Raw genomic sequence first — 57,671 nt, 5'->3', positions numbered from 1 at the left:
TCACCAAGAACTAAGAAAGCATCTGGTCTTACCTCTTCAAAAATTGGATCAATTTTAACCAAAATATTACCTATAGTTTCTACAGCTGTTCCCGTAGCTGCATTAAGAAAATAATCCGGCTTCTTTAAATTAAAATCATTAAAAAATACCTCATTTAATTCGTAATCATAATTTTGTCCTGTATGAACAAGTATATGTTCAATTGCATTTGATCCTTCTAATTTATTTATAACAGCTGACAATCTGATAATTTCAGGTCTAGTACCAATGACTGTCATTACTTTTAACTTTTTCATTCATTAAACCTCCACGAAATAAGTGTCGGGCTTTTCTGGATTAAAGCATTCATTCGCCCACATAACTGTTACTAGATCACTTTCGCCTTTATTAACAATAGAGTGTGTATATCCAGTTGGAATATCTACAACCTGTAACTTTTCTCCACTAACTCTATATTCAACAATTTCATCAGAATCTATCTTTCTAAAACGAATTAAACCTTCACCACTAACAACTAAAAACTTCTCATTTTTAGTATGATGCCAATGATTCCCCTTTGTAATTCCTGGTTTTGACACATTTACAGAAACTTGTCCTCTTTCAGTTGTTCTCATAAACTCTGTAAAAGAGCCTCTATGATCGGAATTCATTTTAAGATCATAAGAAAATTGATCTTCTGGTAAAAAGCTTAAGTAAGTACTATAAAGCTTTTTAGTTAAAGCATCATCCATATTAGGGATACTTAAATTTGTTCTGCTTTCTTTAAAGCTCTTTATACGATCAGCCAAATCCCCAAGTTTAATATTATGTGTTACAGACACAACACAGAAACCATCCATAATAGTTGGTCTTCCCTCTAGAGCCCTAATAAACTCTTCTAATACATCATCTATATAACAAAGATTAAGCTCTGCATCCGGGTTATTAATCTTTATATCTAAGCCACAAGCTATATTATGACAAAATGTAGCTACCACAGTATTATAGTTGGGTTTACTCCACTTACCAAATACATTTGGAAGTCGATATACATATACCTTAGCATCAGTCTCATAATAATAATTTAATAATAAATCCTCTCCAGCTTTCTTACTTCTACCATATGGGTTATCCTTTTGTGCTTGAATAGAAGAAGTTAGAAGCACAGGGGCTTTATTATTATGTTTTTTTAATAATTCTAGTAATTGAGATGTTAAACCAAAATTACCCTCTATAAATTCCTTTTCATCTTTTGGTCGATTAACCCCAGCTAAATGAAAGACAAAATCACATTCTTTTGTATATTTCTCAAGTAGTGATGGATCACTTTCCTTAGTAAACTCAAATATATCATTATACCCGTTGTTTTTAAGCTCAGCGATAAGGTTTTTCCCTATAAACCCTTTTGCTCCTGTAACAAGAATATTCATCACCCAAAACCACCCTTTAATTCATAACGTGAACTTTTTTATTCCACTCTTTTAATTCGTTTTGTACATAATCTAATTCAAGTAGTTTTTCTTTAATTTGCTCAATGGTAAGAATTTGCGTATTATCCGAATTATACTCTTCTACACTAGTAAGCTTTTGATCTCCCTCTGCAAAATACTTATCATAGTTAAGATCTCTTTGATCAGCAGGAACCTTATAGAAACCAGGTAAATCTTCTGCCTTTACATATTCCTCTTTGGTAAGAAGTGTTTCATAACGTTTTTCTCCATGGCGAGTACCAATAATTTTTATTTCATTATCTGTATTAAATAATTCTTTTACAGCTTGAGCAAGGTCCCCTATAGTGCTAGCCGGAGATTTTTGAACCATAATATCTCCTGCCTTAGCATTATGAAATGCAAATACTACTAATTCTACTGCTTCTTCTAAACTCATAAGAAATCTTGTCATTTTAGGATCAGTTACTGTTAATGGCTGTCCGCTTTTTATTTGTTCAATAAATAAAGGTATAACTGATCCTCGTGAGGCCATTACGTTGCCATATCTAGTTCCACAAATTAGTGTCTTCTCTGGATCAACAGTTTTCGATTTAGCTACAAATACTTTTTCCATCATTGCTTTTGAAATCCCCATAGCATTAATTGGATAAGCTGCTTTATCCGTAGAAAGACAAATTACTTTTTTTACACTATATTCGATAGCAGCTGTTAAAACATTTTCTGTACCTATTACATTGGTCTTAACTGCTTCAAGAGGGAAAAACTCACATGATGGAACCTGCTTCAATGCAGCTGCATGAAAAATATAATCCACTCCATGCATAGCATTTTTAACACTCGCTGAATCTCTGACATCTCCAATATAAAACTTTAACTTTTCGTTTTTGTAAACTTTTCTCATGTCATCTTGTTTCTTTTCATCCCGGGAAAAAATTCGAATTTCTTTTATACCGGTATTAAGGAACCTTTTCATAACAGCATTTCCAAAGGAACCTGTCCCCCCTGTTATTAGTAGTATTTTATCATTGAACATAAAATTTCCACCCTCTCAATAAAATAATAAAAAGATCTTTCCTATAATCTGGTGAAAGTTGTAGATCACTTAAGAATTAATTACTAATTAGTGATCCCGTTTCGCCTATCTGCTTATTAAATTTCTCAACTTCGTAAATTTTTGCATCTACTAAGATTCTGTACCAATATGCTTGAAGAAATGCATATAAAAACCCCTCTTTTCCATCTAAAAACCCAAGACGAAAAAAATAACGGTAGGAAAAATATAGCCAACAACGCATTCGCATTGGCATTTTATAATAAACATTATATTTGACGAATCTTCTAATTTTTGCTGGAGTATCTAAATTTTTAACATCATGTTTAATATTATTATTACGATTTTCAAAGTAGTCTCTTGCTGCCCTTGTAGCATACCAATTATGCTTTTGAATCCAAAATGATAAATCTTTAAAATCGTGATGTTTAGAGACTGTTTTCATTTCGATTGAGCGACCTTCGCTTAATACAATTTGTTCATCCATATAACGCTCTTCCATATAGGCTTTTTCTAACTTAAAGATACAAAGCTTTTTGAAAGGATAGGTTCCTCCATACTTTAAGCTTTTTCCCATAAAATTGACTTCTAGCTTAAAGATAAATCCATTAACATCTGTGTTGGTATGTTCCTCACATAATTCTTCTAATTCTTTCGCTCCTTCATCTGTTAATCTCTCATCTGCATCAAAACGAAACACCCAATGGGTTTTAATATTTAAGTTGTCTAAAGCATATTGAAACTGTTTTCCATAGTTTACAAAATCATGTTGATGTACTTCTGCGCCAAGCTTTTGGGCTATTTCTACAGTCTTATCAGTACTAAAGCTATCAACAACAATTATTCTTTTAGAAATACACTTTACTGAATTAATACACTCTGTAATATTTACCTCTTCATTCTTTGTTAATATTATAGTAGTTAAATCCGCCATTTTTATTCCACCTTTAAACATACTATTATATAATTTTACTCCTTCAAATCTCATATTTTTAATTATACTAATACCATGTTTTCATCTTTTTCCCCAGTTTAATCGATAAGGACTTCTTGAATCATATTCACATATTGTTTAGTACATCGTTCTTTTGTATATTTTGTTAGAAAAATTTCTCGACAATTTCTCCCCATGTTTTCACATTTATTCTTGTCATCAATAAGTTCCTTAATAGCACTAACTAACTTTTTACTCTCTCCTACTTCCATCGAATATCCAGCATTATTTTCATTTAAATCTCTAGCTATATCAGATTCCTCACCTATAATTGCAATAATTGGCTTACTAGCCATCATGTAACTGTAGGTTTTGCTAGGTACAGCTAGTCCAGTTAATCCTTCGGCTAAACTTACGATGAAACAATCACTGATATTAAGCGCATCCTGGAAATCTTGCCCGTGTAAGAAATCAAAAATACTTACATTATTCAGTCTCTCTTTTTTTACAATATCTTTTAACGTTTCAATCTTATTCCCATGACCTGCAAAAACAAACTGAACTTTACTGTAATCTTTTAATTGACGAATAGCATCTACAATAGTATCTAGATCTTGTGCAATACCCATATTTCCAAAATAAGAAACTATTAGATTTCCATCCTTTTTAATAGAGCGAAAAAGTTTATTATTTAGTATATCTGCAGAACTAGATACTCCTTTATCCTCATACCAATTAGGGATAACTTCGATTTGATTTGGAGATAATGTTGGTCTATGTTCAAGCAGATAAACTTTCATCTCATTCGATAATGCAACTACTTTATTTACATGCTTAAATATACTTTTGTTTATAACTCTCATCACTTTATTTATAATACTATCTTGAGAAATAGTATTTGTAATATGGGCAATTTCAGGATAAATATCATAACTAACAAAAATTACTTTTGTGTTAAAAAATTTGTTAGCAAGTGCTGCTATAAATGGTAATATAGGTGGATTTGAATAGACAATGATTGTCTTATATCTTTTTAACTCCAGAAAACGTAAAAGAACAGCACAAGTGAAAGAAAAATAATTTATTAACCTTCCAAAAAAATTACTTCTTTTAATCTGAATATATTTTAATCTTTTTATTTCAATTTTTTTATGATTCTCTCTTAGTGGTACTTTATTTGCTAAGTTATATTCCTTAGGATAGCCACATAAAGCCCCAACTGTTAGTCCAGCATCCTTAAGGGACAGAGCAGTATCATATGGAAGTGTAGCAGATGAAACGTATTCCGGATAAAAATACTGACACAAAAACAGTACATCCTTCTTTTTTTTCATATAATCTCTTCTTTCTAAAATTACATTTCTGTAAGTTTAATAGACTCCACTAAAGAAATTTGTTCTAATCCCTCAAATTTAGAAAGATTCTTTTCGTAAACTAAGCTACCAAATACTTTATTAACTGTTTCATTTCTTTTCATTAGGAAAATTATAGGATTTAGCAATTTAGTTACTAAGATTTTCTTCTCGTGTGTCCATGCAATTAATTCAACCATGTTACTTGTATTCACATACTCATTATTCTGTGGGAAAAAAAAACCACTCCCACAATTATCAACTACGCACTTAACAAACCCTGATAAATTATCTATATATATCATACTGCGCTTATTGTCTATCTCCGGAAAAATAGGTGTTTTAAGTGCAAGTTTTGCCAACTTAGTATAATTACCCTTGCAACCTTTTCCATAAATCATAGGTGGTCTTAATATTGCAACTTTAAAAAAACAATCCTCTAAATTTATAATTAACTTTTCTGCTTCAAGCTTAGACTTTCCATAATTACTTTTTGGATTAAGAGGAGAGTCCTTATCAATAACACCAGTTTCAATTCCATAAACACTCATAGAACTAAGGAAAATGAACTGCTTGACCCTTTCAAATTTTGCCTTTTGGGCAACTTCATATGCCAAATCACGGTTCACCTTAAAATAAAGATTTGCATTTTCTTTCGTTTCTTTTATATGCGCTATCGCAGCCACATGAAACACAACATCATACTCTGAAAAGTCTTTTTGCTTCCACGAATCGTTTCTTAAACTAATTGAATCTATTGAATATCTATCAGGATAGTTTCGAAGCCATTTTTCCAGGTTCTTACCCACATAGCTGTTTTTCCCAGTTATCAATATCTTTTTCATTTAGAAATGCTCTCCTTGCTACCCGTAACTTCATTCTTAACACTTGTCCCACCTTCAACAACCCCATCACTCTTCAACACACTAACGATAGTCAAAAAGAAGCACTTAACATCCATCCAGAAACTAATTTTCTCAACATACTCTCCATCTAACTTTGCCTTAACCTCGATAGGAAGCTCATCCCTACCATTAATCTGTGCCCAACCAGTAAGTCCGGGTGGTACATCATTAGCACCAAACTTATCACGTTCTGCAATCAAATCATACTGATTCCATAGTGCAGGACGTGGGCCAATAATACTCATTTGCCCAACAAAGATATTCCAAATCTGTGGCAGTTCATCAAGTGAGGTCTTTCTCAAGAACTTACCTACTTTGGTAATGTATTGATCCGGGTTTCCTAACAAATGAGTGGGAGTGTCCTTTGGTGTATCGATTCTCATTGTACGGAACTTCAAAATGTTAAAATGAGTCTTATAAAGTCCAACACGTTTTTGTTTGAACAACACTGGACCATTTGAATCCAACTTGATAGCTGTGATAAGAATCAAAAATATCAGGGATAAAACAATAAGTGCAATAAAGGAAAGTACTATATCTATCAACCTTTTAATCTTCATATACATTTCAGTTACACTCCTTAAGATCTTTAGTAAATTAGGACTTAATTGGAATCTATGAGTCCCCTTTTCCAACCAACTACTAAACCACTAAAATTGTTATCTGCTATTGATAGTCACCTCATAATATCTATTAATCGACCGACTAAATACGAAATAGATATTCTTGTATTTATCATCCTGAACCGAATTTCTTCCTATTATACATACCATTGAATCAATCTATAATTCTGACTTAAAATTCCTCAAACCTTTATCCCGAACGGTTTCTAGCGTTCAATCTAAGTGTGATGCTCAGTTCCAACCCACCATTCAATCAATCCTTCAATAATAAAAGGCCGAAAGGCCTGAATTATCATACTTACTCACATTTTTCCTAGGAACTCAACTACTAATTTATAAAACTGAAAACAAAAGTCAACACCCATCACAAGTACGGTACCTCATCTTCATCACTATCACCAACATCAACAAAACTAATATCCTTACCATTAGGACACCCCTTTTCTCCATACTGGAGCAAATACACTCTAAATCCTTGGTTCTTTTTTCTCATCCTCTTCAACTTCGAGATGTATCTGATACATTTTCTTTACCTCAAGACGATTCACATCATAAACCTGCTCTCTAGAATCCTCTATGATTCACCAATAACTACCACTGCAATCGTCCCAAGATCCTTGAAATTGTTACAACCACAAAAAGCTCTACTAAACTAAACCCCTTATAACACTAATTATGTTTAATAGGCATCTGAATCTTCCTCCAAATATAAAATAACCTTACTAAGCAAGCCTTCAATTAGAAGTAACACCCAGATGCACTATAACCAACAATATAAAAAACGCAGTTTCTTTGAAAAATTCCTAAATAAAAAGGCTGGTCTTTATCCCCTAACCCTATACATCTCCAAAACCTCATCTAGAAACTCTAGCAGTTCATCCCTCAATCCATTATCTTGCATTGCAAACTCCACTGTAGTCTTCACAAACCCAATCTTTTCCCCAACATCATACCGCTTTCCCTCAAAATCATAAGCGAACACACGTTGAATTTGATTAAGCTTTTGAATCGCATCCGTTAACTGGATCTCTCCACCTGCCCCAGTCTCTTGCTGCTCCAAGAACATAAAAATCTCTGGAGACAAAACATAACGCCCCATAATCGCCAAATTTGAAGGGGCAGTCCCTGGTTTAGGTTTTTCCACAAAATTCCCAACCTGATATCTTCTACCAACCTGAACCGAAGGATCAACAATTCCATAACGATGTGTTTCACTACCAGGAACCGTTTGAACTCCAATTACAGACGAGTGAGTTTCTTCATATTCATTAATCAACTGTCTTAGACACGGGGTGTCACTCTGAACAATATCATCACCCAGTAAAACAGCAAATGGTTCATCACCGATAAAATTGCGAGCACACCAAACTGCATGGCCCAAACCCTTCGGTTCCTTCTGGCGTATATAATGAATATCAGCAAGATTAGTAGAATATCTAACCTTATCTAAAATTTCAAACTTCCCTTTATCCTCTAAATTCCACTCCAACTCTGGCGCCACATCAAAATGATCCTCAATTGCACGCTTCCCTTTACCAGTTACAATAATGATATCTTCAATTCCAGAAGCAATTGCTTCTTCAACAATATATTGTATTGTTGGCTTATCTACAATCGGAAGCATCTCTTTAGGCATAGCCTTTGTTGCTGGTAAAAATCTTGTTCCTAAACCCGCAGCAGGAATAATTGCCTTACGCACCTTCTTCAAAAGCATCTCAACCTTTCTCTCTATCTATTTACTACAAGTTTGTATATTTCATTTTCTCGGCGATTAGCCAAGTTTAATACATACTCCCTAATATCATCCGAAGAGAATTTCTCAAACCGCTCAAGCAAATACTCCACCTCATCCTCCTGCTCCAAAACTGCCTTCCCAATAAAAATCTTCGGATAAACCGGCTCAGGATAAATCTCCTTCTCATTCAGCAACTCCTCATACATCTTCTCCCCAGGACGAAGTCCTGAAAAAGAAATCCCTATCTCATCTATCGAATAACCCGAAAGGGTTATAAGGTTTTTCGCTAAATCAACAATCTTAACAGGCTCACCCATATCAAGTACAAAAATCTCGCCACCACGTGCTAAAGATCCTGCCTGAATAACAAGCCGTGAGGCTTCAGGTATAGTCATAAAATATCTAGTCATCTCTTCATGTGTAACCGTCACCGGTCCACCAGCCTGAATCTGCTTCTTAAACAACGGAATCACACTACCACGACTACCAAGTACATTCCCGAACCGAACCGCCACAAACTTCGTCTTACTTGTCCGATCAAGCCCCTGAATAATCATCTCCGCAATCCGCTTCGTCGAACCCATAACATTCGTAGGATTAACCGCCTTATCAGTCGAAATCATCACAAAAGTATTAACACCGAAGGTGTCAGCAGCCTCCGCAACATTCTTAGTACCGAAAACATTATTCTTAACAGCCTCTCTAGGGTTATACTCCATAAGTGGCACATGCTTATGCGCCGCAGCATGATACACCACATCTGGCCGATGCAGATTCATAATTTCAAAAATTCTTTCTCTGTCTTGAACATCACCAATAACAGGAATAATTTCCATCGAAGATGGAAACGAATTTCGCAACTCCATTTCTATGGTATAAATACTATTTTCGCCATGACCTAGTAGTAATAGCTTTTTCGGCTTAAACTTACATATCTGCCGACAAATTTCCGAACCAATTGAACCACCTGCACCAGTAACAAGAACTGTCTTGCCACTGACATACTCAGAAATCCCGGCAATGTTTAATTCAACTGGATCCCGACCTAATAAATCCTCAACCTGAACATCACGGAAATGATTAACCGATACTTTGCCAAGCATAATATCCTCAATCATTGGCATAATTTGTGTCTTTGCCTTGGTCTTGGCACACTCATCATATATCCGTTTTAATTCTTTACGACTTAGAGACGGGATTGCAATGACAATCTTATCTACCTTATATTTTTCAACTATTTTGGCGATGTCATCAACATTCCCCACTACAGTAAGACCGTAAATATCCAGCTTGTACTTACGTGGATCATCATCAATAAATGCAACAGGTTTTAATTCAGTACTATGATTATTTAAAAGCTGACGTACAACCATAGTACCCGCTGCTCCAGCACCAATAATCAACGTCCTCTTCATTTGTTGTTGTGATTTAATGTAGCGATCCCGAAATAAGCGCCATGAAATCCGCGAGCCACCAATTAAAATAATATGAAGCATCCACGTAATCAGTAGTGCACGTAAATAAGCATCTCGGAATACAATCAGTTGCATGACCAAAGTAATTCCAACCGAAAAAGTTACCGCCTTTACAATTGATTTAACCTCACCAATACTGGCATACTCCCAAGCCTTTTTGTACAATTTATAAATAGATGCAAATAAATGATGGCTTAATAACAAAGCCACCGAAGTAAACCACAAAGTTGGCTGAGAAAATATCATAGAAAAATCCGGATGAAGGGTAAAATAACTAATATAAATGGCAGTGAGCACAATGATTGAATCTAATAAGGCGAGAATCGTAATCCGTTTCCGATAGGCCAAAGCAACCAGTTCCTTTCTTTTTTTACAAAACACCCCCATAAAACAGGATGGTTTTGCAAATAATGTAAATAGAAATATTTTTTTCTAACTGTGTAACGTTTTTACACAAATAAATATCTAATGATAACCCATGTTCCACACGAACTATCATTAGATATTTATTGATATTATCAATATGAGCTTGTTGAAACCGAAATCATTAACAAAATATCCGATTAGAATGAAGTATATGGGCATCGAACCCATCCTCACACCACACTTTCGACGACAAGCGTCTAAGGACAACACTATCATGCGTCCCACAGCGTGATCGAGTGCCTCCGTCGATATCGGTTAGGAAGCCTCGCCGATCAGGATTAAGCCTGACATTTGTTGTAGTTAATTGATCAGCATCACTATAATTCTTTTAAAAGAGCCCAAAGATCTTCTTCTTTTTGATCCGTTCTGGCATTTCTTTAAAAACGCGTTCGCCATCAACGAGTAACTCGGCATTTTCTCTGAACATATATACAGCATCAATACCGTATTTAGATTCAATTTGCTGATAAGCTTGCTGCATCATAAACGTCCGATTTACTAGATTATGAGCATCTGATGCAACAAAATGAGTCAAGTTTGCCTCAATTAATTGAAGTGAGAATTGCTTAATCTTTTTACCAAACGCCCCACAGACGCTAGCCGCAGTGATTTGGGTAAGTGCACCTTTTTTGACAAACTGATAAAGTAAATCTGGACTCTGGACTAATTCTTGATTCCGCTCAGGATGGGCGATGATCGGTACCAAGCCCTCCATTTGTAAATCATAGAGTAGTTTCTCCGTATAGCGCGGCACATGCCCTGTCGGTAATTCAATTAAAAAGTAATTGGAATGGGCTAAGGAAAGAATTTCTTGGTTTTGGTAGTCTTCGAGTACCTCTCCAGAAATACGAATCTCTTGACCAGGTAACACAGTTAGCGGAATCTTCTCATTTGCTAATGCTTGATTAAGCTCAGTTACCTTAGTAAGAATTTGAGGTTTAGGGTTTTCATATTGATTATTTTTATGATGGGGTGTAGCAATGATTGTAGTAATTCCTTGCCGAACAGCTTCACGAGCCATCGCCATACTGGCTTGTATATTTTCAGCGCCGTCATCAACATTCGGCAATATATGACAATGTACATCAATCATCGCTATCAACCCCAATTTATTTTCTTATCATTTCGACATATACGAATCTTAACACCGTTCCAACCGTTGGTAAAGAGTTGGAAATTGTCGAATTTTGACTTGTTTTGTAATTCTAATCACCTTTTTTGTCTTATTTATGTCCATACGTCCCATAATAGTAATAGTAATTCGACTTATCCATTTTCTTATTATTTAATACCGCACCAAGCAACTTTCCTTTAGCTGCTGCTAATAATTCTTTTGATTTTGCCACCTTTTCAATCTCGGTCTTGCCACTGGCAATAACCAAAACGCTACCTTGGCACAAGTTTGCTAAAATTTGCGCATCGGCCACAGCAAGAATGGGTGGTGTATCAAACAAAATCACATCATAGTGGTCTTCAACCTTAGTTAAAAACTCCAACATCGCCTTTGAAGCTAACAATTCAGCAGGATTCGGCGGGATTGGACCGCTTGTTAAGATATCTAAAAATTCGACATCTGTTGTATTAATTGCCTCTTCTAATGATTTCTGTTTTGTTAAGATATTGGTTAAACCATACACATTTTCAACTTGAAACGTATAATGCACAGTTGGCTTACGCATATCAGCATCAACAAGCAATACCTTTTTACCTTGTTGTGCAAATGTTACCGCTAAGTTTGCAACAGTCGTTGATTTACCTTCAGCCGGATCGGCTGATGTAACCATAATCGATTTGATCTCGTCATCAACTGAAGAGAATTGAATATTAGTCCGAACCGTCCGATACTGCTCAGAAATCGATGACTTAGGTGCAAGTTTTGTGATGAGACTGCGTTTTTGACCGTGGGATGTTTGTGTTGTTTTTTTTCTAAGAACCAACTGTCTCACCTCTTACTCTGGATTTTCGATTCACACGATGACTGAGTGCCTTCGTTTCTTCTTCATCGATTGTTGTAATAACGCCCAACACTGGCATTTCAAGGATTTTTTCAATATCTTGTTCTGTTTTAATAGTGTTATCTAAGTATTCTAATAGGAACGCTATCCCAACCCCTGCCATTAAGCCAACAACTAAAGCAATTGCGATGTTTAACTGTGGATTAGGTTTTACTGGAACTGGATTTTCGGCAACTGCAGCTTTTGCAAGAATGCTCACGTTATCCACGCTCATAATATTAACGATTTCTTTTTGAAATACATCAGCAACAGTGTTGGCAATTTTCGCTGCCATCGCTGGATCTGGATCCTGTACAGATATATTCACGACCTGAGAGTCTTTTTCGCTACCGACTGTAATCTTTCCATTTAATTTAGTTGCTGTCATATCATTGCCAATTGTCCCAGCTACTAAATCTAAGATCGCGGGACTTTTAATAATGACATTGTAAGTATTGATTAACTGGAGGTTCGTTTGCACCTCACTTGGACTGTAAACGGACTGCTCATTTTTCGTTTGATTTACAAGAAGTTGTGTTGAAGCCTGATAAATCGGTGTTAAATAAAAATAGCTAACAATTCCACTGATTAGTACGGCTGTTATCGTAATGACGGATATTAATCCAAGTCTTTTCCGCAACGTTTGAAATAATTCTTTTAGGCTAATTGTTTCTTCCATTTCATCCTCCGAAGCGCGAATTTTTGTATAAACCTGTTGTATTATATCATATTTCGCTGTCTCATTTTCTATTATCCTATCGATTTTTGCGAACCACTTACTTATTGTAATACCATTTTAGTGGAAATTGAAAGGAAATTTTTTAGAATGGGAATAATTTTCATCATTCAAGTAGGATTTTCCGTTTTTATCTGTATTAAAACCAATTCAGATTTCATCATGTTACTCCAAAACATTATCTAAGAAACATAAAGCCTGAATTTTTATAATAATATAATAACCGATATTTTCGACGGTGCTTATATTATTTTCATTCTTAATTAACAGATATGTGAATGATTATAATTATTTTTGTATCCTTATTTCCAAATATGTATTTAAAATCTAATTATGTAGCTATCCTACCAAAATTTCATTTTACAACCAAATCATTCCGAATCAAAAGTGTGCTATATGTCACACTCTATATAATAGAAGAAACTCGTCTAACTTTTGCAATTTTATTAATTATGAAAGGAAAACAAAAAGAGGATCTTCACAAAAATAAGATCCCCTCTCTTTCCTATTCAATTGTATTTAATATCTCCTTGGCTGTATCGCCGTGGATTCCAAGCGCATTGCCAATTAATTTACTATATTCATTGAATGTCAAATTGACAGCATCGCCAGATGCCCACCATTTATTTGGCCGATAATATTTATCCTTACTAGCACAATATGTTAGAGTTATATTCTTATCACCAATTATTTTATCAAAATTATGTTTCACTCGACGCATATGGTAGTTCGATGAAACGACTATCGCAGATTTCAGTCGATGTTTCTCCATGATATCAATTGTCAATACGGCACTGTCAGTCGTACTATCAGCTTGATTTTCTAAGATAATTGATTGGTTTGGTACTCCCATTAAAAGTGCTTCTTGGTAGTAGTTATCCTCTGTGCCATTGGAAATGATAAGATATTGAGCTTTGGTGTAGTTATAGAGTTGTACAGCTCGTTCAAGTCGATCGCTGCCACCACCTGTAAGGACGATAATTGCTGCAGACTTCTTTGGTTTTTCGTCTATGACAAGAAATCTTCCAGCAAAACCGAAAATGAATAACACAATGACCACCACAATCAAAATGATAGCAATTAATTTTTTACTCATATTGTCTCCAAATTCATTTCAAACAATCCCTATTATGCTATTTCGGAAATAGCATTTTTCTTGTTTAAAGTCTCCGCTAATACTTCGATGACTCGGTTTTGATCTTCTAATGACATATTAGAGCCTGAAGGCAGACATAGTCCCGTTTCAAAGAGCTGCTCACAGACTGCTTGGTCTTTGTCATGGAAATAGAATTTTGTTCCATCGAAAAGAGGTTGCAGATGCAATGGTTTCCAGACTGGACGAGCTTCAATATTTTCTTTTGCCAACTCTTGGGCGATTTCAACAGGGGTTGTATTAATTTTTGCCAAATCAAGCGTTAGTGCAGTTAGCCAACGATTTGATTTCGTCCCCGCTAGCTCTGGCATAAAGCTTATTCCATCGATATGACCGAGTTCTTCAACATATCGATTATATACCGCTCTTCTAGCATCGACGCGATCCTCAATTACTTCCAATTGACTCCGACCAAGTCCAGCTAATATATTGCTCATTCGATAATTGTAACCAAGCTGACTGTGCTGATAATATGGAGCAACGTCCCGAGCCTGTGTTGCCAAGAATCGAGCTTTCTCAAGGGCAGCTTCGTCATTTGAAACAAGCATACCGCCACCTGAAGTGGTGATGATTTTATTACCATTAAAAGAATATATCCCGAAACGGCCAAATGTTCCGGTCATTTTGCCTTTATAATAAGAACCTAATGATTCAGCCGCATCATCAACAAGTGCGACGCCGTATTGATCGCAAAGGCTGACGATTTCATCCATTTTGGCACTTTGCCCATATAGATTGACACTGATAACAGCCTTCGGAAGCTTGCCTTCTTTTTTTGCATGTAATAACGCACGCTCAAGTGCTTGTGGTGACATGTTCCATGTTTCGGGTTCAGAATCGATGAAAACAGGTTGTGCTCCTTGATAGATAATTGGATTAGCACTTGCTACGAACGTAAAGCTCTGACAAAATACGGTATCTCCTTTGGTGACCCCTATTAATTGGAGCGCCAAATGAATCGCTGCTGTACCTGAACTAACAGCTGCCGCTCCTTTAACACCGGCGTATTGAGCGATTTCACGTTCGAACCCGTCAACGTTTGGGCCAAGAGGCGCAATCCAGTTCGTCGCAAATGCTTCACTGATATACTTCTGTTCATTGCCGCTTAAATGTGGTGATGACAGATAAATACGATTTTGGGTCATTGGATTCCCCTCCTGTGTAATGCATCTATTAATTTCCATCGACAAAGGAACAACAATTATATGATCTGTGAATTAAGACCTTGATGGACTGTTCACACAAATACCCCTACTAAATCTGCAGTTCAAACTGATTATTCGCCACTTTGATTAGCGTCTCACACATATCTGCTTCAGGGATGGTTAAGAGCTTGTCCACCAATTCAGTTAGCAGCCATGAATCGATCATTACAGCTTTACCCATATGGATTTTCGGGAAAATTTGCTTTGGATTGACTTCGTTTTCGTTTAGTAGCTCCTCGTACATCTTTTCGCCTGGACGAATCCCAGAATAATGTATCCCAATCTCATCAATATGATAGCCTGAAAGCTTAATCAGATTTTTAGCGAGGTCGACAATTTTTACTGGTTCACCCATATCAAGCACGAAGATTTCACCGCCACGTGCCAATACCCCCGCTTGGATAACCAACTTCGATGCTTCTGGGATCGTCATAAAGTAGCGAGTCATGTCCGGATGGGTGACAGTTACGGGTCCGCCTGCTTCGATTTGCTTTTTAAATAACGGAATGACGCTACCACGGCTGCCAAGGACATTACCGAAACGGACTGCGACGAACTTGGTCGTGCCTTGTTTGGATTCGGCAAGCTGTTGAATCACCATTTCCGCAAACCGTTTTGTCGCTCCCATCACATTAGTTGGATTGACCGCTTTATCGGTTGAAATCATCACGAACGTGTCAACATTGTTAGCTTGCGCTGCTTCCGCAACATTTTTGGTACCGAAGATGTTGTTTTTGACCGCTTCGCGTGGGTTTACTTCCATTAACGGAACATGTTTATGGGCTGCGGCATGATATACGATGTTCGGCTGATGTTCTTGGATGATCGTGAAGATGCGTTCACGACTTTGAACATCGCCAATGACTGGAACAATTTCGATTTCCTGTTGATATCGATTACGGAGCTCCATGTCAATTTGGTAAATACTATTTTCGCCGTGGCCAACAAGAACGATTTTTAGCGGATTAAACCGGCACACTTGCCGGCAAATTTCTGAACCAATCGAACCACCCGCTCCAGTGACGAGCACTGTTTTGCCATTTAGGTTTTCAGAAATCATCGCAATGTCCAATTCAATTGGATCCCGCCCGAGCAAATCCTCTACTTCAACTTCACGCATTTGCTTGACGGAAACCTTCCCTGTCATTAAATCCTCAAGCTTTGGAATGAACTGCGTTTTCGCCGTTGTTTTAACACACTCATCGACAATATGCTTAACTTGCTTATTACTAAGCGATGGAATCGCAATGACTATTGTTTCAATCGCATACTTTTTAACGATCGTGGCGATTTGGCTAGTTGTGCCGATAACTGGGATGCCAAGGATATCGAGTTTGATTTTTGTCGTATCATCATCGACAAAGGCTACTGGCTTCAGGTCAATGTCTTGATTATGGATGAGCTGGCGCGCGACCATTGTTCCTGCTGCTCCTGCCCCAACAATAAGTGTCCGTTTGAAAGCCTTCTGTCTACGATTTTGTCTATCTTGGATGATCCGTCGTGAAAAGCGTGAACCGCCGATGAACAGAACATGAAGCATCCATGTTAGCAAAAGTGCTCGAATATAACCGTTCTGGAAAGCAACGAGCTGCACAACGAGGGTAGTGAGAATGGAGAACGTCACGACCTTGACGATGACAACAAGTTCACCGACACTAGCATACTGCCAAGCTTTGTTATAGAGTTTATAAGCGTACGCAAAGAAATGGTGGCTAAGTAACAAGGCAAGCGATGACGTAAGGAGCGCCGGTAGTTCATAGGACGGCAAATACGCTTCTAGCGTCAAATAGCTTAAGAAAATCGCCGTCATGACAATCATCGAATCTAGTAATATAAAGGTTGTCAGTCTTTTCCGATATGTCATCGTTAACCTCCGTTCGGTTTTTTTTGAAAAAAATAGCTAATGGAAAATCATGTAAGCGGATACACGGTCTTTCATTAGCTATTTTTTCATCATTTATTTAATTGGGCATCTAACCCACCCTCACACCATCCTCTTGATAACATGTATCTAAGGCTATAAATCTATATCCCACAGGACAGCCGAGTGTCTCCATTTTTAACGGCCAGGAGGCATCACCGCAAAACAAATTTACACTGGAAAACGAAAGCATAATTCAAACCAAAATTGTTACGCCAACATACCTAAAACCAATGTGTTACTTTTATCTGATTCTATTTAATTTTCTGAATTGTATACTCATAAATTATTAAACTATATTTTTTTACTATTTAAAAGTAAGAATTTGGAAGTGTTTTTCCATTTCTTATGTTAGGAAAATGTTCTTATATTTGGTTGTGTTTGGAAGTCACATTTGTTCTTTTTAAAGAACAACCGCTGTAATCACGTTTGTTTGTCTTGATTTTATCAATCAAAATACCTATAAAGGTAGTTTTAGACGGTTACTTTTTTCCTAAATTTGTATTTTACAAAAGTAAAAAGTTTTTTCGACTTTTTCCTTGGTAGGCCATTATTTCTTGACTACTAAAGTATTTCATTCATTTTTTTCGTATACAAAAAAGTCACCTTGTGCGAACACAAAGTGATAAAAGGAGATTAATGATTTCGTTCTAAAACGAAATTTAGAAAAATATAAACCAATAGCTGATTTACTTCCTTTACTATTAAAACACAGCCAAATTCTGCCTGATTTTGGCATATTGTGCCGTTTTGACGAGTTTATTTGTAGTTTTCTTCCATTTTCTATGTTATTCCTATCAAGTCATAATTTTAGGAATATTTACAATCTATGGTAAATTGGAAGTAGGATATTGTACGGACTTTAAGAAACACATTCGAAAAAGGATGTGGTTGTTGTGGATTTTTTAGCGATTGGAAAAAAGATTAAGGAATTGCGAAAGGTATATGGTTTGTCGCAACGGGAGCTTGCGAGTGGGATTTGCACACAGGCACAAATCAGCAAAATCGAAAAGGGCGATGTCTACCCATATGCCCCTACGCTCTATCTCATTTCGCAGCGACTTGGTGTCGATGTGAACTATTTCTTCGATATTGGCAGGACGCCGCGGCTTGATTATGTTAGGGAGGTCAGTCGCCAGCTGAAGATTGCACGGCGCAATCATGACTACGAGACGGTCGAGGAAATCATCAAGACAGAAATGAAGAACCCGCTATTTAAAGAAAACCGCCATCATTTGCAGGAACTCTTGTGGCATAAAGGCATTTGTGAGTATAACATTCATGGACAAATGGATCGTGCGCTCTCGACGTTGGATGAGGCGATTGCCTTAACATTTGAACGGATTTGGAATGAAAAAGAAATAGAAATTTCGCTGTCTAAAGGCGTGATTTATTTTGAGGAAAAGCAACTTGATGATGCGCTGGCTGTGTATATGCCGGCAAGGGAGAATTTGGGGTTGATCACTGATTTGCAGGATGAGACGATTATGAGCCGCTTGTTGTACAATATTGCGCGGACCTTTACGAGGCTTGGCCGATTCGCGGAATCGAACGCGCATTGCTATGAGGCGATTGATTGGTGTATTGAGCGTGATAATCTTTATTTGCTTGGCGAGCTCCATTATCAGGTTGGTTATAATTACGAGCTGCAGCAGAATTTCAAGCGAGCTAAAGCTTGCATGAAACGGGCGTTGATTATCTTCGAGCTGCAAAAGGATGAGAAATACATCCAGTTTATTCAAGGGAAAATTGCACAGTGGCACAAAAACGTACATAATGCCCCTTGTTAAGTTTGTTTGCGGGTGGGCTTGGGTTATTTCAGTTTTTGTAATTTTTTAATTCGAACTAATAAAATAAGGACTGGTACTGCTATTTATGTAATAGTGGGGCTGGTCTATTTTTATTTATGTAGATAATTGGGCATCCATTGATTGATAGTTTACTTGGATACTAATGTTCTTAAGTCTCTCATAATTTCCTCGAGTAGGTTGCCAACAGTGATTTCCTTATCAGTCGTCCCCAATTCATATGCTCGTCTTATGAGTTCTTGAAAATGTGCTTGGTTTGTTTGGCTTTCATGATAGTTTTGGTTCATTTCTGCTAGTCCTCCTTTAGTCTCACAATTCCTATTTTACAAACGATTCCAATTGCTGTAAATCGATTTCCAGTTACAAAGTATGACAATATTCTAACATTTACCTCTATCGTTGACTATTACCATTTATCGACAATATACATCACAGAAAACACTATCACTAGTTGATTAATAGTTTTGATGCGCTAGGCGGAATCACTGCAAAGCACGGAACTACTGTCCAAAATCTAAAAACAGCTAATCAAATTAGCTCTGATTTAATTTATGCCGGACAAGCGATAAAGGTTCCAATGTCTGTCAATAGTGTTCTAGTCCTGATCCTGGCGATTTTTATCGGTCGCCTTTGCTTTTTTATCGATCGCTTTGCGAAATTTATCGGTCAATGTGGAGATTGTCACACCTCGAAGAGGGGTGGTTGAGCGTTTATCAACGCATTTGGGCGATTTGTCGACGCGTTTTAAGCATTTATCAACGCAGATTTGGCGTTTATCGACGCAAAATGATGATTTATCGACGTATGTGGAAAATGTCACTACCATTAAGAGCTGGCTCTGGATGTTTGTGGCTCTTACGAAGATGCCGATTGTGTCCACCTCCCCTCTCCAAAAATAGCAAATTGAGTTTTTTGTCAGCTACATAAATTTCCCACGCATAGTAAAAAATAGAGTATCTATTTTGAGCTATCAGGGGGAGTTTTTATGGTACGGAGATTACTGGTTGTTGTGCTGATGTTGTCTTTATTTTTACTCGAAGGGGTTGGGGTTGGGGCTGAGGCTGAGGCGGCCAAGCCACGGAATGTGATTATGATGGTGATGGATGGGACGAGTTCGAGTGCAGTGGCGCTGACGCGACTGTATAAGGGTGGTCCGCTGTCGCTTGATGAGGTGTTGGTTGGCGGGGTGCGGACTCGTTCGCTCTATTCAGCGATTACGGATTCGGCAGCAGCTGGGACGGCGCTTGCGACTGGGCATAAGACGGTGCATGAGGTGGTCGGGATGGTGCCTGGTGCCGAGGAGCGGAGTTTGGTGCCGGCGGTGAATTTGGTGGAGGCGGCTCGAAGTGCGGGGCTTGCGACGGGGCTTGTGGCGACGTCGGAGATTCAGAATGCGACGCCGGCGAGTTATTCTTCGCACGCGCGGCATCGGAGTGAGTATGGGGATATTGCGGAGCAGCAGGTGTTTCAGGGTCTGGATGTGGTGCTTGGCGGCGGGATGAGTTCGCTTGTGGCTCGGAATCGGAGTGATCGGGAGGATTTGGTGCCGGTGCTTGCGGAGTTGGGGTATCGGGTTGTGCGGAATCGGAGTGAGTTGGCGAAGGTGGTTGGAGATGGAGTTGGCGGGTCGGGCGGTGGTGCTGGTGGTTCGGGTGGTGGGGCTGGGCCGGGTAGCGGTGGTGTAGGTGGTTCAGGCTCGGGTCTTGGGTCGGGTGCGGATGGTGCAGGTACGGCCGTGGCTCGGGATGTGAAGGTCTGGGGGAGTTTTGCGGAGTATGGCATGAGCAACCATTTTGACCGGGAGTCGTTGACGCCGGAGCAGCCAACTTTGGCGGAGATGACTGAGGCAGCGATTGGGTTGTTGGCTCGGAAAGAGCGTGGCTTCTTTCTGATGGTTGAGGGCAGCAAGGTGGATTGGGCGGCGCATAAGAACGATCCGGTCGGGATGGTGAGCGAGGTGCTCGGCTTTGATGAAGCGGTGCGGAGTGCGCTTGATTTTGCGCGGAAGGATGGAAATACGCTGGTGTTGGCAGTGACTGATCATGGCAATAGCGGGCTGTCGATTGGAAGTGGTGCGACTGATAAAACGTATATGAAATCGGAGCCTGATTTGTTTGTGGGTCCGTTGAAGCGGGCTGGGCTGACGCTTGAGGGTGCGCTGGCGACGTTGGATGAGGATCGTGGGAATTTGCGGGATGTGGCGGTGCGCTACGGGCTGAAGGATTTGACTAGGGATGAGTGGCGGTCGTTGGAGCGGGCACGGGATGATGTGAAGGAGCTTGAGCGGGGGATGACGCGGATGATGGCGAAGCGGTCCCGGCTCGGGTTTACGACGCATGGGCATACGGGTGAGGATGTATTTTTGTATGGATTTGGGCCTGGGAAGCCGAGCGGGTTGTTGGATAATACGGAGCTTGCTGGGGTGATTGCTGGGCAGCTGGGGTTTAGTTTTGGAGCTGATGATGGCAGCGGTGGCAAGGGTCGTGGGCTAAGGTATGTAGCTGCGAAAGAGCATTTTGCTAAGGGTGTTTTAACGATTCGCGGGGCCAGGTCAGCGGATCCGGTGCTGGAGGTTAAGCTGCCTAGTGGCGAGACGCTTGTGTTCCCTGAGAATCGGAATTATTTTTTCCGAAATGGTGTGAAAGAGATGGTGCCGGCGCCGAATGTGTTTGATGGGAAGGAATGGTTTGTGGCGGTGGTGGATGAGTGAGCGGATGCAGATTGTGTTTGTTTTGGATTGGCTGGGTGCGTGGAATGGTTTTTTCTAAAAATAGGTCATTTTGGGGCTGCGGAGGGTGTACTGCTGGTGGGGTTTTGCAATTCAGATGTGACGATTAGGTTCGATTCGTTACCCCTGGCGTGTTGGTTTGTGCTTTAGAGGTAACGATTGGGCTCGATTCGTTACCCCTGGCTTGTAATTTCGCAGTTCAGGGGTAACGTTTGGGTTTGTTTCGTTACCCCTGGCCTGGAATTTTGCAGTTCAGGGGTAACGTTTTATTGAACTGCCTCCCATTTCTAGTTCATCTGGATCAGTTGCAGTAATGGGAGAGCGAGTGAACGGACATATTTGCCCTTATTTGACTCGGAATGATGATTTTTCAGTTTTATCGGACATTTGAGCTCCTATTTAGCTTAAAGATTGATGATTGGTATGATTTTTTTGTGATTAAGGAACTCAGTGTCCGTTAAATTTTCAAAATAGCCCTTTTAAGGAAAATAGCGAACTCAATGTCCGAAAAAAAACGCATGGACCTGCCTCGCGCCGCGGTAGGTTCCATGCGTTTTTTGTATGAAAAAAATCAAATTTATTCCACAAAACGTGCCATCAAAATCAAATCGTGATATTCGTGATTAGATTTCTTAATTGCCCTCTTTTTGATACCTTCTTCAGTAAAGCCCATGCTTTTGTATAGGCTTATGGCACCTAGATTATCAGCAAACACCTCGAGACAGACTTTCTCAATAAGCGGATTGTTTTCCGCCCATTCCAACAGCGAAGTTAATAAGGCTTTGCCGACGCCCATATTTCGGTATGCTTTTTTTACACTCATACTCACTGTGCCTTGGTGCTTAATTCGTTGTCTGTGCCCATTTTCAAAATGCAAGAAACCGATGATTTCTTTTTCGAGGACAGCAATGAGGGCGATTTTTCCATTATCATCATTGGTTCGCTTTAGAAAAAGCTGTTCTTGTTCGACGGTTATCGTAAATTCAGCTTCAGTCGTTAGCAAATACGGCGCTTCCGCAAAGATTGCCTTGTTCATGGTTAACACTTCTTTAGCATCCCCTGGTAAGGCTGAACGGACGACAAAATCATCTCCATGCATCGTTGTGAATTTCTTTGCTATAAACTTTTCCACGATACCCCTCCTTGTAAACAGCGGCAGCCTCCCCCTTGTTTCTCCAATACGCTATGGTAGACTTATTATAATCATACATAAATTTTGGTAGCTTTGGGAGGGTCATAATGAACAGAGGAGACTTTCAGGAACTAGCGCTAATAAGATTAAGAGATGCAAAGGTTTTATTAGATAATGAGTGTTATGATGGGGCATATTATTTATCCGGATATGTACTTGAATGTGCACTAAAAGCCTGTATTGCCAAAAAGACTAAAGAATTTGATTTTCCCGACAAAAAAATTACCGATAAAATTTATACGCATGATTTATCAAAATTAATAAGTGTTATTGGGATTAACCGTCCTGATGATCTAGATGTAAACTGGGCCGTTGTAAAGGATTGGTCCGAGCAAGATCGCTATAAGAAACACACTCAAACTGAAGCACAGGATATCTATGAAGCAGTATCTGATCCAAACGAGGGGGTATTAGAGTGGATAAAACAACATTGGTAGAAAGGGATTTTAAAGACGGAGAAATCCTTATAAAAGAATTAGATAAGGCACATATTAATGTCCATTCTGCCTTATGGCTCTATAACTCTGAGTCAGATAGTTGGAGATTGATTATTGCATCTAAAATTGCTGACTTCTCAAGTCCTAAAAAAGCATATTCCCATATCAGTAAAGTCTTAAAAGACATGAAGAATTCTGGTGTTTCCGTTGGTTTTTCATTGGAAAACATTACTGTTATTAGTCCCAATCATCCATTAATAATGATCTTAAGCCAAGCAATTCATACTGGACCAAATGATATTAATGGTATTAGATTTTCAAGAAATAGAATCGGAAATAGTTATATTGAAGATGCCTTCATATACAGAGTACAACCAGCATAAAGATCATCATTAATGAAATGAGAAATGGCCGTCTTGTAAGTGACCTCGATTACCGAGGTGCGATAGAAATAGGGTACTTATCAGGTTGATAAGTACCCTTATTTTTGTTTTTATTCACATAATAGGTCACTTATAGCACCCATTAGTACCCTCGATTTTACCTAACTCCCAAAACAGGTAACTTAGAACCCTATTTAGCGCCCTCAGTTTTACTTAACTCCAAAAATAGGTAACTTAAGTTGGTTGGGGAGTTCAAAGGCTTTGGCTTAGAGCTCGATTCGTTACCCCTGGGCTGTATTTTTGTACTGTAGGGGTAACGATTTATAGAACCTGCCATCCTGTTTGTAGTTTCAGGAACCATTCGAACTTTTCATAATAAAATCTCCAGATAATTTCTTAAAATTTTTTGGACTCGTAGTTCTTTAGCATATTCCATTAATAAGGACACATTTTTATCCTTACTTCCAACATATCTTTTCAATGCATCGTTTAAAATGGCAACGTCCATGTTATTACGATTTCGAACAATATCGCAAATGGTCCGTTCCCTATTATAGGCTGTAACCTTTCTCCCAAACAGAGTTTTAACTTCAGTTGTCCCCATTGAATGCAGTGTTTTTTTAACAGTATATACACTCATACCAGCATCTCTTAATTTCGTGGCATTGTACCCAGAAGGGACGGTGACTGACCATTCAAGTGGATCTCTATCCGTTAAATCATGTAGAAATAATGCCGTTTCATGAGAAAATACAACCTTTGTCTTTTTCATCTGCAGAATATACATTTCATCTTCAAATGTATCGGGAGTTACATAAATCCCGTTAGACACACGTTCCAATTTTCCCTCTCTCAAAAGAAGTGTTAAATAATGGCGTGGGATACCATGATGCTCAACTTCATGGGTAATCACGATTCCATTGTTATCTGCAATTAAGCTTTCTAATTGTTCACGATAACTCATATTATCATCCTCCTTTGCATTTGTGCTTTAATTATATATTTTTTAAGCATAAATGCAAATTTTTGAAGTTGATATCCAATTGTAATTTGCATTTATGCTTTAATAAAGTTCAATTACAGTGTATATGCAAAAACATATATCCTTCCTACATCACAGCATTAATATAAGGTTTCTGTTTCGGTTGGGTTCCTTATTATGCGGAATACAAGCGGGGTGGGGTTATTGCCGGGCGCTGATGTTCCCTGAAAATTGGAATTATTTTTTCCGAAATGGTGTGAAAGAGATGGTGCCGGCACCGAATGTGTTTGATGGGAAGGAATGGTTTGTGGCGGTGGTGGATGAGTGAGCGGTTGAAGATTGATTTGGTTTTGGGTTTGGCTGGGTGCGTGGAATGGTTTTTCCGAAAATAGGTCATTTTGAGGCTGCGGAGGGTGTTCTTCTGGTGGGTTTTGCAATTCAGATGTGACGTTTAGGTTCGATTCGTTACCTCTAGCGGGTGGGTTTGTGCTTTAGAGGTAACGATTGGGCTCGATTCGTTACCCCTGGCTTGTAATTTCGCAGTTCAGAGGTAACGTTTGGGATTGTTTCGTTACCCCTAGCTGGTGATTGTACACTTCAGGGGTAACGATTTATGGATCTGCCCCTAAAGATCAACATTAATGAATGCGAAATGGCCGTCTTCTAAGTGACCTCGATTACCGAGGTGCGATAGAAATAGGGTACTTATCAGGTTGATAAGTACCCTGGTTTTTGTTCTAGCTCCGAAAATAGGGCACTTATCAGGTCGTTAAGTGCCCTGGTTTTTGTTCTAACTATAAAAATAGGGCACTTAAAGCTCCTATAAGTACCCTCGATTTCCGAGACACAATTGAAATAAGGCACTAATATGTTGGTTAGTGCCCTGGTTTTGCTTTAGGTCCAAAAATAGGTAACTAAAAGGCTTCTTAGTACCCTTGATTTGAAAAAAATAACGAGAGGGAGAACTCCCTCTCTCGTGGCTGTCCTCCCCCGCTCTACCGCTTTGGATGCATGAATGGATGTCTTCTCCGTGGTCGGCCTCCGCCGCGGCCGGTGCGGAGAGCTTGCATGAGAGTGAACAGGCCTCCGGATATCATCATAATAAGTCCTGCCTCTTGGTATGTGCCCACGAGTGTTGCTCCTGCAATTAACAGCCCCGTTCCGAACAGAGCGAGCACAATCCGGCGAGTCTGGTTCTGTTGATTTTCGGATAGGTTTTTTTCGAAAAGTAGCGACGGGGCGATTCGCATTTCGCCTGACTCGAATTGGTCGACCAACTGCACGATTTTTCGAAAAGAAGGAATGATCGCTGCTACGGTGTTTTTCACTTGGTCGAGCACGGCGTCTTTGGCCGGGTTGTTGGTGTCGAGTTTGACCATGTCTTCGACGTATGGTTTTGTCATGGTGACCAAGTCAAAGTCGTCGTCCAGGAAGCGGCAAAGGCTAAAGACCGAGATGATGGCCTTGCCGAGGAACGTTGTCTGGGACGGAATTTGGAATGGCTGCTGGTATAGAAATTGGCGTAATTCCTCGAGCATTTCTTCGTTTTGAAAGGTTTTGACGGAAAAGCTGTCGCCTGAAAAGCCTGATAGAATCAGTTTGATATTTTTGGTTAAAGCGGTTTTGTCTGCTTGTTTCCGTAGGAATCCAAGGTCATCAAAGGCATTGGCGATTCCGCCGGCGTCCTTCATGTAGATGGCTAGAGCAAGCTTGACCATGTTCTCTTTCATTTCGGTTGAGATTCTGCCGACCATGCCAAAATCAATATAGACTAGCGTGCCATCGCTTTTCACCAATAAATTGCCGGGATGAGGGTCGGCATGGAAAAAGCCATCCTCTAACAATTGCTTTAGATATGATATATACAAGATTGAAGCAAGCTTCTTTTTGTTGATTTTGGTCCCTTCGAGTTTATCGACCTCGTTGATTTTGACGCCATCAATATATTCCATCACGAGGACTTTACTCGTTGCGTATTCCTTGTGAACTTGCGGGATGGCAACGCCGGGAAATTCTGCGAATTCGTTGCGAAATTGCTCCATGTTTTTGAGTTCATTTTGGTAATCAAGTTCTTCGGTGATGACCTCGTGGAACTCTGTGTAAATATCGTCAAGATCGACGAATTTGGACACTTTCGTAAAGCGCTTCGCAAACGCGATTAAGACGCGGATGGTTGCTAGGTCGACGGTTACAAGTTCTTTGATTCCTGGACGCATCACCTTTACGGCAACCTCTTCGTTGTTGTGTAGGGTGGCCCGGTGGACTTGTCCTAGTGAAGCGGCTGCGACCGGCGTGCGGTTAAAGTCTGTGAAAAGTGTGTTGATTGGTTTGGATAGTTCGGTTTCAATGGTTTCGACGATTAGTTCTGATTTTACCGGAGAAACAGAATCTTGCAGTTCGGCTAAGATATCGGTGAATGCTTTTGGTAAAATATCGACTCTGGTGCTGGCAAATTGGCCGAGTTTGATAATTAGGCCACCTAGTTCCACTGCGGTCTCCGTAAATTTGGTGGCTTGAGCGGTGTAGATTGCTTGATATTTTTGGTTGAGCTTGTCTTTCGTTAGGAATCGTTTTGTTTTTCCAAGCCACCAGAATTGGGCGAAAAATCCGATGAACATGAAGAATACTGTCCGAAATCGTTTATTGAAAATGAGGTGTTTTACTTCACGCATCCTTGGCCTTCCTTTCAACGCCTGCTTAATTGGACAAGCATGCGTAAGTCTATTCTGGGGTGATTATTTTGATTTGTCGTCCTCGATGTCAACGTCTAGGTCTTCGTCTGCTTCTGTTTTATCCATGATTGCTTTGGCCATTTTTTCGAAGTGCTTCGATTTGTTGAAAAATAGATTGGCAAATTTGTTCATGATTTCTGATTTGACGAGGATAATTGTGCCTCGTTTCGGATTGCCAAATACGACGAATTTTTCACCTGGCTTAATATCTAATTCTTCGCGCGCCTCAGCCGGAATGACAACTTGCCCTCTTTCGCCCATGCTTGTTGTGCCTAAAATTTTGCCGTGATTCATCATATCGATACATCTCCCTAAAGTTAGTTTGCTATATTATTTGTTAAGATACATCTATCTCATACATGTATGATAAATCATACTTTTCATACATGGTAGTGAGTTCACTATTAATACATATTTTTATTTCGGAATAATGATGACGGAGGATTAGAGGGTTTGGATGCGGACATTAGGTGCGTTATTTTGCTGGGAAGACTGATTTGTTTTGCAGTGCGGACATAGGATTCCTTATTTGCTAGAAAGTAGGGTTGATTTATAGTTTTTTAGATCAATAAGGTCCCCTGTGTCCGATAGGTCTGTTAAAATGAGGGTTTTTCCGTAAATAAGGTCTATGGAGTCCGTAAGAATGCCAGGTCAAGGAATCTGTGCGGGATCTAGGCACTTTATGGAGATTTATCGGAAATATTCATAAAAAAATAACCTATTCTTATCTAAGAAAGGTTACGTTAGGTATGTTGCTATTTTCGCTAAACACTCATCAATGATTTCATCAATAAATGAATCTGATGAATCATATTTTTTTAAAACTTTTAAGTTACGAGCTGTCCAATCTAACGATTTTACTTGGTCAGCTAACACTACGCCCGTTATTGGGAAACCACCGTCACCAAGGGGGATTCCTCCTTCTGGTAAGTTCACTTCAAAGGGATACCCCTTCTTTTGATTGGTTATTGGGCAGACGGCTACAAATCCTGTTGCTTGATTAAATTTTTTAGGTGATAAAACGATTGCAGTCCTTCTCCCTGCCTGCTCATGTCCTGCTTGCGGATTGAAGTTTAGGACAATTAAATCGCCTCGCTCTGGTACGTTTGCCATTAAATTAGCTCACGTCCTTCTGTCCCTAAATCAATTTCCTGGTGACGATTATCTGGAGTTATCTGGGCTATTAGTTCATCCAGTGTGTATTTCTTCCGTGCTCGTTTTGGTTTTAATGTGATGATACCTTCTTTTCCAATCACATTTAATTCCATTTCAGAACCTTGGTCGATACCTATTCTCTCAGCTGCCTCTTTAGGGATTCGGATTCCGAGACTGTTCCCCCATTTTTGAGCAATGACTGTAGACACATAGTCAACCCCTTTACCGTTGTTTTTTTGGGATTCAAAATCCTTCTTTGAGCCCATTATATCACCCCCAACCACACAAGTATATACATAGTATATACACAGAGCTAAGTTTTGATACTCCTATTTTTTGAGGTATATCCCTCTTTCACAACGATGCCATTTTCAAAAACCACGATTGGAATTATGTTGAAAATAGCTATTATTTGTTGGAAAATTTTATATAATAAGTTATAGGTAGAGCATCACTGGGTTTCAGCTGTGGTCTATCTTTATTTTTATAAAAAAAAGATAGGGGCGAAGTTTTCGATGGCCAATGATAATGGGGGTTTCTTTGATAAAGACAAGCAAACCGAGCCGAGACGGAAGGTTGAGCGAAAGCAAGGCGAACCGACGGCGGCGTTTAAAGGGGCGTCATGGGCGGCGTTGATGGTTGGGGTTGCCGCGTATCTCATCGGTTTGTTTAATGCGACGATGCAGTTAAACGAAAAAGGTTACTATTTTGCGGTTTTGGTGTTCGGGCTTTATGCGTCGGTATCGTTGCAAAAGGCGGTTCGGGATAAGGAAGAGGGCATTCCGGTGACAGCGATTTATTATGGGATTAGCTGGTTTGCGCTGGTTGTGTCGATTTCGTTGATGGCGATTGGGTTGTACAACGCCGGAAGTATTGTGTTGAGTGAAAAGGGCTTTTACGGGATGGCGTTTGTGCTTAGTTTGTTTGCGGCGATCACCGTGCAAAAGAATATTCGCGATACGCAGCAGGCTAGAGAAAGAGAATAGTAGTTTGCTAGAGATACCTGTCTCCTTTGTGGGGGCGGGTATTTTTTTGTGTTTGGCTCTGAGATAGCTGAATCGAATGATGATTTAGACGGAAAAATTCCGCTTAAATCGGGAAATACCCATATTTCCTTGAAAATAAGCGGAGGTTTTCCGTCTATTTGATTGAAATCTTTGAATTTTGTCCTATTTAGAGCAGTTAGTCGGAATTTCTCCGCTTATTTTGGCAATTTAGGCTTCCTCTTTTTCGATTAAACGGAATTTCTCCGTTTATGAATCCTCATACCTACAGGAAAACCAACTTTGAATTATGACGGAGCCTTGTTTTTGGGTCGCGGCTTGTCCCCTCTTCCCCCAATTTTTTTCGACGAGATTTTACAGATTTATTTTTTAGTAATAATGATATTTCAAGGGTTCGAAGGTTTTTATTTTAATAGAGATGGTGATTTTTCGGCATTTTTCTGGGGTTTTTGCGGGTTTTTGGCGATTTTTATTAAATTTATAAAATTCTAAATTTTTAGGAGGATTTTCTTTTCGTTTTCTCGAAATAGTAAAGCAGCATGTAAAGGAAGGGAGAGACTGGTTTGCAGATTATATTAGTGGTTGCGGTATTATCGTTGCTCTTGCTCTTCTTTAGTACTTTGTTGGTGTATACGAAGGTTGAGCGGAAGTCTCGCAGTAAGGTTGCGTTATTTGTTATAGCATATATTGGTATGGCCTATCCGGTTTTGTCCTCGGTGAGTGGAGAATTATCAAACCCGACGCATAGTGCGAATGAGGGGCTCGGGATGGCGTTTTTGTTCACGTGGGTGTTGACGGCGGCAATTTTTGTGTTTGCGCTAGTGTTTCGATATAAGCGAAATGAAGATGAAGAGTTGTATGTTTATAATAAGTGATTAGGATTGATATAGTGTTTGAGGCCGCTGGGAGGTTAGTCCTGGCGGTTTTTTTGTTGGGTTTTGTTTGCGATTTATTGTGTGCGTGGTTGAGCCTAAACCGAAAAAAGGTAATTTAGAGAGCTTCTGAGTGTTAGCTTGGGGTTGAATAATTAATGATGTTTACGATTGACGCCTTAATATTTGCGGTCATAGAAAATTATGTACTCAATAGGCCTCATTGGAGACCTATTTTTGGTCGTACTCTGAAAATTAGGTAGTCAATGGCAACTTCTCCCCCGCTATTTTTTTCTGTGATCGATTGAAAGCTTGGCGGGTGCCTCGGTTTTGTGGGGAGAATTTGGTATAATTAGATATTATGGATTTTTTAGAGGGGTTGGTTGTCCGTGTGGAAGATTTTAGGGAAACAGGAGAACCGTCCCCCTGTTTCTGAAGGGGTTGGTTGTTGTGGCGACCATTAATGAGTATACAGCGGAGATGTTGGATCAGGCGGCGCGGGATTTGAAGGGGCTGTTGCGACCGGAGGTCGCAGAGCATGTGAAGCTTGTGCAAAAGGGATTGATGATTTTTCGGCAAGGCTTGGTCCACCAGCTACGGTTTGATGGAGATCAGGCGACTGCTACGGTGCAGGATGTGACGCCGGTCTCGGTGCGACTGAATTTGGATGATTTAGCGGGGAGTTCGTGTTCGTGCCCTTCTGAGTCGTTTTGTCGGCACAGCTTAGCAGTATTTTTCAAAAGCTTGGAGCTTGCTGCTGGAAGTGTGGCGCAGTGGGTTGAGGAGTTTCGGCAGCCGAATGTGGAGAAAAGTGCGGTGGTGCTTTCGGGGTTGAAGACGGCGCGAGATTTGTTGAGGTCGAATAAACGGCCTGAGGCGGATTTTGATGCGTGGATGGCGAGTTTTACGCGGAATTTTGAGTCGATTATGTATGGGCAGGGTAAGCCGAATCCGTATGTGGTGAGTGATTTGTTTGCGGTTTATTGGCGCCGGGTGCGGGCGGATTCGCCGGTTGAGCAGGAGTGGCGGTATTTGTATGAGTTGGTGGCCGGGGTGCAGTCGTTTTTGCTTTTGGGTGAGTTGAGCCGGGAGTACGGGCATACGGCTTATATGGTGGATCGGTATTATCGTCATTTGTTTCATACGTTGATGGAGGACGCGGAGAAGGCGATGGCGCGGCTTGCGGTGTCGTCGATGCCGTTTGCGTTTGATGATTTTATTGTGAGGATGAAGGATGTTGCGCGCGATTTGTTGTTTGTGAATAAGGTGGTTGAGTATGAGGGGATTCACTTGTACCGATTGCTGTGGAGCGGGTTGTTGAAGAAGGCGGATTGGCGCAATGAGGAGCGGCAGTGGTTGTATCAGGCGTTTGAGCAGGCTGAGGATGATTTGGCGTTGAATATTGCGTTGGTGCATCAGCAGGTGTTGGCGCGGAATGATGAGCAGGCGCTTGAGGCGCTGGGCGAGTTGTCGGTGCGGGTGATGCCGTATTTGTTGTTTTGGTTGGAGGCGTTGAATGCGGAGAAGGATTGGAAGCGGGTTGCGCCGTATGTGGAGTTGTTCGTGGGCCGTTTGTATGAGTATTTGCAGATGTTGGCTGATTATGAGGCGGGGACGGATTTCACGGGGATGGCGTTGGATTTGATTTATCCGTATTGTGAGGCGGCGGGCCGGGGCGATTTGCTGGAGCGGACGATGGTGGTTTGTTTGCCTTATAGTTATCGGGTGTATGATTCGTTTTTATATAAGGAAGGTGCTTATCGAAAGTGGGCTGAGCTGCAGGCGATGATTGGGCTGGAGCTTTCGTATTTGGATAGTGAGCGGTTGAAGGAGATAGCCAAGCGTGAGCCTGATGCTCTCCTCCCTCTTTATCACCAGGCGATTCAGAGTCAGATTGATTTGAAGAATCGGGTTGGTTATCGGGCGGCGGTGCGGTTGTTGAAGAAGGTGCGGACGTTTTATAAGAAGTTGGACCGGTTGGATGAGTGGGAGCGATTTTTTGGGTTGTTGCAGGTGCAGACGCGGCGTTTGCGGGCGTTTCAGGAGGAATGTGTGCGAGGAAAGTTGATTAACGCTTAGGTCGAGTGGCGCAAGATTGGGCTTGGAGGACTGTCTCTCAGCGCGGTGATGCGGTGAAGTGACGGGGGACTGTCCCCCGGTGCGGTGGTGCGGTGATTTGGTAGGGGGTGTTGGTTTTTGCTTAGGTCGAGGTATATGAAGGTTCAGCTTTTCCCTTTTGATGGCGCTGACGATCGCCGGCGTTTTTTTGTGAAGGCTGTTGATGAGGATGGCGAGGTGGTTCCGGTTGCTGCGTGGAAGCATTTGTTGTTTTTCCATCATCGGGAGAGTGTGTATGGGACGATGTTGGAGGTTTCTGCGATTGGAGGCGCTGAGGGTGTTCTGGTCAATGGCTGGGAGCTGGTGACGCTGTTTAGTTCTGAGCCGTTCAATCGGTTTATTGAGTGGGACTGGGATGATTTGTCGCAGGTTGGCTTGGCGGCGGGTTCGGCGTTGTATGATGCGGTCGTTGAGCATGATTGGCTGCCGGATTTTGCGGCGTGGGAGTCGAGTGAGGAGTTTCGCTGGGCGGTGCCGGAACGTGTGTTGAGCGAGTTTGGTCCGGGGTTTTGGGAGCAGAAGCTGGTAGTGCGTGACGGCGCGGTTTTTGTGGTTGAGGATGATGAGGTCGGTGTGGATGGCGCGGATGGCCTGGGCGTTGCCGGGGGTTTTGTGGAATCGAAAGCTGCGGGCGGTGTTCCAGAGGGCGTGGCGCTTTCTGGAGTTCCTGGTGTGAAAGTTAGTGGCGCTGGGGCTTCGGGGGCGGATACGGATTTTGTGAAAGACGGAAGGCTGGAAGTCGAGCGGCCCCTGCTTGATTTTATCAAGGATTGGTATAATCAAGCGCTGGATGCGTATTTAGAGCAGGATGCTGAGATGAAGCAGATGTTTGGTGAGAGATTGGCGCATTTGCGGGAGTTGGGGATTTCGGCGCGGGCGCTTGCGCATTATTTCGATGAGGAGAGTTGGCGCCAATGGATTGGTCTGCGCGAGGATCCAACGCCGTTTACGGTGGGGCTGCAGCTTGAGGAGCCGGCTGAGGCGCATGAGTCTTGGAGTTTGAGTGTGTTTTTGCGCGGGAAGACGGGCGAGGATGCTTTGGCGTTGTTTTCGGTATGTGATATTGAGGGTGGTGCGGTGCCGCGTGAGTGGTTGCCGTTTGTGGACAGAGTTGAAGTTGATGAGCGACGCTTGATCGGGCTATTTCCGTGGCTTGAGGGTAAGAAGGGCCGGTTGACGACGGTGCTGACGGAGTTTGAGGCTTGGGAGTTTTTGACTGAGGCGAGTGAGACGTTGGTGGCACTTGGTGTGGAGATCCTCCTCCCTGCTTGGTGGCAGGCGATGAAGACCGCGAATTTGAAGGTGAAGGCGCGGGTGAAGGGTGCGTCGAGTCGGGGCCAGTCGTTTGTGGGGCTGTCGGCTTTGCTTGATTATGATTGGCGGTTTTCGATGAATGGTGTGGAGTTGTCGGAGGCGGAGTTTCAACAGATGGTTGATGAGAAGCGGCGCTTGGTGTTTGTGCGCGGGCGTTGGATTAAGCTTGATCCGCAGTTTATCCGGCAGATTCAGGATTTGATGAAGAAGGCTGATAAAGAAGGACTTCATGTGCGCGATTTGCTGGAGCAGGAGCTGCTTTCGGATACGGATGATGCGCATGGTGATGAGCTTGAGAATCCGAAGGCGTTCGCGAAGATTCAGATTGAGTTGAATCGGCAGTGGCGGCAGTTGGTGCAGCAGTTGAATGATACGAAGGAGATTCCGCTGGTACCGGTGCCGAGCGGTTTTGTCGGGGAGTTGCGACCGTATCAGGAGCTCGGAATGAGCTGGCTGTGGTTTTTGCGGCGGGTCGGTTTCGGGGCTTGTTTGGCCGATGATATGGGCTTGGGGAAAACGGTGCAGCTTCTGTCATATTTGCTTTTGGTAAAATCAGAAGGGTTGGTCGCGAGCGGACCGGCGTTGATTGTGTGTCCGACATCGGTGCTCGGGAACTGGCAAAAGGAGATTGAGCGATTTGCGCCGGAGATGCGGGTGTACTTGCATTATGGTTCTTCGCGTTTGAAGGGCGATGAGTTTCGGGCGCAGGTTGCCGGGTGTGATTTGGTTTTGACGTCGTATGGGTTAACGCATTTGGATTTTGCGGAGTTTGAGAGCGTTTCGTGGAGTACGATTGCGATTGATGAGGCGCAGAATATTAAGAACGCTGGGACGAAGCAGTCTCGGGCGGTGCGGAAGTTGCGCGGTGGCCATCATATTGCGTTGACAGGTACACCGATGGAGAATCGGTTGAGCGAGCTGTGGTCGATTTTTGATTTTATCAATCATGGGTATTTGGGCAGTTTGCCGCGCTTCCAGAAGCAGTTTGTGGCGCCAATTGAGAAGGATGGCGATAAGGATGCGGTTGAGCGGCTGCAGGGGCTGATTCGGCCATTCTTGTTGCGGCGGACGAAGAAGGATGAGGATGTGGCGCTCGATTTGCCGGATAAGTTGGAGCAGAAGGAGTATTGCCCGTTAACGGCGGAGCAGGCGTCGTTGTATGAGCAGCTGGTGAAGGATACGTTTAGTGAGATTGAGTCTTTAAGCGGTTTTGAGCGGAAGGGCTTGATTTTGCAGATGTTGGGGCGGTTGAAGCAGCTGTGTAATCATCCGGCGTTGTATTTGAAAGAGCCGCGGCCAGCACATTTATTGGAGCGGTCTTCGAAGCTGGAGAAGTTGGTTGAGTTGGTTGATGCGGTACTTGCTGGCGGCGAGAGCTGTTTGATTTTTACCCAGTATATTGAGATGGGTGAGATGATTCGCAAGGTGGTGCGGTCGCGCTTTGGTGTGGAGGTGCCGTTTTTGAATGGATCGGTGCCGAAGCAGCAGCGGGATGTGATGATTGAGCGGTTCCAGGAGCGGGAGTTTCCGGTGTTCTTGCTGAGTTTGAAGGCTGGCGGGACGGGCTTGAATTTGACGGCAGCGAATCATGTGATTCATTACGACCGTTGGTGGAATCCGGCGGTGGAGAATCAGGCGACGGACCGGGCGTACCGGATTGGGCAGGACCGGTTTGTGCATGTGCATAAATTGATTTCGACGGGGACACTTGAGGAGAAGATTGATGCGATGCTCGAGAAGAAGCAGTCGTTGAATGAGCAGATTATTCAGAGTGAGAGCTGGATTACGGAGCTTGGCGATCAGGAGCTTGAGGATTTGTTGAGTTTGGGGTAATAACTTTATAACAATTTAAGTTTATATTCATGTTCCACTCCGTTTAAGTATTGTACTTTACGAAAAAAACAAGCCCACTAATATTAGTGGGCTCAAATGGTAGAACTTTGATGGAATGAAATTATTTTACAATATAAAACACACTAATCACTCTGTATGCTTTGTATTTTTTGTTAACAATTGTAATTTTCCTTTTAATATTTATTCATATTAGTCATTTTTAAAGCTAAAAAAACTTTTAAAGACCATTTTAATTGAATAAAATTTTTAATTTATTGTAGAAATTAGTCTACAAAGTCCTGCTGCAATTTATTTTGATATTTATGAACTAATGCCGGTACGTTACGAATATAATTTTGTGTTTCTGAAATATACAAATACCTCATATTGAGCACATTTCCAGGACCAGCATTATAGGCAGCCAATGCCAATTCTAAACTCCCAAAACGATTAAGCTGCAAGGCTATATATTTTGTTCCACCATCTATGTTTTGGGCAGGGTCGTAAGGATTTATGCCTAATCCCTCTGCAGTTTTTGGCATTAACTGCATCAAACCGATGGCACCAGCCGAGCTATTGGCATCTGGATTACCACCAGATTCTTGTTCGATAATAGCTGCAATTATCGCTGGATCAATTCCGTATTTTGATGAGGCAGCATATATTTCCTTTCCCCACCTTAATACATTGTCCGTAGAGTCATAAGGAATGACGACAGGCTCGTTATCTATTACCTTTACTATCATTGGTTTACCATCCTCTGTCATAATTCTCACAGCAATCGTTTCTCCAAGCGCTTTAAAACCGTCACTTATATTCTTTTTTAGAATATCCCAATCTGATAAAACAATTTTTGGGTCTGTTACCTGTTTTTCATCAACTTCTAATTCGTTTACAGGTAAATCCTTGTATTTGCTCTTCTTTGAGATTTCTCCTTCAATACTTGTTAACTGAGTATTATGGGCACCGCTGTCAAAGCCAATTTTTGAACCCAACAATTGAACAGTGTTTCTTATGTTGGTTTTAAAAACTAGATATCTTTCTTTTTTATATTCTATTGTATCTTCGATGCTTACTCTTCCCTGTTGCAAGGGTAGATTACTTTGCTGACTAACAGGTTCATGACGAGCAATCTTTTCAATGAACCAATTCTCCATGGGTACCCAATTTACTTTCCCTGCAAAATAAGTAACCAGAGCAATTATTCCAATCAAAATCAAGATTTTTCGAGTAATCTTCCAGACAAAAACTGTTAAAACACGCTTGAATTTTTTAAAATTTGCCAAAAAGCGTTTATTCATGCTGTATTCCTCACTTAAGTAAATTGTGTACTTTTTGGTAAAAAACTTACGCAATTATTTTTGAGAGTAACTTAGTATCATTAATTACATTTTCATTTTTATCATACATACTAGATTAGTAATTTGATTTGTATTTTTAGTGAAATATTAAATACTAGACTTTAAACATTATTTGGTTATGATTTAATGCACTAAGGCATTGGGGGACTGTCCCCCAATGCGGTGAAGAAATGAAGGAGAATTTCGATAAATCCAATGAGTTTAATGGCAATTTGTTTACCTATTGTGATTGTTATTTTAGTGATGATTGGTTTTTATAAGGTTTTTTGGAAGAAGAAGAGTGTCACACCCTTTTATACCCCTTTTGATGAAATTACTGGACAATCTCAGGTGGCTTTTCATGAGAAACAGGAAATTATTGTTGAAGATGAGGATCGGGGCGACGATAAGGATAAAAATGAGAAATAGTTTTTTGGGATTTTTGATTATGATAACAAGGCGTTCTGGCGGGAGATTTAGCTTCTGGGATGCCTTTTTTGTTGGTTTTGGTTTTGGTTTTGGTTTTGGTCGGCACTGTTGAAACTGAACTTTCCACCCCGATTACTATCACGCAGTAAAGCGCTGGGGGACTGTCCCCCATTGCGGTGATGTCGCAAAGCGTCAACACCCAAAAATTGGAATTTAACACAAAAGCCCATCACCATATTTTTGCATTTTTTATATACTACAGTGTGTCGCTATAGATAGCTGACTGATAACACCCTATTGTTTTAGGACATTTAATAATTTCAAAGGGAGATGTTTTAATTGGTAGTTGGCTTTTTACGAGAAAATAAAATTGCGGCTGGAATTCTAACATTACTTCGCCTTTATCTTGGTTACTCCTGGTTAGTGGCTGGCTGGGGAAAGTTAACTGGGGATGGCTTTGATGCAACAGGATATTTGAAAAATGCAATCGCCAACCCAGTAAAAGGACCTGATGGCGATTTGGTCTATAGTTGGTATGTTCATTTCTTAGAAAATATTGCTCTCCAAAATGTTGATTTCTTTAACACGATTGTTCCTTTAGGAGAATTCTTAATAGGAATGGGGTTAATTGTCGGATGCTTTACCACAGTAGCCATGTTTTTCGGAATAGTCATGAACTTCTCATTTTTCTTAGCTGGAACTGTATCCCACAATCCAACAGATATATTCTTAGGATTCATCATACTATTCTCTGGGTTTAATGCAGGGAAATTTGGTTTAGACTACTGGGTTGTTCCATATATTCGTAAAATGGTATTTAAAAAAACGGGATGAATTAGTTAATAGTGCAAAAGAGGCTGGATTAGTTGGGGGCTTTAATACAATAAAGCATTGGGGGACTGTCCCCCCATGCGGTGAAGTGATGAAGGAGAAAAAGTTTTTTTGGAATTTTGATTATGATAACTAGGCGTTCTGGCGGGAAATTTAGCTGCTGGAATGCCTTTTTTGTGTGTTGGTTTTGGTTGGCACTGCTATAAACTAAACTTTCCACTCCGATTGATTTCACGCAGTAAAGCATCGGGGGACAGTCCCCCGATGCGGTGATACGGTGAAGCGGCGTGCTCTGGAGCAATGTGCTTCGATGAATTAAAAGTATTATTTTTCCAGTAGAGGAAACCTTACACAAAATATAAACGTATATATTAAGACTGGGGTCTTACTAAACTATTAAATATTTAAATGGAGGTATTTCGTGAAAATAAGTAACAAATTGCCAAAGTATAATCAGAGTTTACATTCTGAATTGATTAAAAATGAATGGGTTCCATTGAAAGAACCTAGAAATTTAATAAGTACTTTTTTATTATCTATTCCTTTAATGATTATCAATGGAATTTTCTCTATAGGGATATTGAACATTTTTTCTAATGTTTCGCTGAAGGACTTTGGTATATATCCTAATTCGGTTTCATTTACAATAAATTTAGAAATAATATTATTTACAATACTACTTGTCATTTTTCACGAATTTCTTCATTTGATATTCATTCCAAATTTTATCAAATCAAAAAATACTATTATTGGGATTCATTGGTTAGGTGGTTTCGTCGCCACTGAAGAAAAGATTCAAAAATCAAGATTTATACTGGTTGCAGTAGCACCATTTGTAATCATTTCAGTTGTTTTGACGATTATCTTGGGGGTTTGTGGATTATTAAATTCTACTTTAAAATCCTTGGTAATACTAAATTCTTTAGCATCATCAGTAGATATACTGTTATTTCTTCTGATTATTACTCAAGTTCCTAAGAATGGATTGTTAATAAGTAACGGAAATAAGACCTATTGGAAAAGCTAACGGGCTTCAAAATTGAAATCTGTAGCGGTGGTGCGTTAAAGCAGTGGGGGACTGTCCCCCACTGCGGTGAAGGGGTGAAGCCCCATTTTATATCCGCTCTTTTTTTATTCCTGCACTATTTGTTAATCACTATTGATAGTTTGTAATTTACATAGTTTCCAAGGCCGCTCAGAAATTCATCCAATCTCTCATTGGATGGAAATTTACATTCAAGCAGGTAACAACTATCTCCACTGATTTTGTAGTTATTGATTACATATTGTTCTTGGGTCTTTAAGAATGCGAGATATGGTTGATGGTGAGCGCTTTTCGTGTAAATATTGATGATGGCGTGAACAAGAAACCCCAGTTTCACTTGGTTGATTTTAATAGTATATCCCTCAATAATGCCGCTATCTTCTAACTTGGCGACTCGCGCTGATGCTGCCTGCCCAGTCAAGTGGACCTTCTCACCCAGTTCTTTCATCTTGATGCGACCGTTCTTGGATAGTTCATCTAAAATCCGCATATCTGTACTATCTAACATGGTTTCAACTCCTTTCATTTTTCAAGCTAAACCGCATAAAGACTTGATTTCATCTATGTAAGGGTTATTGGGTCATAGTATAAACTATACGTAATCCTAAGAAAAGGAGTTAAAAAATATGAATATACAACTAATCCGTAATGCTACATTAGTAGTTCAATATGCAGGCAAAAGGTTTTTAATAGATCCATTTTTAGCAGAAAAGGGTAGTTACCCGCCATTCCTCCCTTCATTACGGGTATGCCAGAAAAATCCTTTAGTCAGTTTACCTATTTCCATTGGTGAGATCATAAGGAACCTAGATGCTGTCATCGTTACTCATTTACATTTAGATCACTGGGATGATACTGCAAAAGCGGTATTGCCTAAGGGGATCAAAGTGTTTGTGCAAAATGAAGCGGATGCAGATGAAGTAAGAAATGTCGGTTTTGTAAATGTTGAAGTTTTACATGATGATACAGTCTTTGACGACGGTATCCAGTTAAGTAAAACAAAGGGCAAGCACGGAAGAGGAGAAATATTAAAACGTACCGGTCAGGTAAGTGGGGTTGTTTTCAAACACTCCAATGAAAAAACGCTTTATGTAGCTGGTGACACGGTATGGTATGATGCTGTCGATGCAGCTATAAAAACACATAAACCAGATATTATTGTGGTTAATGGTGGAGATAATCAGTTCCTCGTGGGTGGCTCTTTAGTAATGGGGAAAGATGATATTTATCAAGTTTATCAGGCTGCGCCTGAGGCCAAAATTATTTCAGTTCATATGGAGGCTGTCAATCATTGGGGGTTATCCCGAGAAGAGCTTAAAAGCTTTATTAATGAAAAAGGACTCTCAACTAATGTCTTCGTACCAGATGATGGAGAATCCTATACATTTTGATTATCTAATAATTTTCTCTTTAACACTTTACCGCATCGGGGGACTGTCCCCCGATGCGGTACTGCGCTAAAGCGGTGGGGGACTGTCCCCCACCGCTTTAGCGTGTTAAAAAGTTTATGTTTAGTTAAGGAGTTGGTAGAGGATTCCTTTGTATTTGAGATCGAGTAAGGCGGCGATGATGAAGAGGATGATGAGTGTTAGTATGATTGTTTTTTTGTTCTTTGTAATCCAGTTCAATTGATTTCCCTCCATTGGCGGTTTCTTATGCGCAATATGATTATTATACTACCATGACATTGAAAGCCCACCAAAAATTTGGTGGGCTTCTCTTCTTTAATCTACATTTGCCTCTAGGCTGCTTTAACGCTTTAAACCGTCGGGGGACTGTCCCCCGCTGCTTTGCTGCGCTGAAGCGTGGCGGCGGCGGTTGACGACGTTGATGGCTCCGGAGGCAGAGATGACGCTGCCGGTGATGAGGTCCGAGTCGTCTTCGCACAGGAATTTAATCAGGCGGGCGATGTCTTCACCAGTGCCGGAGCGACCGATTGGCGTATTGGCCGGGTCAGGCTCCGATGAAGTTCGGGCAGTGACAATGTCGCTCTCCTTCATGTCACCTTGGATGTCACCTGGGCAGACCATGTTTGCGGTAATGCCGTGAGCTGCTTCTTCAATGGCAATCGATCGCGTGAGTGAAACAAGGCCAACTTTGGCAGCACCATAGGCCGAGCGATAGAGCCAACCCGGTGTGTGCTCAGCATCCTGAAAGCCATAGGTAATGATCCGGCCAAACTTCTGCGCACGCATGATCGGAATGACTAGTTTGGCAAAGTGATAGACAGCACTTAAGTTGCCGCTAATAATCATGTCCCATTCCTCGTCTTCGTAATCAACGAGCTTTTTCTGTTCGTATACATAAGGGCCAGCATTATTGACCAGGTAGTCGATGCGGCCGAAACGATTCATCGCTTCGCTAACAATGTTCTCGATATCGGCTTTCTTCGTAATGTCGCCTTGAACAAATTGGAGACGGTCCTGGTAATGGGACCATTCTTCTTTAAGTTCCGTTACTCTGGTGTGGTCACTGCGATAGTTTACCGTAACAGAGCAGCCACTCTTGAGGAATGCCTCGGTGACCTTTTTCCCGAGTCCTTTGGAACCAGCGGTGATAATTGCATGTTTCAACCTATTACCCCCCTTTTAAAATCGAGATTGTCTTTCTAGAAGGGTTAGAAATTCCAGACGAGCGCTGGCATCGTTTGCGTATAAACCCCTTACTGCCGTGGTGGATGTCGAGGCTGCCGTTTTTTTGATACCACGGCCGCACATGCACATATGCTTCGCCTCAATGACAACCATAACTCCTTGTGGTTCTAGGATTTCCTCGATGGCGTCCGCGATTTGATTGGTTAGGCGCTCCTGAACCTGAAATCTTTTCGCATAGCCTTCAACAAGTCGGCCTAGCTTTGATAGACCTGTGATTTTGCTGCCAGGAATGTAGCCAACATGGGCCACTCCGAAAAATGGTGCAAAGTGGTGCTCGCACATGGAGTAAAATTCGATGTCCTTGACCATGACGATTTCCTGATGATTGACGTCGAAGGTCTTTTTGAGATGCTCTTTCGGGTCTTCTTTGTAACCCTCTGTGTACTCGAGGAATGCTTTTAAGACTCGGAGCGGTGTTTCTTGGAGCCCATCACGGTTTGGGTCGTCGCCGCAAAGTGCCATTAAATCTTTTAAGGCTTTCATGAAATTTTGGGCTTGTTCTATGCTTTTTCCGTCTTTGTTTAATTTTCCAAATAGCTCAAGGTTTTCTTTTAACATTGTATGCTCGATAGACATGATTTCTGTCTCTCCTTTTATTCATTCTCGTATGGATAAGGTGTCTGTCGTTTTTATTTTTTATAAAAATAAATCTGATGGTTATTTTATCAAGAATATTCGGTTATTAAAATTAATTAGCTTGTGAAGTTACTAGCTAGGCCGGGCAGGGTTAGAAAGTGTGTGAGCATTTTACCTTGATGTCCAAGCACATTTTTATTTTTCTCATATATTGATAGTGGAGGTGATAATCAAGATGGTTAAGATATTTATTGATCCTGGGCATGGTGGGTCAGATTCGGGCGCTGTTGGAAATGGCTTACAAGAGAAGAACTTGACGCTGCAGATTGCTTCAGGTGTCAGACATATTTTGGAGAATGAATATGTTGGAGTGTCGGTGTTGATGAGCCGGACGGGTGACCAGACGGTGAGTTTGTCGCAGCGGACGAATGCGGCGAACAGTTGGGGCGCAGATTATTATCTATCCATTCATATTAACAGCGGCGGTGGGACTGGCTTTGAGAGCTATATATACCCTGGTGTGGGGGCGCCGACGACGACGTATCGGAACGCGATTCACGATGAGGTGTTGAAGGTTGTGAATTTCGTTGATCGCGGTAAGAAGAGTGCAGACTTCCACGTGTTGCGCGAGTCAAATATGGATGCCGTTTTAACAGAAAATGGGTTTATTGATAATATCAATGATGCGACGAAATTGCGGTCTGCTAGTTTCATAGATGCGTTGGCGCGGGGACATGCCAATGGCTTGGCGCGGGCGTTTAATTTGCAGAAGAAACCGGCACCGGCACCAGCACCATCGCCGAATCCATCAGTTTTGTACAAGGTGCAAATTGGGGCGTTCAAGGTGAAGGAGAATGCCGATAAGCTTGCTGGGGACGCTCGGTCGAAGGGGTTCGATGCGGTCGTATTGCTGCGGGACGGACTCTATAAAGTGCAAATTGGCGCGTTCAAGGATAAGGCCAATGCGGATGCGCTTGTCATGCGGGCCAAAAACGCCGGCTTCTCAGCATTTGTAGTCGCAGAGTGATGTAGTGCTTTAAAGTGCTGGGGGACAGTCCCCCAGCGCAGCAACGTGGTAAAGCAGCGGGGGACTGTCCCCCACTGCTTTGCTGCGTTACAGCGGTATGAGCTAACTATTTTTATTTTTATAAAAAAAGGGTGTTCAAAAGGTCTCAAGTAAAAACCTTCGAACACCCTAATTGATTTAATGTCCACTCATTAACGCTGGATCTGGCTGGTCATGCTCGGCAGTTGCTTCTTCCGCCTCAGGGACCTGTTTCGGCTTGCGAAGCAGGAGACTGAACAGAAAGCCAACTATCGCCAAGCTCGCTGCTAGGAAATACGTATCGCCAAATCCGGCTGTGGCAGCTTCGGCTGGATTGACGCCCTTCGCCACGTCCTTCATATGTGTATCGATTTGCGAGGTTAAGTATCCTGTAAGACCAGCAACGGCAAAAGAAACGACGACCTGTTGCGCGGCAGTCGTTAGCGGCGTGACCCTGCTAACTAAGCGGCGCGGTGCCGAGTTCAATACATGCGTGTTAACCGGCATCATCGTTAGCCCCATTCCGCTTCCCATTAAAAATAAAGAAAACAGAATCATGCCAAGACTGGTGTCCACGGTAATGCGCGATAGTAAAAATAAGCCGGTTGAAATGATGCCTAACCCGGTAAATGCTAATGGTCGAGCGCCCACCTTATCAAATAACCGGCCGCCAATCGGCATGAAAATTCCTGATGCTAAAGCCTGTGGCAGCAAAATCAAGCCTGTTTCAAGAGCGGTATAGCCTCTTAGCTGCTGCAAGTACAACGGCGTTAAAATCATCGAGCCAAATAACGCAATTTGGGCCATCCAGGCCAGAATAATTCCTCGGGTAAAATCGGACGAGCGAAATACGCGCAACTCTAATAACGGCTGTTTTTGCATGAGCTCGACGACGATGAAGATGAGCAATGCCCCTCCCCCAACGCTTAAACCGACGATGGTATTCGTCGAAGTCCAACTCGTTCCGCCCTCACTGACACCGTATGTCAGCATCGCAAAGGCAATCGGCGCAATCAGCATTCCAATTTTATCAAGATGTGGTGCTTCATGTGGTTCCCCTTTTGGAAGGTATTTCATTCCGACAATCAAGGCGATGATGCCGATTGGCAGATTAATCATGAAAATCCAGTGCCAGCTAACATAGTCAACAAGCCAACCTGATAAAACCGGACCGAGCGCCGGCGCAAGCAGCATCGGCACCCCAAGCATTCCCATGATGGATCCCCGTTTATGAGGCGGAGCAAGTTTAAAGACCATCGCCATCCCGATTGGCGCAACCATTCCGCCACCCAAGCCCTGAATAACCCGGAAAGCGATTAATTGGCTCGGTGATTGGGCAATCGCACAAAGCACAGATCCCATTGTAAATAAAGCAATCGTAATCAGAAAGATTTTCTTGGCGCCAAATTTATCTGTCATCCATCCCGCGAGTGGAATAACGGCAGATAGCGCTAATGTGTAACCAGTTACCGTCCATTGAACAGTTTTCAGATCGGTATCAAAATAATCCACTAATTTCGGTATGGCCACATTAACGACTGTGCTATCTAAAATAACCATAATCATCCCAATAATGACCGCAAGCAGCGGCGCAAGAATTGATTTGACCGAGAACTCTTGTGATCCAGACACGTTTTTCTCTGTTAGTGTGTTTGTCATCTAACTTCACACAACTTTCTTTTAGGTAAATTTTTTTGTGATTTGATAAAGCTGTAAGATTTTTGATGAGTCTTAAGATTTATTTTTTAAAATTAAACAGCGTTTAAAACAACGTTTAACTAGAGATTAAATTTACTTTCTTTTTTGCTTCCTGTCAAGAAAAAAACGCATTTGAAAAGGTGGACAGATCGTAGTGGCTACACATGCTTTTTAAGATTATGCTAAAATTAAACTGTTGTTTAATTTTAATGTTCAATTCATGATGAATTTTGATAGGAGAGTTTATAGATGAGTCTAGGTTCCGATAAAGACATAAAAACGAAGGATGCCATCTTAAATGCCACTCTGGAACTAATCAAGGAAGAGGGGTTGGAGAAGGTCACCTTACGCAAAATAGCGGCGCTAGCTAATGTGAATCTCGCTTTAATCAATTACTATTTCGGCTCAAAGGAGAAGTTAATGAATGAGGCCTTAAAGGGGTTAGTCATTACTTTCCGCGAGGCTTTTGTTATTCTCGATGATTTGTCGCTTTCCGCATTGGATCGATTGCGGTTTTTTCTGCTCGAATATGCTCAGTCCTTCATGAAATATCCTGAGCTTCTCCGGGAAATTTTCGGGAGGAGTACGGTGCTGTTTGATGAGCAGCTTGAGTATAAAAATTATATGAGGACGTTAGGCCTAAACAAAATTAAAGCCACAATTACCGAGATTACCGGCGAAGAGGATGATGAACTCCTGATGCTTATGATTTTGCAGATGATGGCCGCTACCTTCTTCCCAACGCTTGTGAGCTGCAAGAAAAATGTGAGCCAGATTTGGAGCCCGCTCCCGATCCAGCAACAAATCGACTTTCTCTTCTCACACTACTTCGCCAAATACACTCAAACCGTTTAACACGGTGAAGCAGCGGGGGACAGTCCCCCGCCGCTTTAATGCGCTGAAGCGATGGGGGACTGTCCCCCATCACTTTAACGTGTTAAAGGAGAGGGGTTAGGGGTTTGAATAGGTGTTGGATGAGTTGGGTTGGGCCGGGCGTGTTTGGGTAAAAGAGCAATACGGTTGCGATTGTCCAATTGATGATGAGCAGGAGGAGAAAGATTTTTTTCTCCTTGCCCTGTTTTTGTTGTAGTCTGGGCCATTCATAGAAAAACATCATCATAAGAATGAAGCTAAACAGAATCATTATGCCAACTTTCATTATTGTTTCACCTCGTTGTTTGGAACGGCCGGCGGTTCTGAAGAAAGGCCTGGTCGTAAAATTTTTGCGGTAACGTCGTATTGTACTTCAATATTGGGATACATGTCTGTCCATACTCCTTTCCTCTTTTTCCATTCCTTTCGATATTTTCGCTGAAATGCCCGATTAAATTTCAGAACGTCTACCTTCATATCTTTTTGGACAATTTCTACTGCTTGTTTCATTCTTTCTTCAATCTTTTCTTCAAATTTTCCCTCAAGCAAATGAATCGTTTCGCCCTTGCGGATATCTAACTTGCTGGCATTTTGCACAAGGTCATCCTCCGTAGAGCATTGAATCGTTATTATCCATTTTCCATGCTCAATCCGCGGAATGAGCTTTGTTTGGGACTGAATCATCAAGGCCGTTATTTTCCCCTCACCTTCACCATCCTCCCCTTCATCTACCTCTACTGTAATCGTTGCATTTTTTATTTCATCTCTTACCCACAACAAGCCTCGCGTAACTGATTCATCTAATTTCCCAATCATTTTATTTCCGTTAAATACGGCGACACCACTGAGTAATATTTGCGTTTTCGACTTCATCTTTCCCTTTTGTGACGAACTAACTTGTTTCACAAAGGGCAAGAGCGCACCACCTGTTTCACTTCCAGTCATTTGCATGAGTTCACTCATGGTCACGTCCATGCTAATTTGAAAATTAGACAGTTCATTTAGTGTATCCGATGCGCTGTCTTCGAGATGAGGAGTAGCCGAGATGATATCTTTCGCTTTTCCCTCGCAAACAAAAACGGTGTTTCTTAAGCGAGCATCAGGTGTCCGCGCAAAATAATCCAGGTGCTCCTTGATTCCTTTTTTTGCCATTTCTTCACCAAAAACAGTTGCATCAGCATGGCCCCAAAATAAGGATCGCGCGATTTTTTCTTGCAATTTTGACCGTGCCTCCGCCAGTGTTTTCCCTGTTGCCGATTCAATAAAGGTTGTGCGCACCCCTGCTCCGCTGGTTCCTTGTTTTCTCGTAGCAGACATGATTTCCGGAATGACAAATTCCGCCGAAATCTCCAGTTCATCATCTTTGACATAATCAATCCCCGTGCTCAACACAATTGCCACATCATTGATTTCTTGACGATCCCAGCATCCTGTTAATAATAACGAGACCGCCCCTATCCAAATCACCATCACGAGACTGTTTATTTTTTTTATTATTGGAAAAATCATTATGATGCCCCGGCGCGACCCTGTTTTATTTTTTCACGGACAAGGGTTATCCCTAACAAAATCGCTGGTAATACGATTTGCATCGTCACCAAATATAAAACTAACCCTGCCCCTAGGAATTCCTTTAATTCGGTTAAATTTGGCGCAGACCAGATGGCCAGGCAAGTCAACAGAAAGCCGAGTGGAAAGACAAGCGATTTGTATTCAGACAGATTGAGTAATTGCGCAGTACCTAACGCCAAAACATAATAAAATACCGATATTTTAATAAACGTTCCTAAAATCCAAATCGACATCACAATCGATTCTAAATGCTGGAAAAATTCAGCGATGCTAATATATTTTGCCACATTCATGACTGGATAGAGCAAATCTGCGGTAATCTCACCAAAAATTAATAGGGCAACTAAGTTGGTTAAAAAAAGAATAATTAAGACGCTTAGCACGGAGTAATTCGCCCATTTTAATCCTTTTTCACGATCATTTATATAAGGAAGCATAAATGCGATTAAGAAATACTCGCTAAACCATGCTCCCGGAGTTGTCGCCCCCTTAATGGAAGGCATGAGCCCATTTTCAAACATGGGAAACATATTTTCTATTTTTAAATCAAAAATGAGGAAAATCACGATGGTGACCCAAAGCGCGATGACAATCGGGACAAAGTGCTGAGCAGTTCTGGCAATCGTCTCTAAGCCACCGCGGACAGAAAACGCGCAGACCAGCGCCATGCTCCCCATGACGACTGAAATTGGCGTGCGATGCAAAAAGCTGCCGACGATAAACTCTCCATATTCTCTAAAAATAATTCCATTGACATGCAAATATAGAAATAAATACGCGAACCCAATCACCTTGCCCAATATCTTCCCGACAATTTGTCCGCTATACTCGATCACGGTTTGTTCGGGATAGTGCTTATGCAATTGATAAGCAAGAAAAACCGCTAAAACGCCGAGCGATGCTCCCCAAATCGGGGATAACCACATATCGCTTTGAGCTTTCGCAGCCGTTATCGAAGGAATGATTAGCAGTGCGGTCGCTAAAATGGTCTGATTCATCATGATTGCCATTTGAAATGAAGAAATTCTTCCTTTTTCAATCATTTAGTCCCCTCCTTTTGCCGGCTCTGGTTTTTGATTTGGGGCTTGCCGATATTTATTGTAAGACCCTGTTAAATGGGGGCGAACATCTTGGGCCCATTTTGGAAGGCGCAGGAACACATCTTTCATTTCGTCCTTTTTCATCGGGGCAATTGGTGATAAATATGGTACGCCAAACGAACGCAACGTACATAAGTGAATCACAATGACAATCACGCCGAGCATGATTCCTAATAGTCCCAAAAAACCAGCCAGCAACAACATTGGAAATCGCAGCATTCTTAAAGCTAATCCAGCGTTATACCTTGGAATCGCAAATGATGCTATTCCTGTTAAGGCGACGACCATGACCATTGGTGCTGATACGATTCCCGCTTCAACTGCTGCTTGGCCAATAACAAGTGCCCCGACGATGCTGACCGCAGCGCCTATCTGTTTCGGGAGTCTAATCCCCGCTTCGCGAAGGATTTCAAACATGATTTCCATCGACAGCGCTTCGATAACTGCCGGAAACGGAATCGGTTCCCTGGAGGCTGCCATGCTGATTAAGAGCGAAGTCGGAATCATTTCATGATGATAGGTTAATACCGCAACGTAGAGAGATGGCAACAAGAGCGAGATGACAATAAATAAAAAGCGGAGCCAGCGAATAATGGTGCTTAACATCGGGCGCTGGTAGTAATCTTCCGCTGCCTGCATGAGTGAATAAAAGGTTGTCGGCACAACCAACGCAAAGGGTGTGCCATCTGTTAAAATCGCAACGTGACCTTCAAGCAAATAGGAGCTGACCACATCTGTACGCTCTGTGTTCAATACTTGAGGAAATGGTGAGTACGGATTATCTTCGATGAAATCCTCGATATATCCGCTTTCCAAAACGCCATCAATATCAATGCGCTTGATACGATTTTCTACTTCAGTAATCAGGGTTGGGTCGGCTACTCCCTCAATGTACGCAACAATAAGATTAGTTTTCGTTAGCCTCCCCACCTCCATTTGCTTTGTTTTAAACTTTGGACTTCTTATCTTTCTCCGTAGTAGGGCCATGTTCACGCCGATTGATTCGATAAAACCTTCCCGAGGACCCCGAATAACGTTTTCTGCTGTTGGCTCCTCAATCGCTCTTTTTTCCCATTGGGCTAAACCTAGAGAAAAGCCCACCTTTTGTTGATCGACTAGGATCACTGGATTTCCCAAAGAAACCTGATCAATCACCTCATTGATGGTCTGGACTTTGTTCATATTTGAAATTGATAAGATTTGTTCTAAATAATTGCCATACTGTTCGGGCTGCTTATGATGCTCCAGTTCAGGTTTGAGATGTGAATGGGAAAGCGTTGGATTGGCTTGCAGTGAGCGTGAGCCAGCTTGCTGTGATCCCTGTTGGCTAGGGTTATCGATCAGTCTGGAAAGAACTTGTTCGTTTAGTTCTGCAATGTTTGAAAGGCCCTCTAAATACATTAGCGCTGCTTTGTCTTTTCCTTTTATATGGAAAAAACGAAAGACTATATCTGCGCAATTTTCATAGTTTGATTTTAAAATTGCGATATTTTGGTCGATATTTTGATTAAGTTCATGTTCCTGGTTGTTGGTGGAAGCCTTTGGTTGCTGTGATGCTGTATTGGGCTGCTGCGTGGCTGCATTGGGCTGCTGGCCATACTGCTGCGACTGCAAAGGTTGTTGTTGCTGCTCTAGCGGCTCTAGCGGCTCTGACCCCGCATGCTCCTGTAGGTTCCCACCCTGCCCAATAGATTGTGCTGATTCCTTCCTAGCAGCTCTAGCTTGATCAATTAATTCTTGAAGTTTAATTGGCTTCTTTACCTTTTTCCGCATCACAAATCTCCTAAACAAAAAACCGAGTCATTTACACTTAGTATGTTTCACAATTGGATAATTATGTATTTATTGGAAGTTTACCCAACTTTAACGCAGCAAAGCACCGGGGGACTGTCCCCCGGTGCTTTGCTGCGTTAAAGGATGGAACTTGAAATGCTTCAACTAAAATATTTATTTGCTAATTTCTCGGCTGTTCGTGTCGCTAACGCCTGCGTGGTCAACGTAGGATTGGGGCCTCCAATTCCATTAAAATGAACGCTATTATCAGCAATAAAAAGTCGTTTAACTTGATACGCTTCACAATTATGATCCACAACAAAACCCATTCGCATCGTAGATTCAATATGACCAAATAAGTGAGATGGCCAATCTGTGCGAATAATCTTCTTTGCGCCAGCCTTGTGCAAAATATCGGCAGCAATTTTAACTAACTCGTTTCGCTTTTGTTTATCTTTATTACTAGGTGTATAACGTACGACCGGAATAGGTCCGTGTTCATCTTTTACTAAAGGATCAATGGTTACTCCGTTCTTTTTATTGGGCTGATCGTCAGTGAAGATCATTAAGGTTAACGTATTTTTGTAATTGTACATCCATTCTTTTAATCCATTTCCGACCACTCGACCTTGCAAATCCCAAGGGTCGCTCGGTAATGGATTCTGGCCATAATGATATCCATTTTCGCTGAACCCAAACGTTAAAGCAGAAAATAATCCTGGGCTGACTCCAGCTGGTTGGATACATCCTAATCCTGGATAATCAAATCGTCCACCTGATGTAGGACCAACAAAGGGGTTCACATTGGATTGTCCCAATATGGCCATTAAATCCTTTTCATCAAATACACCTGTTATCCAATCCCAATAATGGTTCGTTAATCCCCGGCCAATCCACGAATTTTGTGGCAGCCCTGAATTCAGCCAAAGTCTTGGGCTTTCGATACAACCTGCTGCCATTACAACCACTTTTGCGTACAGTTCGCCGGACTCTCCTGTCCATGTATTTCTATACTGAACTCCAGTTGCTCGGAGCCCTTCCTTGGCATGATCTTCCGTCAATATCCTAGTTGTATATGTATTAGGTCGAACTTCTACATTTTTGGTTTTTAAAGCAAGCGGAATATAGCTTATGTTGGTCGAGCGTTTAGCCACTTTATCAACCGATGGGCCATGTGGGCAACCATTAACACAATGTCCACATAGCGTACACCCCTCCATTTTTGATACTTCTTCTAAATTAGTCTCTACATCCATTAACCGGTCATTTGGGGCTAGAATTGCATTGGGCTGAGGACGGTATCCGGGAGAAGTTGGGTTTAACGTATTCAGCATAGACCAACCGGCTTTGTTTGCACCGAAATAAAACAATTCCTCTTTTGCAGTGGTCGGGGCAGGATGAACGGGTAATGTAGCTTCCACCTTCTCGTAATAGGGAATCAACTCCCGGTAAGAGATGGGCCAGACCTCGTTTATTGCCGTTGAAAAAGCTCTCGGTGAATTTCCCCAGTAAACCTGTGTTGTCCCGCCAACGCCAGTTGTCTGCCAAATAAGTCCGTTCTTAGGGACATTCCGGTACCAGGCTGGACGTCTTCGATCGGCAGGTCCCCACCTGAAACGACCAAATTCAGGGGAGTTCATCGTATGTTCATGTTTGGTATATTGTTGCCGTAATAGATTAATATCCAAATCTCCCTCACTGGAACTACTGACAGATCCACGGTCTTGATTAGGCTTGTCCCATTTTTTATTTCCATACCAAGGACCGGCTTCAAGGAGAATCACTTTGACTCCTAATTCTCCTAACTCTTTCGCCATAACCGCCCCACCTCCACCGGAACCAATTATGATTACGTCTGCATCTGTATCCATTTCTTATTTCTCCTCTTCTGAAAATTTTTCAAATAAAAATCCTCGAAGGGCCTTATAACCTAATGATGGACCTGGATAATCTAGGCTCTTCCATACTAATGGTTGTCTTTCATAACGATGATCCTCCGGGTAAGCTAATCGAGTTGATCCAAGCGAAAACCATTCAGAATAATAACCAAACATAACCATTTGATGAAGGGCAGTAACAACATTCTGTATTAATCCTGCATTGTTACGATACGGGCCGGGAAGGACTTCTAAGTCAACTTGAAGATTTTCTAATAATCGGATCGCCTCTAGCCGGTCGTCAGGGAAAAGAGCTGCAAATGGTCCCCCATCCGGATAAGTTGAAAAATCAAGAGGTCCTTTCATTTTTCCAGAAACGATCAGATGATAAGCAGATATATCAAGGACTCTCGCAGTTTGAGAAGATATGTGGGCCGTTTTCACCGCCCATTCTCCTTGGATCGATACGTAATGATCTAATGCCCAAATAATATAATCGTCTATTCGTAAATCTAATGCCCCTAATGTTGAGGGAATCATGACATCTACAAAAGCCATAAATGTGGCTTTCGTATGTGGAATACTTGCAGTGTTCATCATTTGAAAAGGTAAGTGGACCGAGGTCGATGCAGCCATGGGATATTTTTCTGGAGGAACATGGTCGATCATCGTGATATTTTTGATTTGATCGAAAAAATCTTCCCAATATGGTTGTTTCGAATCTGATTTCCCTTCAAATTGATCCATACTGACATTGTCCTCCTAACTACGGAATGTAATTTAACTAATGATCAATATATTAATTTCTACATATTATTTCTTTTTAATGATCTTTTTAGACGTCATAAACCTGTGGGATTTTGAAGTATTTTACATATTATTTATTCTCAAAGAAAAGAATAAGGACACTAATTAAATCCTTATAAATTGGAGGATGAACCTTGGAGACGAAAAATTCAATTCGATTAACTGCTCCAGAAATAACCAGCATTTGGACTCAATACCTATTTGATACAATGTCCATTTGTTTTTTTCGTTATGTACTTGAGCATATCGAAGATACTGATATCAAGTCGTTGTACCAAACTGCCTTAGACTTATCAACAAAGCATGTTCAAGAAATTAAAGAATTCTTTGTAAAAGAAAAATACCCTATTCCACATGGGTTTACTGAAAAAGAAGACTTGCAAGCTATGGCACCTCGACTTTTTCAAGACCCATTCTACCTATTTTATCTGTATGTCATGACTGTACAAGGGTTGACTGGATACTCTATGTCAGTTAGTACGTCCATTCGATCTGACTTGCGGAAGTTTTACATAACTTGCATGACCGAAACGATGCTGCTGTACGATCAAGTCATTGATCTTATGCTTAAAAAAGGCCTTTTCACACGACCTCCAATTATTACACCACCTGATTCTATCGATTTTGTTACACACCAAAGTTTTTTAACTGGATGGTTTGGAAAACGGCGCCCGATGAATGTCATGGAAATAGGAGATATTTATTTTAACATGGTTAAAATGCATTTACATGCTGCTTTAAAGGTGGGATTTTCCCAAGTGGCTCAATCAGAAGAGGTTCGTCAACATATTAAGAGGGGCTTAGACATTTCTAATAAACATATAAGAATATTTGAAGCGGTTTTTAATGAAGAGAACTTAAATACACCAGTTTCTTGGCAATCAATGATTACGAACTCCACAACTCCGCCTTTTTCAGATAAATATTTGCTGTACCAAATTCAATTATCTACACAATTATCCATAGGCTACTATGGTTATGCATTGAGTGTAAATGCAAGGAGAGATCTAGGTGCTCATTACCTTCGATTAAATTTAGAACTTATGAAATTTGCTGAGGACGGAGCAAACCTGATGATCAAAAATGGCTGGCTAGAGCAGCCTCCCTCAGCGAGTGACCGGGATTCGCTTATCAAGCCATAGGCGAGTGGGCAGTCTCTCATTGCTTTAATGCGTTGATGTGATGGGGGACAGTCCCCCGGTGCTTTAAAGCGGCGGGGGACTGTCCCCCACTGCACTAAAGCCATTTGGTTACTAGGTTTATGATGACGGGGCCCAGTAGGATGATGAAGAGGGTTGGGAAGATGAATAGGACCATTGGGATGAGCATTTTGACTGGTGCTTTCATGGCTTGTTCTTTGACGGCTTGTTTTTTTTGTTCACGCATCCGTTCGGTTTGGGCGCGCAACACTTTTGTCATGCCGATTCCCATTTGGTCAGCTTGAATAATGGAATTGATGACGCTTTTGAAGAACTCGGAGGGAATGCGATCACGGAGTTCTTCGAAGGCGTTTTTTCGTGATTTCCCCAGTTTCATATCTTCGATGGCTGTCTTGAATTCGGACGAAAGCGGACCGTGCATTTGCGTGCAGACTCGCTTCAAGGCGCCATCTAAGCCCATACCTGCTTCGATGGAAACATTGACCATATCAAAGAAGTCAGGCATTTCTTTTTCAATCATCTTAATCCGCTTTTTCTTTTTACCGTTTAAGTACATGTTCGGATACACGAGGGCAAACATTCCGGCAACGATGGCGAACATCGTGCCCTTGAGATGCTCCTCACTACCAATCGCGAAGGCGAGCAGAAACACGGTAAAGGTGATCGCAGCAAGGGCGAGCTGCACGAGCAGGAAGTCAGCGGCTTTGAGCCCAAAGGGCGACCCAGCATCGTGGAGTTTTCGTTCCATCTGCTCTTGCTTTTGTCTACCAAGGTTTTTGTCCACCAAATGCCGCAGTTTTGCGACCATTGGTACCAACAACCGCTCTCGTAACGGCATGGCGGGTTTTCCGTCTCCTTCGCCATCCTCGGATGGTGCATCCGCGTCGAGGGTCGCGAGGTGGTTGCGGTCGCGGCCGATGAGTTGGAGGCGTTTTTGGATGGTGCGCTTATCCTGCCCTATTTTTCCAAAGATTTGCGAGAATACGAGTGTGCACAGGATGAATAGTAATAGGCTTAATAGTACGGGCATGGACATGTTTTTACACCTCGATGTTGACGATTTTCTGGATGACGAACCAGCCGATGATGCCGCTAATTAGTCCAGCGCCGAGAAGGGTCCAGCCGAGTGGGTGGGATATCATCGGGTTGAAGTATTCTGGGTTCATCAGGTTCAGGACGACGCCGATGATGACGGGCAAGAGCGAGATGATCCAGGCGGACATTTTGCCTTGGGCGGTCAGGGCTCGGAGTTCTTCCTTGATGCGGACACGGTCGGTGATGGTTTCTTGAATGGTGTCCAGGATTTGCGTTAGGTTGCCGCCGGTTGAGCGCTGGATGATGATGGCGTTGGCGACGATTTTGATGTCGTCGGTCGGCAGGCGGTTGATTAGGTTGGCGAAGGCTTCCTCGAGCGGGACGCCGAGGTTGATTTCGCGCAGTGTTTTTTTGAATTCGGTGCCGATCGGGTCGGGCACTTCCTGGGCGATGACTTGCATGGCCTGAAGGAAGCTGTAGCCGGATTTCATCGATGTTGCCATGGTGCCAAGCGCTTGGGGGAGCTGGGTTGTGCAGCGGGCCAGGCGCGTTTTGATTTTTCGTTTCAGGTAGATGGTCGGCAAGGTTGGGCCGATGATGGCGGCGACGATGATGACCGGAATCGGTAGCTTGAGGAGCGCGGTGATGCCCACTGCAGCTAGGCCGGTCACGATTCGGAGCGCCTGAAATTCTTCGGTTTTGAGCGGGAGGTTGGCGGCTTCGAGTTTCGTTTCCCACTTGGTTGTGTTTTTCTTGGTGGTAAAATTTTTCGAGAGTTTCGTTAGGATTGATTTTAGTTCGGTTACGTTTAGGATGCGTCGGCGTTGTTGGTGCTGCTCCTGTTGCTGGTCACGCGACTCAGGCGGTGCATCTTTTGGGAAAAATTTTTCGAGTCGGTCGACGAGGCTCCGCTTTGGTTGCAAAAGCAGCATGCCGAGTGAGCCGAACAGAACTGATAGTGCTATGAAAAGAAGCCAGAGCATGATTGTTTACCACCTTTCTCTTAGGAGCATTTGGACTGGGTCATTTTCGTATTTTACAAAGGTAGACGGTCGGATATGGGATTTTCCGCGTTTCGCTTGGCTGCAGGTTGAACTGCGCTTTTTTTCGATTATTTGGTGCTTGCGTGCTTCTATCTTTCCTTTAGTTACCACTATTGTATTTTTTTATAGCTCGCGGGCTACAATGGCTTGCTTTGGTTACCGTCTATGTTATTGTTGACTCGTTTTTTGGGGCCGCTCGGGCACGATAACTCTTTTATCGTTACCGTTGACTCAAATTTTTGGGCCGCTCGGGCACGATAACTCTTTTATCGTTACTGTTGACTCAAATTTTTGGGCCGCTCGGGCACGATAACTCTTTTATCGTTACCGTTGACTCAAATTTTTGGGCCGCTCGGGCATGATAACTCTTTTATCGTTACCGTTGACTCGTTTTTTGGGGCCGCTCGGGCACGATAACTCTTTTATCGTTACCGTTGACTCAAATTTTTGGGCCGCTCGGGCACGATAGCTCTTTTATCGTTACCGTTGACTCAAATTTTTGGGCCGCTCGGGCACGATAGCTCTTTTATCGTTACCGTTGACTCGTTTTTTGGGGCTCCTCGGGCATGATAACTCTTTTATCGTTACCGTTGACTCGTTTTTTGGGGCTCCTCGGGCATGATAACTCTTTTATCGTTACCGTTTACTCTATTTTTTGGGCTGCTCGGGCACGATAGCTCTTTTATCGTTACCGTTGACTCTATTTTTTGGACCGCTCGGGCACGATAGCTCTTATATCGTTACCGTTGATTCGTTTTTTGGGGCTCCTCGGGCACTAATCGCACTCTTTCGTTACCACCGTTCCCCGAACCATTCGCTTGGCAGTTCGATGCCGTGGTTTTCGAGTTTGCTTGCGCACATTGGGCGGATACCGGTCGGAGTGAAGCGGCCGACGACTTTGCCGTCCTTGGTGATGCTGTCCTGCTGGTAGACGAAGATGTCTTGCAGGGTGATTGTTTCGCCCTCCATGCCGACGACCTCGGTGATGTGCGTGATTTTGCGCGAGCCGTCCTTGAGCCGCGATTGCTGGACGATGAGATCGATGGCGCTGGCGACTTGGGAGCGGATCGCTCTGATCGGGAATTCGAGTCCGGCCATAAGCACCATCGTTTCGAGCCTGGCGAGCATGTCGCGCGGCGAGTTCGAGTGCCCGGTTGCAAGCGAGCCGTCGTGGCCGGTGTTCATCGCTTGGAGCATGTCCAAGGCTTCGCCGCTTCGGATTTCGCCGATTACAATACGGTCGGGGCGCATCCGTAGTGAGTTCTTAACGAGTTCACGGATTGAAATCGCACCTTTACCCTCGATGTTGGGCGGT

Annotated in this window: 53 protein-coding genes (2 of these 53 running past the window's edge); 17 read left to right on the top strand and 36 right to left on the bottom strand. The window is 41.9% G+C overall.

What is annotated here, in order from left to right; all coding sequences use genetic code 11:
* The 16 genes from wecB to HHO41_RS07630 form a co-directional block, all read right to left on the bottom strand.
* On the bottom strand, nucleotides 1-296 hold the beginning of the coding sequence (gene wecB, locus HHO41_RS07700) for a non-hydrolyzing UDP-N-acetylglucosamine 2-epimerase (RefSeq protein WP_169097143.1). Its footprint begins 832 nt before the window's first position; only the first 296 of its 1,128 coding nucleotides appear in the window; it begins with the start codon at nucleotides 294-296; its stop codon lies beyond the left edge, outside the window.
* Nucleotides 297-299: 3 nt separating this feature from the next.
* Complete coding sequence (locus tag HHO41_RS07695; protein WP_169097141.1) at nucleotides 300-1,409, bottom strand: capsular polysaccharide biosynthesis protein CapF; 1,110 nt, start codon at nucleotides 1,407-1,409, stop codon at nucleotides 300-302.
* A gap of 16 nt (nucleotides 1,410-1,425) precedes the next feature.
* Nucleotides 1,426-2,463 (bottom strand): polysaccharide biosynthesis protein, encoded by a 1,038-nt coding sequence (locus tag HHO41_RS07690; protein ID WP_169097139.1) that lies wholly within the window; start codon nucleotides 2,461-2,463, stop codon nucleotides 1,426-1,428.
* A gap of 76 nt (nucleotides 2,464-2,539) precedes the next feature.
* On the bottom strand, nucleotides 2,540-3,415 hold the full coding sequence (locus HHO41_RS07685) for a glycosyltransferase family 2 protein (RefSeq protein ID WP_169097137.1): 876 nt from the start codon (nucleotides 3,413-3,415) through the stop codon (nucleotides 2,540-2,542).
* A 98-nt stretch (nucleotides 3,416-3,513) separates the two neighbouring features.
* Complete coding sequence (locus HHO41_RS07680) at nucleotides 3,514-4,749, bottom strand: glycosyltransferase family 4 protein (RefSeq protein ID WP_169097135.1); 1,236 nt, start codon at nucleotides 4,747-4,749, stop codon at nucleotides 3,514-3,516.
* A 20-nt stretch (nucleotides 4,750-4,769) separates the two neighbouring features.
* Nucleotides 4,770-5,612 (bottom strand): NAD-dependent epimerase/dehydratase family protein, encoded by an 843-nt coding sequence (locus HHO41_RS07675; RefSeq protein WP_169097133.1) that lies wholly within the window; start codon nucleotides 5,610-5,612, stop codon nucleotides 4,770-4,772.
* Nucleotides 5,609-6,238, bottom strand: a complete 630-nt coding sequence (locus HHO41_RS07670) for a sugar transferase (RefSeq protein WP_169097131.1) — start codon at nucleotides 6,236-6,238, stop codon at nucleotides 5,609-5,611. The genes HHO41_RS07675 and HHO41_RS07670 overlap by 4 nt, the downstream gene beginning before the upstream one ends.
* 421 nt (nucleotides 6,239-6,659) lie before the next feature.
* Entirely contained in the window at nucleotides 6,660-6,788 is a 129-nt protein-coding gene (locus HHO41_RS22605) for a hypothetical protein (protein ID WP_282434272.1), read from the bottom strand.
* Between the two features lie 330 nt (nucleotides 6,789-7,118).
* Nucleotides 7,119-8,003 carry a UTP--glucose-1-phosphate uridylyltransferase GalU gene (galU, locus tag HHO41_RS07665; protein ID WP_169097129.1) on the bottom strand — a complete coding sequence of 295 codons (885 nt, stop codon included), beginning with the start codon at nucleotides 8,001-8,003 and terminating at the stop codon, nucleotides 7,119-7,121.
* Between the two features lie 20 nt (nucleotides 8,004-8,023).
* Complete coding sequence (locus tag HHO41_RS07660; RefSeq protein ID WP_169097127.1) at nucleotides 8,024-9,853, bottom strand: polysaccharide biosynthesis protein; 1,830 nt, start codon at nucleotides 9,851-9,853, stop codon at nucleotides 8,024-8,026.
* A gap of 406 nt (nucleotides 9,854-10,259) precedes the next feature.
* On the bottom strand, nucleotides 10,260-11,024 hold the full coding sequence (locus tag HHO41_RS07655; protein WP_169097125.1) for a tyrosine-protein phosphatase: 765 nt from the start codon (nucleotides 11,022-11,024) through the stop codon (nucleotides 10,260-10,262).
* Between the two features lie 130 nt (nucleotides 11,025-11,154).
* Complete coding sequence (locus HHO41_RS07650) at nucleotides 11,155-11,868, bottom strand: CpsD/CapB family tyrosine-protein kinase (protein WP_169097123.1); 714 nt, start codon at nucleotides 11,866-11,868, stop codon at nucleotides 11,155-11,157.
* On the bottom strand, nucleotides 11,858-12,604 hold the full coding sequence (locus tag HHO41_RS07645) for a YveK family protein (protein ID WP_169097121.1): 747 nt from the start codon (nucleotides 12,602-12,604) through the stop codon (nucleotides 11,858-11,860). Before HHO41_RS07645 ends, HHO41_RS07650 begins: the two co-directional genes overlap by 11 nt.
* A gap of 562 nt (nucleotides 12,605-13,166) precedes the next feature.
* A complete protein-coding gene (locus tag HHO41_RS07640; RefSeq protein WP_169097119.1) occupies nucleotides 13,167-13,757 on the bottom strand; it encodes a YdcF family protein in 591 nt (196 codons plus the stop codon).
* Nucleotides 13,758-13,789: 32 nt separating this feature from the next.
* Nucleotides 13,790-14,959, bottom strand: a complete 1,170-nt coding sequence (locus tag HHO41_RS07635) for an aminotransferase class I/II-fold pyridoxal phosphate-dependent enzyme (protein WP_169097117.1) — start codon at nucleotides 14,957-14,959, stop codon at nucleotides 13,790-13,792.
* 109 nt (nucleotides 14,960-15,068) lie between these two features.
* Nucleotides 15,069-16,883, bottom strand: coding sequence for a polysaccharide biosynthesis protein (locus HHO41_RS07630; RefSeq protein ID WP_169097115.1), 1,815 nt, complete (start codon nucleotides 16,881-16,883; stop codon nucleotides 15,069-15,071).
* A gap of 944 nt (nucleotides 16,884-17,827) precedes the next feature.
* Between HHO41_RS07630 and HHO41_RS07625 the strand changes: the two genes are divergently transcribed.
* Entirely contained in the window at nucleotides 17,828-18,730 is a 903-nt protein-coding gene (locus tag HHO41_RS07625; protein WP_348981236.1) for a helix-turn-helix domain-containing protein, read from the top strand.
* Between the two features lie 149 nt (nucleotides 18,731-18,879).
* On the opposite strand, the gene HHO41_RS07620 is transcribed toward HHO41_RS07625, so the two are convergent.
* A complete protein-coding gene (locus HHO41_RS07620) occupies nucleotides 18,880-19,035 on the bottom strand; it encodes a YwzD family small protein (RefSeq protein ID WP_169097111.1) in 156 nt (51 codons plus the stop codon).
* A gap of 164 nt (nucleotides 19,036-19,199) precedes the next feature.
* Here HHO41_RS07620 and HHO41_RS07615 point away from each other — a divergent pair, with 164 nt between their 5' ends.
* Nucleotides 19,200-19,454: a LysM peptidoglycan-binding domain-containing protein gene (locus HHO41_RS07615; RefSeq protein ID WP_169097109.1), complete on the top strand. Its 255-nt coding sequence runs from the start codon at nucleotides 19,200-19,202 to the stop codon at nucleotides 19,452-19,454.
* A 279-nt stretch (nucleotides 19,455-19,733) separates the two neighbouring features.
* Nucleotides 19,734-21,458 (top strand): alkaline phosphatase, encoded by a 1,725-nt coding sequence (locus tag HHO41_RS07610; RefSeq protein ID WP_169097107.1) that lies wholly within the window; start codon nucleotides 19,734-19,736, stop codon nucleotides 21,456-21,458.
* 595 nt (nucleotides 21,459-22,053) lie between these two features.
* Here HHO41_RS07610 and HHO41_RS07605 read toward each other — a convergent pair.
* A complete protein-coding gene (locus HHO41_RS07605) occupies nucleotides 22,054-22,608 on the bottom strand; it encodes a GNAT family N-acetyltransferase (RefSeq protein WP_348981235.1) in 555 nt (184 codons plus the stop codon).
* Nucleotides 22,609-22,715: 107 nt separating this feature from the next.
* On the opposite strand from HHO41_RS07605, the gene HHO41_RS07600 reads away from it, so the two are divergent.
* The gene (locus HHO41_RS07600) at nucleotides 22,716-23,105 is read left to right on the top strand and encodes a HEPN domain-containing protein (protein WP_169097105.1); all 390 of its coding nucleotides are present in this window, start codon (nucleotides 22,716-22,718) and stop codon (nucleotides 23,103-23,105) included.
* The gene (locus tag HHO41_RS07595; protein WP_169097103.1) at nucleotides 23,084-23,488 is read left to right on the top strand and encodes a hypothetical protein; all 405 of its coding nucleotides are present in this window, start codon (nucleotides 23,084-23,086) and stop codon (nucleotides 23,486-23,488) included. Before HHO41_RS07600 ends, HHO41_RS07595 begins: the two co-directional genes overlap by 22 nt.
* Before the next feature lie 370 nt (nucleotides 23,489-23,858).
* Here HHO41_RS07595 and HHO41_RS07590 read toward each other — a convergent pair whose 3' ends face one another.
* The 5 genes from HHO41_RS07590 to HHO41_RS07570 all read right to left on the bottom strand — a co-directional run bounded on the left by HHO41_RS07590 (nucleotide 23,859) and on the right by HHO41_RS07570 (nucleotide 28,623).
* Nucleotides 23,859-24,452 (bottom strand): type IV toxin-antitoxin system AbiEi family antitoxin domain-containing protein, encoded by a 594-nt coding sequence (locus HHO41_RS07590; RefSeq protein ID WP_169097101.1) that lies wholly within the window; start codon nucleotides 24,450-24,452, stop codon nucleotides 23,859-23,861.
* A gap of 1,013 nt (nucleotides 24,453-25,465) precedes the next feature.
* Complete coding sequence (locus HHO41_RS07585) at nucleotides 25,466-27,142, bottom strand: ABC1 kinase family protein (protein ID WP_169097099.1); 1,677 nt, start codon at nucleotides 27,140-27,142, stop codon at nucleotides 25,466-25,468.
* Nucleotides 27,143-27,205: 63 nt separating this feature from the next.
* Entirely contained in the window at nucleotides 27,206-27,499 is a 294-nt protein-coding gene (locus tag HHO41_RS07580) for an AbrB/MazE/SpoVT family DNA-binding domain-containing protein (protein WP_211171074.1), read from the bottom strand.
* A 441-nt stretch (nucleotides 27,500-27,940) separates the two neighbouring features.
* Nucleotides 27,941-28,315, bottom strand: a complete 375-nt coding sequence (locus tag HHO41_RS07575; RefSeq protein ID WP_169097097.1) for a type II toxin-antitoxin system PemK/MazF family toxin — start codon at nucleotides 28,313-28,315, stop codon at nucleotides 27,941-27,943.
* On the bottom strand, nucleotides 28,315-28,623 hold the full coding sequence (locus HHO41_RS07570) for an AbrB/MazE/SpoVT family DNA-binding domain-containing protein (protein ID WP_169097095.1): 309 nt from the start codon (nucleotides 28,621-28,623) through the stop codon (nucleotides 28,315-28,317). Before HHO41_RS07570 ends, HHO41_RS07575 begins: the two co-directional genes overlap by 1 nt.
* Before the next feature lie 249 nt (nucleotides 28,624-28,872).
* Between HHO41_RS07570 and yiaA the strand changes: the two genes are divergently transcribed.
* The 4 genes from yiaA (at nucleotide 28,873) to HHO41_RS07550 (ending at nucleotide 35,498) form a co-directional block, all read left to right on the top strand.
* A complete protein-coding gene (gene yiaA / locus HHO41_RS07565; protein WP_169097093.1) occupies nucleotides 28,873-29,343 on the top strand; it encodes an inner membrane protein YiaA in 471 nt (156 codons plus the stop codon).
* 581 nt (nucleotides 29,344-29,924) lie between these two features.
* Nucleotides 29,925-30,236 (top strand): hypothetical protein, encoded by a 312-nt coding sequence (locus HHO41_RS07560; RefSeq protein ID WP_169097091.1) that lies wholly within the window; start codon nucleotides 29,925-29,927, stop codon nucleotides 30,234-30,236.
* 447 nt (nucleotides 30,237-30,683) lie between these two features.
* A complete protein-coding gene (locus tag HHO41_RS07555) occupies nucleotides 30,684-32,312 on the top strand; it encodes an SWIM zinc finger family protein (RefSeq protein WP_169097089.1) in 1,629 nt (542 codons plus the stop codon).
* Between the two features lie 135 nt (nucleotides 32,313-32,447).
* Complete coding sequence (locus HHO41_RS07550; protein WP_169097088.1) at nucleotides 32,448-35,498, top strand: DEAD/DEAH box helicase; 3,051 nt, start codon at nucleotides 32,448-32,450, stop codon at nucleotides 35,496-35,498.
* Between the two features lie 284 nt (nucleotides 35,499-35,782).
* Here the strand turns inward: HHO41_RS07550 and HHO41_RS22720 are convergent, their stop codons facing one another.
* The gene (locus HHO41_RS22720; protein ID WP_169097087.1) at nucleotides 35,783-36,799 is read right to left on the bottom strand and encodes a transglycosylase SLT domain-containing protein; all 1,017 of its coding nucleotides are present in this window, start codon (nucleotides 36,797-36,799) and stop codon (nucleotides 35,783-35,785) included.
* Between the two features lie 246 nt (nucleotides 36,800-37,045).
* Here HHO41_RS22720 and HHO41_RS07540 point away from each other — a divergent pair, with 246 nt between their 5' ends.
* The 3 genes from HHO41_RS07540 (at nucleotide 37,046) to HHO41_RS07530 (ending at nucleotide 39,125) form a co-directional block, all read left to right on the top strand.
* Nucleotides 37,046-37,267 carry a DUF3951 domain-containing protein gene (locus HHO41_RS07540; protein ID WP_481747089.1) on the top strand — a complete coding sequence of 74 codons (222 nt, stop codon included), beginning with the start codon at nucleotides 37,046-37,048 and terminating at the stop codon, nucleotides 37,265-37,267.
* Between the two features lie 339 nt (nucleotides 37,268-37,606).
* Nucleotides 37,607-38,101, top strand: coding sequence for a DoxX family protein (locus HHO41_RS07535; RefSeq protein ID WP_169097085.1), 495 nt, complete (start codon nucleotides 37,607-37,609; stop codon nucleotides 38,099-38,101).
* A gap of 418 nt (nucleotides 38,102-38,519) precedes the next feature.
* Complete coding sequence (locus HHO41_RS07530) at nucleotides 38,520-39,125, top strand: metalloprotease family protein (RefSeq protein ID WP_169097084.1); 606 nt, start codon at nucleotides 38,520-38,522, stop codon at nucleotides 39,123-39,125.
* A gap of 115 nt (nucleotides 39,126-39,240) precedes the next feature.
* Here HHO41_RS07530 and HHO41_RS07525 read toward each other — a convergent pair whose 3' ends face one another.
* Entirely contained in the window at nucleotides 39,241-39,651 is a 411-nt protein-coding gene (locus tag HHO41_RS07525) for an Lrp/AsnC family transcriptional regulator (RefSeq protein WP_169097083.1), read from the bottom strand.
* A 118-nt stretch (nucleotides 39,652-39,769) separates the two neighbouring features.
* Here HHO41_RS07525 and HHO41_RS07520 point away from each other — a divergent pair, with 118 nt between their 5' ends.
* Complete coding sequence (locus tag HHO41_RS07520) at nucleotides 39,770-40,534, top strand: MBL fold metallo-hydrolase (protein WP_169097082.1); 765 nt, start codon at nucleotides 39,770-39,772, stop codon at nucleotides 40,532-40,534.
* Between the two features lie 360 nt (nucleotides 40,535-40,894).
* Here the strand turns inward: HHO41_RS07520 and HHO41_RS07515 are convergent, their stop codons facing one another.
* Entirely contained in the window at nucleotides 40,895-41,716 is an 822-nt protein-coding gene (locus HHO41_RS07515; protein WP_169097081.1) for an SDR family oxidoreductase, read from the bottom strand.
* Nucleotides 41,717-41,731: 15 nt separating this feature from the next.
* A complete protein-coding gene (gene folE, locus HHO41_RS07510; RefSeq protein WP_248278399.1) occupies nucleotides 41,732-42,280 on the bottom strand; it encodes a GTP cyclohydrolase I FolE in 549 nt (182 codons plus the stop codon).
* Nucleotides 42,281-42,608: 328 nt separating this feature from the next.
* Here folE and HHO41_RS07505 point away from each other — a divergent pair, with 328 nt between their 5' ends.
* Complete coding sequence (locus HHO41_RS07505) at nucleotides 42,609-43,400, top strand: N-acetylmuramoyl-L-alanine amidase (protein WP_169097079.1); 792 nt, start codon at nucleotides 42,609-42,611, stop codon at nucleotides 43,398-43,400.
* A 177-nt stretch (nucleotides 43,401-43,577) separates the two neighbouring features.
* On the opposite strand, the gene HHO41_RS07500 is transcribed toward HHO41_RS07505, so the two are convergent.
* Nucleotides 43,578-45,077 (bottom strand): DHA2 family efflux MFS transporter permease subunit, encoded by a 1,500-nt coding sequence (locus tag HHO41_RS07500; protein ID WP_169097078.1) that lies wholly within the window; start codon nucleotides 45,075-45,077, stop codon nucleotides 43,578-43,580.
* A 288-nt stretch (nucleotides 45,078-45,365) separates the two neighbouring features.
* Between HHO41_RS07500 and HHO41_RS07495 the strand changes: the two genes are divergently transcribed.
* Together HHO41_RS07495 and HHO41_RS22595 are read left to right on the top strand one after the other, a co-directional pair.
* Nucleotides 45,366-45,971: a TetR/AcrR family transcriptional regulator gene (locus tag HHO41_RS07495; RefSeq protein WP_169097076.1), complete on the top strand. Its 606-nt coding sequence runs from the start codon at nucleotides 45,366-45,368 to the stop codon at nucleotides 45,969-45,971.
* Nucleotides 45,972-46,083: 112 nt separating this feature from the next.
* Complete coding sequence (locus HHO41_RS22595; protein WP_282434271.1) at nucleotides 46,084-46,206, top strand: hypothetical protein; 123 nt, start codon at nucleotides 46,084-46,086, stop codon at nucleotides 46,204-46,206.
* 68 nt (nucleotides 46,207-46,274) lie between these two features.
* Here the strand turns inward: HHO41_RS22595 and HHO41_RS07490 are convergent, their stop codons facing one another.
* From HHO41_RS07490 to HHO41_RS07470, 5 genes are all read right to left on the bottom strand, one after another.
* Nucleotides 46,275-47,498 carry a Ger(x)C family spore germination protein gene (locus tag HHO41_RS07490; RefSeq protein ID WP_169097074.1) on the bottom strand — a complete coding sequence of 408 codons (1,224 nt, stop codon included), beginning with the start codon at nucleotides 47,496-47,498 and terminating at the stop codon, nucleotides 46,275-46,277.
* Nucleotides 47,498-48,604, bottom strand: coding sequence for a GerAB/ArcD/ProY family transporter (locus tag HHO41_RS07485; protein ID WP_211171073.1), 1,107 nt, complete (start codon nucleotides 48,602-48,604; stop codon nucleotides 47,498-47,500). The genes HHO41_RS07490 and HHO41_RS07485 overlap by 1 nt, the downstream gene beginning before the upstream one ends.
* Nucleotides 48,605-50,434, bottom strand: a complete 1,830-nt coding sequence (locus tag HHO41_RS07480) for a spore germination protein (protein ID WP_169097072.1) — start codon at nucleotides 50,432-50,434, stop codon at nucleotides 48,605-48,607.
* Between the two features lie 161 nt (nucleotides 50,435-50,595).
* The gene (locus tag HHO41_RS07475; protein WP_169097070.1) at nucleotides 50,596-52,305 is read right to left on the bottom strand and encodes a GMC family oxidoreductase N-terminal domain-containing protein; all 1,710 of its coding nucleotides are present in this window, start codon (nucleotides 52,303-52,305) and stop codon (nucleotides 50,596-50,598) included.
* Nucleotides 52,306-52,308: 3 nt separating this feature from the next.
* A complete protein-coding gene (locus HHO41_RS07470; protein WP_169097068.1) occupies nucleotides 52,309-53,058 on the bottom strand; it encodes a hypothetical protein in 750 nt (249 codons plus the stop codon).
* Between the two features lie 194 nt (nucleotides 53,059-53,252).
* On the opposite strand from HHO41_RS07470, the gene HHO41_RS07465 reads away from it, so the two are divergent.
* Nucleotides 53,253-54,260, top strand: a complete 1,008-nt coding sequence (locus HHO41_RS07465; protein WP_169097066.1) for a DUF3231 family protein — start codon at nucleotides 53,253-53,255, stop codon at nucleotides 54,258-54,260.
* A 94-nt stretch (nucleotides 54,261-54,354) separates the two neighbouring features.
* On the opposite strand, the gene HHO41_RS07460 is transcribed toward HHO41_RS07465, so the two are convergent.
* The 3 genes from HHO41_RS07460 to HHO41_RS07450 form a co-directional block, all read right to left on the bottom strand.
* A complete protein-coding gene (locus HHO41_RS07460) occupies nucleotides 54,355-55,314 on the bottom strand; it encodes a type II secretion system F family protein (RefSeq protein WP_169097064.1) in 960 nt (319 codons plus the stop codon).
* A gap of 4 nt (nucleotides 55,315-55,318) precedes the next feature.
* Nucleotides 55,319-56,296, bottom strand: coding sequence for a type II secretion system F family protein (locus tag HHO41_RS07455; protein ID WP_169097062.1), 978 nt, complete (start codon nucleotides 56,294-56,296; stop codon nucleotides 55,319-55,321).
* An 852-nt stretch (nucleotides 56,297-57,148) separates the two neighbouring features.
* Nucleotides 57,149-57,671 carry the final stretch of a TadA family conjugal transfer-associated ATPase gene (locus HHO41_RS07450; RefSeq protein ID WP_169097060.1) on the bottom strand. Its footprint extends 833 nt past the window's final position, so 523 of the gene's 1,356 nt are visible here — the last part of the coding sequence; the start codon falls outside the window, past its right edge — the gene reads right to left on this strand; its stop codon occupies nucleotides 57,149-57,151.

It is taken from the genome of Bacillus sp. DNRA2, from assembly GCF_012843265.1.
In the GTDB taxonomy this organism is placed as follows: domain Bacteria; phylum Bacillota; class Bacilli; order Bacillales; family Cytobacillaceae; genus Bacillus_BU.
Note: the sequence above shows the minus strand (reverse complement) of the source record. Positions and strands in the feature narration are given on the sequence as shown.

What these genes read in the sequence shown, in the direction of transcription:
- HHO41_RS07525 (WP_169097083.1), bottom strand. Translation starts at nt 39,651, where the DNA reads ATGTTAGATAGTACAGATATGCGGATTTTAGATGAACTATCCAAGAAC.
- HHO41_RS07455 (WP_169097062.1), bottom strand. Translation starts at nt 56,296, where the DNA reads ATGCTCTGGCTTCTTTTCATAGCACTATCAGTTCTGTTCGGCTCACTC.
- HHO41_RS07655 (WP_169097125.1), bottom strand. Translation starts at nt 11,024, where the DNA reads ATGATTGATGTACATTGTCATATATTGCCGAATGTTGATGACGGCGCT.
- folE (WP_248278399.1), bottom strand. Translation starts at nt 42,280, where the DNA reads ATGAAAGCCTTAAAAGATTTAATGGCACTTTGCGGCGACGACCCAAAC.
- HHO41_RS07670 (WP_169097131.1), bottom strand. Translation starts at nt 6,238, where the DNA reads ATGTATATGAAGATTAAAAGGTTGATAGATATAGTACTTTCCTTTATT.
- HHO41_RS07495 (WP_169097076.1), top strand. Translation starts at nt 45,366, where the DNA reads ATGAGTCTAGGTTCCGATAAAGACATAAAAACGAAGGATGCCATCTTA.
- HHO41_RS07460 (WP_169097064.1), bottom strand. Translation starts at nt 55,314, where the DNA reads ATGTCCATGCCCGTACTATTAAGCCTATTACTATTCATCCTGTGCACA.
- HHO41_RS07695 (WP_169097141.1), bottom strand. Translation starts at nt 1,409, where the DNA reads ATGAATATTCTTGTTACAGGAGCAAAAGGGTTTATAGGGAAAAACCTT.
- HHO41_RS07675 (WP_169097133.1), bottom strand. Translation starts at nt 5,612, where the DNA reads ATGAAAAAGATATTGATAACTGGGAAAAACAGCTATGTGGGTAAGAAC.
- HHO41_RS22720 (WP_169097087.1), bottom strand. Translation starts at nt 36,799, where the DNA reads ATGAATAAACGCTTTTTGGCAAATTTTAAAAAATTCAAGCGTGTTTTA.
- HHO41_RS07600 (WP_169097105.1), top strand. Translation starts at nt 22,716, where the DNA reads ATGAACAGAGGAGACTTTCAGGAACTAGCGCTAATAAGATTAAGAGAT.
- HHO41_RS07680 (WP_169097135.1), bottom strand. Translation starts at nt 4,749, where the DNA reads ATGAAAAAAAAGAAGGATGTACTGTTTTTGTGTCAGTATTTTTATCCG.
- HHO41_RS07645 (WP_169097121.1), bottom strand. Translation starts at nt 12,604, where the DNA reads ATGGAAGAAACAATTAGCCTAAAAGAATTATTTCAAACGTTGCGGAAA.
- HHO41_RS07490 (WP_169097074.1), bottom strand. Translation starts at nt 47,498, where the DNA reads ATGATTTTTCCAATAATAAAAAAAATAAACAGTCTCGTGATGGTGATT.
- HHO41_RS07485 (WP_211171073.1), bottom strand. Translation starts at nt 48,604, where the DNA reads ATGATTGAAAAAGGAAGAATTTCTTCATTTCAAATGGCAATCATGATG.
- HHO41_RS07640 (WP_169097119.1), bottom strand. Translation starts at nt 13,757, where the DNA reads ATGAGTAAAAAATTAATTGCTATCATTTTGATTGTGGTGGTCATTGTG.
- HHO41_RS07630 (WP_169097115.1), bottom strand. Translation starts at nt 16,883, where the DNA reads ATGACATATCGGAAAAGACTGACAACCTTTATATTACTAGATTCGATG.
- HHO41_RS07480 (WP_169097072.1), bottom strand. Translation starts at nt 50,434, where the DNA reads ATGCGGAAAAAGGTAAAGAAGCCAATTAAACTTCAAGAATTAATTGAT.
- HHO41_RS07620 (WP_169097111.1), bottom strand. Translation starts at nt 19,035, where the DNA reads ATGAACCAAAACTATCATGAAAGCCAAACAAACCAAGCACATTTTCAA.
- HHO41_RS07575 (WP_169097097.1), bottom strand. Translation starts at nt 28,315, where the DNA reads ATGGCAAACGTACCAGAGCGAGGCGATTTAATTGTCCTAAACTTCAAT.
- HHO41_RS07690 (WP_169097139.1), bottom strand. Translation starts at nt 2,463, where the DNA reads ATGTTCAATGATAAAATACTACTAATAACAGGGGGGACAGGTTCCTTT.
- HHO41_RS07520 (WP_169097082.1), top strand. Translation starts at nt 39,770, where the DNA reads ATGAATATACAACTAATCCGTAATGCTACATTAGTAGTTCAATATGCA.
- HHO41_RS22605 (WP_282434272.1), bottom strand. Translation starts at nt 6,788, where the DNA reads ATGAGAAAAAAGAACCAAGGATTTAGAGTGTATTTGCTCCAGTATGGA.
- HHO41_RS07505 (WP_169097079.1), top strand. Translation starts at nt 42,609, where the DNA reads ATGGTTAAGATATTTATTGATCCTGGGCATGGTGGGTCAGATTCGGGC.
- HHO41_RS07580 (WP_211171074.1), bottom strand. Translation starts at nt 27,499, where the DNA reads ATGATGAATCACGGCAAAATTTTAGGCACAACAAGCATGGGCGAAAGA.
- HHO41_RS07500 (WP_169097078.1), bottom strand. Translation starts at nt 45,077, where the DNA reads ATGACAAACACACTAACAGAGAAAAACGTGTCTGGATCACAAGAGTTC.
- HHO41_RS07590 (WP_169097101.1), bottom strand. Translation starts at nt 24,452, where the DNA reads ATGAGTTATCGTGAACAATTAGAAAGCTTAATTGCAGATAACAATGGA.
- HHO41_RS07610 (WP_169097107.1), top strand. Translation starts at nt 19,734, where the DNA reads ATGGTACGGAGATTACTGGTTGTTGTGCTGATGTTGTCTTTATTTTTA.
- HHO41_RS07475 (WP_169097070.1), bottom strand. Translation starts at nt 52,305, where the DNA reads ATGGATACAGATGCAGACGTAATCATAATTGGTTCCGGTGGAGGTGGG.
- HHO41_RS07635 (WP_169097117.1), bottom strand. Translation starts at nt 14,959, where the DNA reads ATGACCCAAAATCGTATTTATCTGTCATCACCACATTTAAGCGGCAAT.
- HHO41_RS07570 (WP_169097095.1), bottom strand. Translation starts at nt 28,623, where the DNA reads ATGGGCTCAAAGAAGGATTTTGAATCCCAAAAAAACAACGGTAAAGGG.
- HHO41_RS07585 (WP_169097099.1), bottom strand. Translation starts at nt 27,142, where the DNA reads ATGCGTGAAGTAAAACACCTCATTTTCAATAAACGATTTCGGACAGTA.
- HHO41_RS07470 (WP_169097068.1), bottom strand. Translation starts at nt 53,058, where the DNA reads ATGGATCAATTTGAAGGGAAATCAGATTCGAAACAACCATATTGGGAA.
- yiaA (WP_169097093.1), top strand. Translation starts at nt 28,873, where the DNA reads ATGGCCAATGATAATGGGGGTTTCTTTGATAAAGACAAGCAAACCGAG.
- HHO41_RS07550 (WP_169097088.1), top strand. Translation starts at nt 32,448, where the DNA reads ATGAAGGTTCAGCTTTTCCCTTTTGATGGCGCTGACGATCGCCGGCGT.
- HHO41_RS07685 (WP_169097137.1), bottom strand. Translation starts at nt 3,415, where the DNA reads ATGGCGGATTTAACTACTATAATATTAACAAAGAATGAAGAGGTAAAT.